52 protein-coding genes and 1 pseudogene (1 of these 53 running past the window's edge) are annotated in these 57671 nt (G+C 57.3%); 25 read left to right on the forward strand and 28 right to left on the reverse strand.

Annotation, left to right across the window (positions count from 1 at the left end; translation table 11 throughout):
• From FEM41_RS21780 to apbC, 4 genes are all read right to left on the reverse strand, one after another.
• Positions 1–30 carry the start of a helix-turn-helix domain-containing protein gene (locus FEM41_RS21780; protein ID WP_138098372.1) on the reverse strand. Its footprint begins 696 nt before the window's first position, so only the first 30 of its 726 coding nucleotides appear in the window; the start codon lies at positions 28–30; its stop codon lies beyond the left edge, outside the window.
• A 390-nt stretch (positions 31–420) separates the two neighbouring features.
• Entirely contained in the window at positions 421–894 is a 474-nt protein-coding gene (locus FEM41_RS21785; RefSeq protein WP_138098374.1) for a hypothetical protein, read from the reverse strand.
• Positions 878–1777 (reverse strand): winged helix-turn-helix domain-containing protein, encoded by a 900-nt coding sequence (locus tag FEM41_RS21790; RefSeq protein ID WP_168198844.1) that lies wholly within the window; start codon positions 1775–1777, stop codon positions 878–880. The genes FEM41_RS21785 and FEM41_RS21790 overlap by 17 nt, the downstream gene beginning before the upstream one ends.
• Positions 1778–2145: 368 nt before the next feature.
• On the reverse strand, positions 2146–3255 hold the full coding sequence (gene apbC / locus FEM41_RS21795; RefSeq protein WP_138098378.1) for an iron-sulfur cluster carrier protein ApbC: 1110 nt from the start codon (positions 3253–3255) through the stop codon (positions 2146–2148).
• A 217-nt stretch (positions 3256–3472) separates the two neighbouring features.
• Here apbC and metG point away from each other — a divergent pair, with 217 nt between their 5' ends.
• Entirely contained in the window at positions 3473–5506 is a 2034-nt protein-coding gene (metG, locus tag FEM41_RS21800) for a methionine--tRNA ligase (protein WP_138098380.1), read from the forward strand.
• Positions 5507–5885: 379 nt separating this feature from the next.
• On the opposite strand, the gene FEM41_RS21805 is transcribed toward metG, so the two are convergent.
• A complete protein-coding gene (locus tag FEM41_RS21805; protein WP_138098387.1) occupies positions 5886–6350 on the reverse strand; it encodes a YehS family protein in 465 nt (154 codons plus the stop codon).
• Between the two features lie 138 nt (positions 6351–6488).
• Between FEM41_RS21805 and FEM41_RS25000 the strand changes: the two genes are divergently transcribed.
• Positions 6489–6596 (forward strand): hypothetical protein, encoded by a 108-nt coding sequence (locus FEM41_RS25000; RefSeq protein WP_241666544.1) that lies wholly within the window; start codon positions 6489–6491, stop codon positions 6594–6596.
• Here the strand turns inward: FEM41_RS25000 and FEM41_RS21810 are convergent.
• The 5 genes from FEM41_RS21810 to bglX all read right to left on the reverse strand — a co-directional run bounded on the left by FEM41_RS21810 (position 6577) and on the right by bglX (position 12775).
• Positions 6577–7308, reverse strand: a complete 732-nt coding sequence (locus tag FEM41_RS21810; protein WP_138098389.1) for an ABC transporter permease — start codon at positions 7306–7308, stop codon at positions 6577–6579. The two genes, FEM41_RS25000 and FEM41_RS21810, sit on opposite strands and share 20 nt — an antisense overlap.
• Positions 7305–8252 (reverse strand): ABC transporter ATP-binding protein, encoded by a 948-nt coding sequence (locus tag FEM41_RS21815; protein WP_138098391.1) that lies wholly within the window; start codon positions 8250–8252, stop codon positions 7305–7307. Before FEM41_RS21815 ends, FEM41_RS21810 begins: the two co-directional genes overlap by 4 nt.
• Entirely contained in the window at positions 8245–9405 is a 1161-nt protein-coding gene (locus tag FEM41_RS21820; protein WP_138098393.1) for an ABC transporter permease, read from the reverse strand. Before FEM41_RS21820 ends, FEM41_RS21815 begins: the two co-directional genes overlap by 8 nt.
• Positions 9402–10331, reverse strand: a complete 930-nt coding sequence (gene osmF / locus FEM41_RS21825; RefSeq protein ID WP_138098395.1) for a glycine betaine ABC transporter substrate-binding protein OsmF — start codon at positions 10329–10331, stop codon at positions 9402–9404. Before osmF ends, FEM41_RS21820 begins: the two co-directional genes overlap by 4 nt.
• Positions 10332–10477: 146 nt before the next feature.
• Positions 10478–12775, reverse strand: coding sequence for a beta-glucosidase BglX (bglX, locus tag FEM41_RS21830; RefSeq protein ID WP_138098397.1), 2298 nt, complete (start codon positions 12773–12775; stop codon positions 10478–10480).
• Between the two features lie 188 nt (positions 12776–12963).
• On the opposite strand from bglX, the gene dld reads away from it, so the two are divergent.
• Positions 12964–14718 (forward strand): D-lactate dehydrogenase, encoded by a 1755-nt coding sequence (dld, locus tag FEM41_RS21835; RefSeq protein WP_138098399.1) that lies wholly within the window; start codon positions 12964–12966, stop codon positions 14716–14718.
• 39 nt (positions 14719–14757) lie between these two features.
• Here dld and pbpG read toward each other — a convergent pair whose 3' ends face one another.
• Complete coding sequence (gene pbpG / locus FEM41_RS21840; protein WP_138098401.1) at positions 14758–15675, reverse strand: D-alanyl-D-alanine endopeptidase; 918 nt, start codon at positions 15673–15675, stop codon at positions 14758–14760.
• Between the two features lie 168 nt (positions 15676–15843).
• A complete protein-coding gene (locus tag FEM41_RS21845) occupies positions 15844–16431 on the reverse strand; it encodes a Yip1 family protein (RefSeq protein WP_138098403.1) in 588 nt (195 codons plus the stop codon).
• Between the two features lie 162 nt (positions 16432–16593).
• Here FEM41_RS21845 and FEM41_RS21850 point away from each other — a divergent pair, with 162 nt between their 5' ends.
• Together FEM41_RS21850 and FEM41_RS21855 are read left to right on the forward strand one after the other, a co-directional pair.
• Positions 16594–17178, forward strand: coding sequence for a DedA family protein (locus FEM41_RS21850; RefSeq protein ID WP_138098405.1), 585 nt, complete (start codon positions 16594–16596; stop codon positions 17176–17178).
• A gap of 23 nt (positions 17179–17201) precedes the next feature.
• The gene (locus FEM41_RS21855; RefSeq protein ID WP_138098407.1) at positions 17202–17939 is read left to right on the forward strand and encodes a class I SAM-dependent methyltransferase; all 738 of its coding nucleotides are present in this window, start codon (positions 17202–17204) and stop codon (positions 17937–17939) included.
• Here FEM41_RS21855 and FEM41_RS21860 read toward each other — a convergent pair.
• The gene (locus FEM41_RS21860) at positions 17936–18838 is read right to left on the reverse strand and encodes an MBL fold metallo-hydrolase (RefSeq protein ID WP_138098409.1); all 903 of its coding nucleotides are present in this window, start codon (positions 18836–18838) and stop codon (positions 17936–17938) included. The two genes, FEM41_RS21855 and FEM41_RS21860, sit on opposite strands and share 4 nt — an antisense overlap.
• A gap of 79 nt (positions 18839–18917) precedes the next feature.
• On the opposite strand from FEM41_RS21860, the gene FEM41_RS21865 reads away from it, so the two are divergent.
• Positions 18918–19850, forward strand: coding sequence for a LysR family transcriptional regulator (locus tag FEM41_RS21865; protein WP_138098411.1), 933 nt, complete (start codon positions 18918–18920; stop codon positions 19848–19850).
• Here the strand turns inward: FEM41_RS21865 and dusC are convergent.
• Positions 19810–20769: a tRNA dihydrouridine(16) synthase DusC gene (dusC, locus tag FEM41_RS21870; protein ID WP_138098413.1), complete on the reverse strand. Its 960-nt coding sequence runs from the start codon at positions 20767–20769 to the stop codon at positions 19810–19812. The two genes, FEM41_RS21865 and dusC, sit on opposite strands and share 41 nt — an antisense overlap.
• Before the next feature lie 200 nt (positions 20770–20969).
• On the opposite strand from dusC, the gene FEM41_RS21875 reads away from it, so the two are divergent.
• The 4 genes from FEM41_RS21875 to sanA all read left to right on the forward strand — a co-directional run bounded on the left by FEM41_RS21875 (position 20970) and on the right by sanA (position 23909).
• On the forward strand, positions 20970–21371 hold the full coding sequence (locus tag FEM41_RS21875) for a CidA/LrgA family protein (protein WP_138098415.1): 402 nt from the start codon (positions 20970–20972) through the stop codon (positions 21369–21371).
• Positions 21368–22063: a CidB/LrgB family autolysis modulator gene (locus FEM41_RS21880; protein ID WP_138098417.1), complete on the forward strand. Its 696-nt coding sequence runs from the start codon at positions 21368–21370 to the stop codon at positions 22061–22063. Before FEM41_RS21875 ends, FEM41_RS21880 begins: the two co-directional genes overlap by 4 nt.
• A 130-nt stretch (positions 22064–22193) precedes the next feature.
• Positions 22194–23093: a cytidine deaminase gene (gene cdd, locus FEM41_RS21885; RefSeq protein ID WP_138098419.1), complete on the forward strand. Its 900-nt coding sequence runs from the start codon at positions 22194–22196 to the stop codon at positions 23091–23093.
• Positions 23094–23189: 96 nt separating this feature from the next.
• Entirely contained in the window at positions 23190–23909 is a 720-nt protein-coding gene (sanA, locus tag FEM41_RS21890; RefSeq protein ID WP_138098421.1) for an outer membrane permeability protein SanA, read from the forward strand.
• On the opposite strand, the gene yeiB is transcribed toward sanA, so the two are convergent.
• Entirely contained in the window at positions 23906–25075 is a 1170-nt protein-coding gene (yeiB, locus tag FEM41_RS21895; protein WP_138098423.1) for a DUF418 domain-containing protein YeiB, read from the reverse strand. The genes sanA and yeiB overlap by 4 nt on opposite strands.
• An 18-nt stretch (positions 25076–25093) precedes the next feature.
• Positions 25094–25762 carry a GTP cyclohydrolase I FolE gene (gene folE, locus FEM41_RS21900; protein WP_138098425.1) on the reverse strand — a complete coding sequence of 223 codons (669 nt, stop codon included), beginning with the start codon at positions 25760–25762 and terminating at the stop codon, positions 25094–25096.
• Between the two features lie 263 nt (positions 25763–26025).
• Here folE and fghA point away from each other — a divergent pair, with 263 nt between their 5' ends.
• On the forward strand, positions 26026–26859 hold the full coding sequence (gene fghA, locus FEM41_RS21905; RefSeq protein ID WP_138098426.1) for an S-formylglutathione hydrolase: 834 nt from the start codon (positions 26026–26028) through the stop codon (positions 26857–26859).
• Here the strand turns inward: fghA and FEM41_RS21910 are convergent.
• From FEM41_RS21910 to yieE, 4 genes are all read right to left on the reverse strand, one after another.
• A complete protein-coding gene (locus FEM41_RS21910) occupies positions 26852–27787 on the reverse strand; it encodes an EamA family transporter (protein WP_138098428.1) in 936 nt (311 codons plus the stop codon). The two genes, fghA and FEM41_RS21910, sit on opposite strands and share 8 nt — an antisense overlap.
• A gap of 105 nt (positions 27788–27892) precedes the next feature.
• Positions 27893–29878, reverse strand: coding sequence for a catecholate siderophore receptor CirA (gene cirA / locus FEM41_RS21915; RefSeq protein ID WP_138098430.1), 1986 nt, complete (start codon positions 29876–29878; stop codon positions 27893–27895).
• A gap of 329 nt (positions 29879–30207) precedes the next feature.
• Complete coding sequence (locus FEM41_RS21920) at positions 30208–31677, reverse strand: amino acid permease (RefSeq protein WP_138098432.1); 1470 nt, start codon at positions 31675–31677, stop codon at positions 30208–30210.
• A 138-nt stretch (positions 31678–31815) separates the two neighbouring features.
• Positions 31816–32685 (reverse strand): DNA-binding transcriptional regulator YeiE, encoded by an 870-nt coding sequence (gene yieE, locus FEM41_RS21925; RefSeq protein ID WP_138098434.1) that lies wholly within the window; start codon positions 32683–32685, stop codon positions 31816–31818.
• A gap of 127 nt (positions 32686–32812) precedes the next feature.
• Between yieE and FEM41_RS21930 the strand changes: the two genes are divergently transcribed.
• Positions 32813–33859, forward strand: a complete 1047-nt coding sequence (locus tag FEM41_RS21930) for a YeiH family putative sulfate export transporter (protein WP_138098436.1) — start codon at positions 32813–32815, stop codon at positions 33857–33859.
• A gap of 64 nt (positions 33860–33923) precedes the next feature.
• Positions 33924–34769, forward strand: a complete 846-nt coding sequence (nfo, locus tag FEM41_RS21935) for a deoxyribonuclease IV (RefSeq protein WP_138098438.1) — start codon at positions 33924–33926, stop codon at positions 34767–34769.
• Positions 34770–34810: 41 nt separating this feature from the next.
• Here nfo and fruK read toward each other — a convergent pair whose 3' ends face one another.
• Both fruK and FEM41_RS21945 read right to left on the reverse strand, forming a co-directional pair.
• Positions 34811–35752 carry a 1-phosphofructokinase gene (fruK, locus tag FEM41_RS21940; protein ID WP_138098440.1) on the reverse strand — a complete coding sequence of 314 codons (942 nt, stop codon included), beginning with the start codon at positions 35750–35752 and terminating at the stop codon, positions 34811–34813.
• Positions 35749–36087, reverse strand: a pseudogene (locus tag FEM41_RS21945) (HPr family phosphocarrier protein); the annotation flags it as partial. The pseudogene FEM41_RS21945 and the gene fruK, both read right to left, overlap by 4 nt.
• A 779-nt stretch (positions 36088–36866) precedes the next feature.
• Here FEM41_RS21945 and setB point away from each other — a divergent pair.
• Complete coding sequence (setB, locus tag FEM41_RS21950) at positions 36867–38048, forward strand: sugar efflux transporter SetB (RefSeq protein ID WP_138098442.1); 1182 nt, start codon at positions 36867–36869, stop codon at positions 38046–38048.
• Here setB and FEM41_RS21955 read toward each other — a convergent pair.
• Positions 38045–38299, reverse strand: coding sequence for a YkgJ family cysteine cluster protein (locus FEM41_RS21955; protein WP_138098444.1), 255 nt, complete (start codon positions 38297–38299; stop codon positions 38045–38047). The two genes, setB and FEM41_RS21955, sit on opposite strands and share 4 nt — an antisense overlap.
• 151 nt (positions 38300–38450) lie before the next feature.
• Between FEM41_RS21955 and yeiP the strand changes: the two genes are divergently transcribed.
• Positions 38451–39023, forward strand: a complete 573-nt coding sequence (yeiP, locus tag FEM41_RS21960; RefSeq protein WP_138098446.1) for an elongation factor P-like protein YeiP — start codon at positions 38451–38453, stop codon at positions 39021–39023.
• Between the two features lie 135 nt (positions 39024–39158).
• Here yeiP and uxuA read toward each other — a convergent pair whose 3' ends face one another.
• Positions 39159–40349, reverse strand: coding sequence for a mannonate dehydratase (uxuA, locus tag FEM41_RS21965; RefSeq protein ID WP_138098448.1), 1191 nt, complete (start codon positions 40347–40349; stop codon positions 39159–39161).
• A 199-nt stretch (positions 40350–40548) separates the two neighbouring features.
• On the opposite strand from uxuA, the gene FEM41_RS21970 reads away from it, so the two are divergent.
• From FEM41_RS21970 to yejF, 9 genes are all read left to right on the forward strand, one after another.
• Positions 40549–42015 (forward strand): mannitol dehydrogenase family protein, encoded by a 1467-nt coding sequence (locus FEM41_RS21970; protein WP_138098450.1) that lies wholly within the window; start codon positions 40549–40551, stop codon positions 42013–42015.
• A 120-nt stretch (positions 42016–42135) separates the two neighbouring features.
• Positions 42136–43128 carry a CobW family GTP-binding protein gene (locus tag FEM41_RS21975; protein ID WP_138098452.1) on the forward strand — a complete coding sequence of 331 codons (993 nt, stop codon included), beginning with the start codon at positions 42136–42138 and terminating at the stop codon, positions 43126–43128.
• A gap of 62 nt (positions 43129–43190) precedes the next feature.
• Complete coding sequence (locus FEM41_RS21980) at positions 43191–43910, forward strand: phosphatase PAP2 family protein (RefSeq protein ID WP_138098454.1); 720 nt, start codon at positions 43191–43193, stop codon at positions 43908–43910.
• A 404-nt stretch (positions 43911–44314) separates the two neighbouring features.
• Positions 44315–44881, forward strand: coding sequence for a bifunctional murein DD-endopeptidase/murein LD-carboxypeptidase (gene mepS / locus FEM41_RS21985; protein WP_138098456.1), 567 nt, complete (start codon positions 44315–44317; stop codon positions 44879–44881).
• A 225-nt stretch (positions 44882–45106) separates the two neighbouring features.
• Positions 45107–46678: a cyclic di-GMP phosphodiesterase gene (locus tag FEM41_RS21990; RefSeq protein ID WP_421804578.1), complete on the forward strand. Its 1572-nt coding sequence runs from the start codon at positions 45107–45109 to the stop codon at positions 46676–46678.
• Between the two features lie 124 nt (positions 46679–46802).
• The gene (locus FEM41_RS21995; RefSeq protein ID WP_138098458.1) at positions 46803–48608 is read left to right on the forward strand and encodes an extracellular solute-binding protein; all 1806 of its coding nucleotides are present in this window, start codon (positions 46803–46805) and stop codon (positions 48606–48608) included.
• Between the two features lie 8 nt (positions 48609–48616).
• Positions 48617–49714: a microcin C ABC transporter permease YejB gene (locus tag FEM41_RS22000; RefSeq protein ID WP_138099300.1), complete on the forward strand. Its 1098-nt coding sequence runs from the start codon at positions 48617–48619 to the stop codon at positions 49712–49714.
• On the forward strand, positions 49711–50736 hold the full coding sequence (locus tag FEM41_RS22005; RefSeq protein WP_138098460.1) for a microcin C ABC transporter permease: 1026 nt from the start codon (positions 49711–49713) through the stop codon (positions 50734–50736). The genes FEM41_RS22000 and FEM41_RS22005 overlap by 4 nt, the downstream gene beginning before the upstream one ends.
• Before the next feature lie 2 nt (positions 50737–50738).
• Positions 50739–52316: a microcin C ABC transporter ATP-binding protein YejF gene (gene yejF, locus FEM41_RS22010; protein WP_138098462.1), complete on the forward strand. Its 1578-nt coding sequence runs from the start codon at positions 50739–50741 to the stop codon at positions 52314–52316.
• Between the two features lie 7 nt (positions 52317–52323).
• Here the strand turns inward: yejF and FEM41_RS22015 are convergent, their stop codons facing one another.
• From FEM41_RS22015 to rsuA, 3 genes are all read right to left on the reverse strand, one after another.
• The gene (locus FEM41_RS22015) at positions 52324–52674 is read right to left on the reverse strand and encodes a YejG family protein (RefSeq protein ID WP_138098464.1); all 351 of its coding nucleotides are present in this window, start codon (positions 52672–52674) and stop codon (positions 52324–52326) included.
• A gap of 351 nt (positions 52675–53025) precedes the next feature.
• The gene (locus FEM41_RS22020; protein ID WP_138098466.1) at positions 53026–54210 is read right to left on the reverse strand and encodes a Bcr/CflA family multidrug efflux MFS transporter; all 1185 of its coding nucleotides are present in this window, start codon (positions 54208–54210) and stop codon (positions 53026–53028) included.
• A gap of 16 nt (positions 54211–54226) precedes the next feature.
• Positions 54227–54934 carry a 16S rRNA pseudouridine(516) synthase RsuA gene (gene rsuA, locus FEM41_RS22025; RefSeq protein ID WP_138098468.1) on the reverse strand — a complete coding sequence of 236 codons (708 nt, stop codon included), beginning with the start codon at positions 54932–54934 and terminating at the stop codon, positions 54227–54229.
• 173 nt (positions 54935–55107) lie between these two features.
• Between rsuA and radD the strand changes: the two genes are divergently transcribed.
• Entirely contained in the window at positions 55108–56868 is a 1761-nt protein-coding gene (gene radD / locus FEM41_RS22030) for a DNA repair helicase RadD (protein ID WP_138098470.1), read from the forward strand.
• A 7-nt stretch (positions 56869–56875) separates the two neighbouring features.
• On the opposite strand, the gene leuE is transcribed toward radD, so the two are convergent.
• Positions 56876–57517 (reverse strand): leucine efflux protein LeuE, encoded by a 642-nt coding sequence (gene leuE, locus FEM41_RS22035; protein ID WP_138098472.1) that lies wholly within the window; start codon positions 57515–57517, stop codon positions 56876–56878.
• Positions 57518–57671 lie beyond the last annotated feature (154 nt).

A 57671-nucleotide genomic window follows, 5' to 3' on the forward strand; every position in this document is an offset into this window, starting at 1 on the left:
ATCATTCGAAATAACATTTACATTCGTCATGTCGCATCCTCTGCATTATTCTGGACAGCCTTCCACCATCCGGATATTAAACCCAAAACAAATCCCAGAGAGAAAAGTTGTGTTTGTCCTTTACAGATATAAAAACACTTAGGGTCGTAACTGGCAGTGCTTTCGTTCGAATGCATAATCAGCGATTCCAGATAACCTAACAAGATAAATCCTATTATCATGATGAGATAAGAGTTATAAGATCCCCCTACAGAAAACTTTACACGTAACAATTTGATTTCTTTTGTTATTTACAAAAGAAACGCCATCTTATTTTGGTATTATTAGTCTGCTTGTGCGCTAAAAAAAACGTTCGCACACGGCCAGACGGCCTCTCCCCGGGGAAACGGACCTGCATCCGTTTCCCCAAAAGGGAGGAATTTAATCACAGAGAATGGCCGGAAACCCCGCCACCAGAATCATCAAGCTGTTTTCCCCGGCCCAGGTACGCTGTAGATTTAACAGATAACCTTTTTCAACAAAGAAATCGGGTAATACTGCCGCCAGCGCCGTGGTGGAGACATTTTCGTTGGATGCAGGAACGATCCGATCGCTATGTAACTGTTTCCCTTCATCCCGCTCCAGTTCCGTAAAGTGAATATAGCGATTGATCATCGTTTCCCTGTGCTGTCCATCTTCCATATAACCAGACAGCGCAGCAACGCCTTCACTGCGTCCCAGATGAAAACTGAGCAGCGTATACAGGGTATAATCTTCATTTTTTATCACTACCCGGGCGCTACAAACGAAGGTGTTATTTCGCCGCGAAGGTAGCTGATAAAAATAGACAACAACGGTAATAATAAGAAAAACAGCGACGACAGCGCTAATCACAACTTTATTTTTTTTCTTCATTATAAGGAGTCTTAACTGTTGGGCGATTAGGGTAATACCACGACAGGCAGTGCGCCTGGCGATTGGCTGTTGTCAGGCTATTGCTACAGGCCACAGCCGAGATCTTACGGGAGGTATCATACGCCGTAACATAGATAGCCTCCTGCTCATTGCACAGCTCGGGATGGTCGGCACTGAACTGCCGGTGGCGCTGAAAGTTCGTGGCATCGCTGTTATACAGCCAGGTACAGATCCCGGCTCCCGGTGCGTCTTTAACCACTTCATAACCGGCAAAAAAGTTACGACTTTCAGGGGAAATAATGTGCCACAACCCCGCAATCGCCAGTACCAGCAGCATGACCATCGCCAGACAGGTCGTGAGCGATAAACGCAGCGTTACACCGGACGCTTTGTTCGACGTAACCTCAGAGATTTGAGCTTCACTGCGCTGCGACATCAGTAGCGGCGGTACATCATCATCCACGATTTCGCCCTGAACGGCAGGCGCTTCCATTTCGGTCAGTTGCTCCCCGGCGCCATTTTGATACTGAATATCGGGCGGTGTTTCACTACTGTGTCGTTCCAGATGTATGCCGCCCATGATAAAGCCCTTACGCGGCAGGGTACGGATCATCTCCTGGCTCAGACCGATCTGAACCAGTGAGCGCCGCAGTATCAGCAGCGTTTGATACAGAGAATTATATTGGACCGTTTTATGTTGAACATCCCAGACAAACTCAATCAGTTCATCATGGCTAATTAACTTTTCATAATGCTCACAAAAGCATAACAAACATCTGGCAGAAATATTTGTTAATACCAGTATTTCACCGCTTTCATCATTAAATAGGGTACGTTCTTCGGGCGAGAACCGCACATTATTTAGCAAATAATAATCACCCATGGAATTATTCTTCATCTTAGAGATTTGTTACCCTGATTGATTCATATAACTACCCCGCGCCAGAGCCCATGGCTATGCACATCATCACGCTGGTTTGGGATCAATCTCATAAGTGGCATTTCTAATACATCTTATGTTGTAGATCAAACAAAATTGTGTAACACAGGAATAATCAACACTAAAAAGGTGGAATAATTTATTTTTCGATCATTTTAATTACATAACTAAAAAAAATAATCTACAAAATAGTAAGATTCATCCCAATACGCTGCGGTAACAGATAGAACGTCAAGAATTGTATAGGTAAATCGTCAAGATTTGTATAGAAAATATCAGGCCGCCTGAAATGGCGACCTGTTGTAAATCAATTAAACAGCACGAAAGGCGATTTCTCCGGGAATAATTTCCCCCTGCCAGTAGAGCTGCGCCGCCACTTTCCCTGCCAGCTGGCGGTAGAGGTCGGTAAACTCACTGTCCGGACGGCTAACCACCGTAGGCTCGCCGCGATCGAGATCTTCACGCAGCGAGATATGCAGCCGCATCTGCCCCAACAGCGCAGTGTTGTAGCTTTCAGCCAGCTTCTGAGCGCCGCCGGTACCGAAGATCGGTTCATGATGGCCACAGTTGCTGCAAATATGAATGCTCATGTTTTCGACAATACCCAGCACCGGCACTTCCACCTTCTCGAACATCACGATGCCTTTCTTCGCATCGATTAGCGCAATATCCTGCGGCGTGGTCACCACCAGCGCCCCGGTAACCGGGATATTCTGTGCCAGGGTCAATTGAATATCACCGGTGCCCGGCGGCATATCCAGCACCAGGTAGTCGAGATCCGGCCATAGCGTCTCCTGCAGTAACTGCATCAATGCCTTGCTGGCCATCGGCCCACGCCAGACCATAGCGTTATCATCCGTTACCAGATAGCCGATAGAGTTGGTCGCCAGGCCGTGAGAGATGACCGGCGCCATATGGGTGCCATCCGGCGAGGTCGGGCGCTCATGTTCGCTGCCAAGCATGGTGGGAATAGAGGGACCGTAGATATCGGCATCCAGAATCCCGACCTTCGCCCCTTCCGCCGCCAGCGCCAGCGCCAGGTTCACCGCCGTGGAGGATTTCCCGACGCCGCCTTTACCAGAGCTCACGGCAATGATGTTCTTCACTCCGTTAATGCCCGCCTGGTTTTTCACCCGCTTCAGGGTGGCAATACTGTAGCTCAGCTTCCAGTCAATAGCCTGGGCCCCGGTCAGCCGTAGCAGCTCCGGGCCGCACTCCGCCTTCAACGCTTCGAAGCCGCTGTTCCAGGCAAAAGGCATTTGCAGTTCAATATGGACAGTACCGTCGAGTAACGCCACGTGATGCAATGCCTTCAGGGCGGTAAGATTATGCTTTAACGTTGGATGTTGAAAATTAGCCAGCGTTCCGGCAACCATGGCGCGCAGGGCTTCCGGGGAACCGGCCGGGGATTGCGAATTCATCCCGACTCCTTTGTAGGTAGTAGTAGTTGTTGTCTGCGGACATTCACAGACTGCATCCGCTAATTATACATATGCCACGCCCGGGATTGACAGTCCGGGGGCACAGGAGAGCACAGTCGCCAGAGCGAGGAATAATTTGAACTGCCGTCGCTTTTGAGTTGAATCCCCTTCTGGTACTATCGATCTCCCTTTTTACTACGAAAGATTTATTGTCACTATGGCCCAAGTCGCAAAGAAAATACTGGTAACCTGCGCCCTGCCGTACGCCAACGGCTCCATCCACCTCGGTCACATGCTGGAGCATATCCAGGCTGATGTCTGGGTTCGGTACCAGCGAATGCGCGGCCATGAGGTCAACTTTATCTGTGCCGACGACGCCCACGGCACGCCGATCATGCTGAAAGCCCAGCAGCTCGGCATAACGCCGGAGCAGATGATTGGCGAAATGAGCCAGGAGCATCAGAAAGACTTCGCCGGGTTCAATATCAGCTATGACAACTACCACTCCACCCATAGCGAAGAGAACCGCGAGCTGTCATCGCTTATCTACAATCGCCTGAAAGAGAACGGTTTTATTAAAAACCGGACTATCTCTCAGCTCTACGATCCGGAAAAGGGCATGTTCCTGCCGGACCGTTTCGTGAAAGGCACCTGCCCGAAATGTAAGGCGGCGGACCAATACGGCGATAACTGCGAAGTGTGCGGCGCCACCTACAGCCCGACGGAGTTGATCGAACCGAAATCGGTGGTTTCCGGCGCCACGCCGGTGCTGCGCGAATCTGAGCACTTCTTCTTTGACCTGCCAGCCTTCAGTGAAATGCTGCAGGCCTGGACCCGCTCCGGCGCGCTGCAGGAGCAGGTCGCCAATAAGATGCAGGAGTGGTTTGAATCCGGTCTGCAGCAGTGGGATATCTCCCGCGATGCGCCCTACTTCGGTTTTGAAATTCCGGGGGCGCCGGGTAAATACTTCTACGTCTGGCTGGACGCGCCTATCGGTTATATGGGCTCGTTTAAGAACCTGTGCGACAAGCGTGGGGATCTTAACTTCGACGACTGGTGGAACAAGGATTCCGACGCCGAGCTCTATCACTTTATCGGCAAAGACATCGTCTACTTCCACAGCCTGTTCTGGCCAGCGATGCTGGAAGGTAGCGGCTTCCGTAAGCCGAACAACCTGTTTGTGCACGGTTACGTAACGGTAAACGGCGCCAAGATGTCCAAGTCGCGCGGCACCTTTATTAAAGCCAGCACCTGGCTGAAGCACTTTGACGCCGATAGCCTGCGCTATTACTACAGCGCCAAACTGTCACCACGTATTGACGATATCGATCTCAGCCTGGAAGACTTCGTTCAGCGGGTGAACAGCGACATCGTTAACAAGGTGGTTAACCTGGCCTCCCGTAATGCGGGCTTTATCGCCAAACGCTTCGGCGGCGAACTCTCTGCCGAACTGGACTCCCCCGCGCTGTATCAGAGCTTCGTCGATGCGGCACAGAGCATTGGCGACGCCTGGGAAAAACGCGAATTCAGCCGTGCCGTACGCGAAATTATGGCGCTGGCGGACCAGGCCAACCGCTACGTTGACGAAAAAGCGCCGTGGGTGGTGGCGAAACAGGAAGGCCGCGATGCCGACCTGCAGCGTATCTGCTCCATGGGTATCAACCTGTTCCGGGTGCTGATGACCTGGCTGAAGCCGGTTCTGCCGGAGCTTTCCGCCCGTGCGGAAGCCTTCCTGAACGTCGAACTGACCTGGGACGGCATCGCCCAACCGCTGCTCAGCCACAAGGTGAACCCGTTTAAGGCGCTGTATAGCCGTATCGATATGAAACAGGTCGACGCCCTGATCGAAGAGTCGAAAGAGGAAGTGAAGGCAAGCGCGGCGGCGCCGGTCAGCGGCCCGCTGGCGGATGACCCGATTCAGGAAACCATCACCTTTGACGACTTCGCCAAAGTGGATATGCGTATCGCTCTGATCGAGAACGCTGAGTTTGTTGAAGGCTCTGATAAGCTGCTGCGTCTGAGCCTGGATATCGGCGGCGAGAAGCGCAATATCTTCTCTGGCATTCGCTCCGCCTATCCGGATCCTCAGGCGCTGATCGGTCGCCTGACCATTATGGTCGCCAACCTGGCGCCGCGTAAAATGCGCTTTGGCGTATCGGAAGGCATGGTGATGGCCGCAGGTCCCGGGGGCAAGGATATCTTCCTGTTAAGCCCGGACAGCGGCGCTAAGCCTGGTCAGCAGGTGAAGTAAGCCCCCTCACCCCGGCCCTCTCCCCTGGGGGGAGAGGGAGAAAACCAGCATCCGCACATCCCCTATCCCCAGGGGAAGAGGGAGAAAACCAGTACCCGCCAGTCCCCTCTCCCCAGGGGGAAGGGGAGAAAACCAGTACCCGCCAGTCCCCTCTCCCCAGGGGGAGAGGGAGAAAACCACCACCCTCACATCCCCTATCCCCAGGGGGAAGGGGAGAAAACCAGTACCCGCCAGTCCCCTCTCCCCAGGGGGAGAGGGAGAAAACCACCACCCTCACATCCCCTATCCCCAGGGGAAGGGGAGAAAACCAGTACCCGCCAGTCCCCTCTCCCCTTTGGGGAGAGGGTTAGGGTGAGGGGTGAGGGGTAAGGGGTAAGGGCTACTCCCCATGCAGACGAGCTGCCAGTCCCCGCAGAAAATAGCGCATCATCTGGTCTCCGCATTCCCGATAGTTTTTATGGTCCGGCGCCCGCATAAACGCGGTGATTTCCGGCAGTGAAATCCGAAACTTCTGTTCGGTCAGAATCGCCAGAATATCGTCGGTTTTCAGCGCGAAGGCGATACGCAGCTTTTTCAGTACGATATTGTTGTTAACACGTCTGTCCACCGCCAGCGGCGGTGCATTTTCATCTTTCCCGCGCCGATCGTAAATCAGGCCGTTAAGAAAAGCAGACAGGATGATGTCCGGGCAGCGAACAAACCCCTCGTCATCTTCTTTCTTAAGCCAGGTCGTTAGCTGTTGAGCGCTGACGTCGGTACCGGCCAGCGCCAGAATCCGTAGCAGGTCGGGATTATTGGTTTTCAGGATGTAGCGCAGGCTACGAAGAATATCATTACTTAACATAAAGCCTTCAGAGTCCGGGATGCGGGGCGGCAGTGTATCATCGTTGCGGGCGACACTCTTCCTTTATCAGGCACGTAATGCTGGGTTAACCAACCGGTTTCAGGGTACAATCCAACCGTTAACATGAAGAGGTAACCGATGAAACCAGGAAAAATCGCCATCATTGGCGCAATGGTCGTGCTGGCTCTGGGCGGGATTAGCGGTGTGATGCTGGCAGGGTATTCCATTATTCTGCATGGTAATTAAGCCGACGCAGCCACAGCCCGAAGGCGCGGTCGATAACGATAGCCATCAGCGCTACCAGTAGCGCCCCCTGCAGAACATAGGCCGTATTAAAGGCGCTCAGACCGATAATCACCGGTGTTCCCAGGCTATTGACCCCGACTGTCGAGGCCAGGGTCGCAGTTCCGATATTGATCACCGTCGAGGTTCGTACACCGGCCAGAATCACCGGCGCCGCCAGCGATAGTTCCACCTGCCACAGCCGCCGCCACGACCCCATGCCCACGCCGCTGGCCACCTGTTTAACCTCGACCGGCACCACCGCCAGCCCCGCAAGGGTTCCCTGAAGTACCGGCAGCAGACCATACAGCGCCAGGGCGATTAATGCCGGCAGCGCGCCAAATCCCATCACGGGCACCGCCACCGCCAGTACCGCCACCGGCGGGAAGGTCTGTCCTACGGCGGCAATGGTCTCCACCAGCGGGCGAAATTCCCGCCCCCCCGGACGACTGACCGCCAGCCCCAGCCCCAGCCCGATAGCCACGGCGACCAGTTCTGATACCACCACCAGCGCCAGATGCGCCAGCGTCAGGGAGGCAAAGCTCTGCTGATGCCACAGCGGATTAGCCAGATCCGGAAACAGCCAGCGGAATAGTGGTTCGCTGTACGGCAGGCCATAGAGCAGCGCGCCAAACAGTAGCACCAGCCAGATAAGCGGTTCACGCAGCCACCTCATGGCATGGACTCCTGCTCCTGTGCCGCCAGATCGCAAAAGTGCAGCACCCCGCGCCGCTCCCCGCTGGCCGATTTTACCGGCAGACGCTGGCAGCCCTGCTCCACAAAACGGGACAGCGCCTCACGCAGCGTCATCTGTTCATCGATGGGTTCGACCCCTTCCAGCCATTCGCCGGGGCGCAGCCATTGCCCGACGGCGCGACGCGCCAGCAAACGCACGCCCAGTTCACTGCCGCCGAAGAAGTCCCGTACAAAGGGCGTGGCCGGGCGGGTCAACAGCTCTGCGGGACTCCCCTGCTGAATCACCCGGCCCTGATCCATCACCACCAGCCTGTCGGCCAGCAGCAGCGCCTCATCCACGTCGTGAGTCACCAGCACAAAGGTGCGCCCCTGTAGCTGATGGATGCGTCGCACCTCCTGCTGAAGCGAGCCGCGGGTCACCGGATCCAGCGCCCCAAAGGGTTCGTCCATCAATAGTACCTCGGGATCGGCCGCCAGCGCTCTGGCTACCCCCACCCGCTGCTGCTGACCTCCGGAAAGCTGATGCGGATAGCTGTTGCGAAACCGGCCATCCTCCAGCCCAAGCAGCGCCAGCAGTTCGTCGATTCGCGCCTCGATTCTGGCGCGCTCCCAGCCCAGCAGGCTGGGGACCGTGGCGATATTGCGGGCCACGGTCCAGTGAGGGAACAGCCCCACCGACTGGATGGCGTAGCCAATGCGCCGCCGCAGGCTTTTTACTTCAATGCGCCGCACATCCTGGCCGCCAAATAGCAAAGTCCCGCTATCGTGCGGCTCCAGCCGGTTAATCATCTTAAGCGTGGTCGATTTTCCAGACCCGGAACTGCCCAGCAGTACGGTAAAAGCGCCTTCCGGACAGTGCAGGTTGAGATCGCTGACCGCCGCCACGCCGTCGTAATATTTACTGACGCCGTTAAACTCAATCATCAGTTATGGCCTTAAGATTCGAAATTATCAGGTTAAAAAGCCCGTCCACCAGCACCGCCAGGGCAATCACCGGGATCACCCCCAGCAGCACCAGATCCAGCGCGCTACTAAGCAGCCCCTGGAACACCAGCGCCCCAAAACCTCCGGCGCCGATAAGCGCGGCGATGGTGCCCATACCCACCGTCTGTACGGCCACCAGGCGGATCCCGCGCAGTAACACCGGTGCCGCCAGCGGCGCTTCCACCTGCCAGAAGATCCGGGAGCCGGACATCCCCATACCGCGGGCGCTTTCCATGACCTGACGCGGCGTTTGATCCAGCCCGGCCACTACGCTACGGGTCAGCGGCAGCAGCGCATAAAGTACCAGGGCAATCAGCGCCGGAGCCAGGCCTGTGCCGGAGACCCCGATTTCCCCCAGCCACGGCCAGGCGCGTGACAGCCCCGCCAGCGGCGCAATCAGTAACCCGAACAGCGCCACGGAGGGGATGGTCTGGATAATATTGAGCAGGGTAAATACCGGACCGCGCAGTCCGGGACGACGCCGACACCACAGCCCCAGCGGCACACCGATAAGCAGCGCCGGAATCAGGGTGCCGGCCACCAGCAGCAGGTGGCGCCAGAAGGCGTCCTGGAACACCATCCGCCGGTTGGCGTACTCTTTAAGTAGAGACAGCTCATCGAAGCGACCGACCGCCAGCATCAGCAGCGGCAACAGCCAGATTTGCGCCTGTAACAGCCAGCGCAGCAGCGGACGTCGGGTCAGGCGTCGCGTGGCGTCGTGACACAGAAGCAGGCAGAGAGCCATCAGCAGCCAGAAACCACCGCCCGGCGAGGTCCGGGCAATGGCGCTCCCCTGGCGGGCCAGTTCATCGGCGCTACGGCCAAGCTGCAACAGCAGTAGCAGAAACAGCACTTCGCCCCACAGCAGGGTCAGCCCCAGGGTGCGAGGGCGCTGGACGACAAAGGCCAACGCCAGCAGTCCCCCCAGCCCGGGCAACAGCCAAAGGGCCGGGCCGCCGGGCACGGCAAACAGCGTGAGCGGCTCGCCGGAAACCAGCCGATTAGGAGCGTAGCTGACAAACGGCAACGCCAGCGACAGGAGCATCAGGGCGCACAGCAGCAGGGTGACGCGGTTATAACAGCGAGGCATCAGCCCTGAGCGCCTGCCAGTCCTTTATCTCGCAGCCACTGGGCGGCGACCTGCTTTGCATCGACCCCTTCTACGGCGATCTTCGCATTCAACTGCTGGAGCGTTTTCTCGTCCAGCGCCCGGAACACCGGATCCAGCCACTGCGCCATCTGCGGATATTCCTTAAGTACCGCTTCACGTACCACCGGAGCCGGAGCATAGACAGGCTGAACCCGCTGAGGATCGCTCAGGGTTTGCAAGCCCAGCGCCGCTACCGGGCCGTCGGTGCCGTAGGCCATAGCGCCATTCACGCCAGAGGTCTGTTGCGCCGCCGCCCGCAGGGTCACTGCGGTGTCGCCCCCGGCAAGCGACAGTAGCTGGTCGGGCTTAAGTTTAAAGCCATAGGCTTTTTCAAAGGCCGGTAACGCATCCTGACGTTCGATAAATTCCGCCGAGGCCGCCAGTTTAAATTCACCGCCCTCTTTCAGATAGCGGCTGAGATCCGCCATAGATTTCAGTTTGTTATCCTGAGCCAGCTCCTGGCGTACCGCAATGGTCCAGCCGTTATTGGCCGATGCGGGCGTCAGCCAGATCAGCTTGTTTTTCTGCGCATCGAGATTTTTGACTTTCTGGTAACCCTTTGTGGGATCTTTCCACACCGGATCCTGTTGATCTTTAAAGAACAGCGCGCCGTTACCGGTATATTCCGGGTAGATATCCAGTTCACCGGCAGTAATGGCGCCGCGCACCACGGGCGTAGTGCCAAGCTGCAGTTTATTAACGGTTTTCACACCGTGGCTTTCCAACACCTGCAAAATAATATTACCTAACAGCGAACCTTCAGTATCGATTTTGGACCCCACCGTAACCGGCTGCGCCGCGCCAGCCGAAGCCGCGCTCAGCATCAATCCCAGCGCCACTGCCCATCCCTGCCATTTCCCGATTTTCATCCCGTTCCTCTCACTTTTGTTATGGGTGAATACAACAGCATGGACGAAAAAAGCCAAAAGTGACCAGCGAAGCCCATACAATTGCGGTCGCATCACGATTCCAGCATGCAAAACGCATCGGGGCCGCTATTTTCGGCCCCGATCGATCACTTCAGTTCAAATTCCGCCTGTTTGACCCGGGCGGAATCCTGACCGATGTACACCCGGAATTTACCCGGCTCGGCGTCATATTTCATCTGCGCGTTCCAGAACTTCAGCGCATTAACGTCGATGGGGAAACTAACGGTCTGACTTTCACCCGGCTTCAGAGTCACCTTTTTAAAGGCCTTTAGCTCTTTCACCGGACGGCTCATGGTGGCGGTCACATCCTGCAAGTACATCTGCACCGCCATCGCCCCTTCCCGCTTACCGGTATTATTCACCGTAACGCTGGCGGTCAGTTTACCGTCGTGGGTCATGGTCGGCGCCGACAGACTCACATCCGATACCGAGAAAGTGGTGTAACTCAGGCCAAAGCCGAACGGGAACAGCGCGCCGTTAGCTTCGTCGAAGTAGCGCGAGGTGTATTTGTTCGGACGATCGGCATTATAGGGTCGTCCGGTGTTCAGATGGTTGTAGTAGACCGGAATCTGTCCCACCGAGCGCGGGAACGACATCGGCAGCTTACCGGAAGGGTTATAGTCGCCAAACAGCACATCGGCGATAGCATTTCCCCCTTCGGTCCCGGCAAACCAGGTTTCCAGCATAGCGTCGGCCTGCTGGTTTTCCCGCACCAGCGAGAGCGGGCGCCCGTTCATCAGCACCAGTACCAGCGGCTTGCCGGTGTCCTTCATGGCCGCTATCAGCCGACGCTGGCTTTCCGGAATGCCAATGCTGGTACGGCTGGACGCTTCATGGGCCATCCCCTGGGATTCCCCCACCACGGCCACCACCACATCGGCCTGCTTCGCTGTCGCTACCGCTTCATCGATCATCTGCTGCGGCGTGCGCTTCTCTTCCGGTACCGCTTTTTCGTACAGGTTCAGGAAGTCAATCATGCCTTTGTCGTCGGTGATACTGGCGCCTTTGGCATACAGGATCGAAGCCTTATCTCCGGCCACGTTCTTCATGCCCTGCAGTACGGTCACCGACTGCTCTTTTACTCCGGCCGCCGACCAGCTACCCATAATATCGCGCTGACTGTCCGCCAGCGGTCCCACCACCGCGATGGTGCCAGACTTTTTAAGCGGCAGCGTCTCCAGCCGGTTTTTCAGCAGCACCAGACTTTCACGAGCGACGGCCCGCGCCTCTTCGCGATGCAGACGACTTTCGTCGTTGGTGTTTTTTGGATCGGACTCTTTGGGACCCAGATGATTATAGGGGTCGTTAAACAGCCCCATATCGTATTTCACGTTCAGCACGTGACGGGTCGCGTCGTCCAGAGTTTCCATAGAGACTTCGCCGCTCTTCACCAGCTCCGGCAAATATTTGCTGTAGTACTCGTCGCTCATGCTCATATCGACGCCAGCATTGAGCGCCACCCGCACCGCATCCCGCGGATCGCTGGCAACGCCGTGATTAATCAGCTCCTTAATGGCACCGTGATCGGAAATCGTAATCCCCTTAAAGCCCCACTCTTTACGCAGCACATCTTTCAGCAGCCAGCTATTAGAGGTAGCGGGCGTTCCGTTGATGGAATTAAGCGCCACCATCACCCCACCGCTTCCGGCATCCAGACCGGCCTTATAGGGCGGCAGGTAGTCATTGAACAGACGCTGGGGGCTCATATCCACCGTGTTGTACTCTTTACCGCCTTCAACTGCGCCGTAGGCGGCATAGTGCTTAACGCTGGTCATCACCGAATAGCGCTCCGCCGGGCTTTTGCCCTGCATCGCCTCGACCATGGCGCGCCCCATCACGGAAGTCAGGTAAGTATCTTCACCAAAGCCTTCAGACACCCGCCCCCAGCGCGGATCGCGCGAAACATCGACCATGGGTGCCCAGGTCATATTCAGACCATCGTCCGCCGCTTCATAAGCCGATACCCGCCCCACGGTTCTGACCGTATCCAGGTTAAAGGTGGACGCCAGGCCCAGACTGATGGGGAAAATAGTGCGTTGACCGTGGAGCACATCGAAGGCGAAGAACAGCGGAATTTTCAGGCGGCTGAGGGACATCGCCTGGTCCTGCATGGCGCGGATATCCGGCCGGGTCACGGTATTAAAAATCGCCCCGACCTGGCCCTCTTTGATCATGTCACGTATGGCTTCTTTCGGATTATCCGGACCGACACTGATAAGCCTTAGCTGACCAATCTTCTCATCCGTGGTCATCTTCTTTAGCAAATCGCTGACAAACGCATCCCGCGCCTGCGGGGTCATGGGGTGATTACCGATTAAATCGTCAGCCAACGCTGGCTGAAGCGCCAGCCCCACGGCAACGCCTACAGAACAAAGCCATTTCATCTAATACACTCTCTTGTCTCGATATTCAGCGGCAGGAGCTGGCAGCCGCCTCGTCCTGATATGCATAGCAGTTTGCCACAAGCGAAACCGCGTAAGAAATGTTATAGCCTGATCTTTCGGTGTTTTCTCTGTGAACGTTATATTCTGAGAGCTATCATTAATTATCTATTGGCCACAAGGAGTGGAGTATGTCACCTACAGCGACCCGCAACAGCGCTGAGCTCATCAATGAACTGACCCGTCACGTTGGTCATTCCCATATTCTCACCGAACCGGCCAAAACCGCCCGTTACCGACGGGGTTTCCGTTCTGGCGAAGGAAATGCGCTGGCGGTGGTTTTTCCGGGTAGCCTGCTGGAACTGTGGCGGGTGCTGAAGGCCTGTGTGGATGCCGATGCCATTATTCTGATGCAGGCCGCCAACACTGGCCTGACCGAAGGTTCGACCCCCAGTGGCAACGACTACGATCGAGAGATCGTCATCATCAGCACCCTGCGTCTGGATAAACTTCAACTGCTGGATAACGGCGAGCAGGTGCTGGCCTTCCCGGGTACCACGCTCTACACCCTGGAAAAGGCCCTGAAGCCGCTGGGCCGTGAACCGCACTCGGTGATCGGATCCTCCTGCATTGGCGCTTCGGTGATTGGCGGCATCTGCAATAACTCCGGCGGCTCGCTGGTACAGCGCGGCCCGGCCTATACCGAAATGGCTCTGTTCGCCCGCATTGATGAACAGGGTAAGCTAACTCTGGTGAACCACCTGGGCATTGAGCTGGGGGAAACGCCGGAGCAGATTCTTGGCCGTCTGGACGACGAACGGGTGCGCCCCGAAGACGTTCGGCACGACCAGCGTCAGGCCTCTGACCATAGCTACAGCGATCGGGTGCGCGATGTCGAAGCCGATACGCCATCACGCTATAACGCCAACCCTGAAAAACTGTTCGAAGCCTCCGGCTGCGCCGGTAAGCTGGCGGTTTTTGCCGTGCGTCTGGACACCTTCCCGGCGGAAAAACAGCAGGAAGTGTTCTACATCGGCACCAATCAGCCGGAAGTACTGACCGAAATCCGCCGCCATATTCTGGCTAACTTTAAGCATCTGCCGGTGGCTGGTGAGTACATGCACCGCGATATCTACGATATTGCAGAGGTTTACGGCAAAGACACCTTCCTGATGATCGATAAGATGGGCACCGACAAAATGCCCTTCTTCTTCACCATGAAGGGGCGGACCGATGCATTGCTGGAACGTGTGCCTTTCGTGAAACCCCACTTTACCGACCGCTTTATGCAAAAGCTAAGCACTCTGTTCCCGGCCCATCTGCCGCCGCGGATGAAGAGCTGGCGTGATAAATATGAACATCACCTGCTGCTGAAGATGGCGGGCGATGGCATTCACGAGGCCCGGGAGTGGCTTTCACAGTACTTCCGTGAAGCGGAGGGAGACTTCTTTGCCTGTACCGCCGAAGAGGGTGCCAAAGCCTTCCTGCACCGCTTTGCCGCTGCCGGCGCCGCAATACGCTACCATGCGGTACACACCGAGGAGGTCGAGGATATCGTAGCGCTGGATATCGCCCTGAAGCGCAACGATCGCGACTGGTTCGAGCAGCTACCGCCGGAGATCGACAGCCAGCTGGTGCATAAGCTCTACTACGGTCACTTTATGTGTTATGTCTTCCATCAGGACTATATCGTGAAGAAAGGGGTGGATCCCCATGCGGTCAAGGATCAGATGCTGGCGCTGCTGCGTGAGCGCGGCGCTCAGTATCCGGCAGAGCATAACGTCGGCCATCTGTACGAAGCGCCGGAAAGCCTGCGTACCTTCTATAAGGCCAACGACCCGACCAACAGCATGAATCCCGGTATCGGCAAGACCAGTAAGCTGAAGTACTGGGGCGAGTGCGGGTGTGGACAGAATCACGACCCCGCCGCTCATAAAGAGGCGTAATCCCCAGACTGGCGCCTGGACGGGCGCCGGTTAATTTCCTCAATTTTCCGCGATCTGTCCCGCACGCTCTTTTTTATAGGCCAGCGCGGCGGCAGGCACCGGTTTTACCTCGCCGGTTTCAAGCCAGGTGCGCAGGCGGCTGGCGTCAGCAAAGTGGGTATATTTGCCGAAAGCGTCCATCAACACCAGCGCCACCCGGCGGCCATTAATGGTAGTGCGCATCACCAGACAGTGGCCGGCTGCGTTGGTAAAGCCGGTTTTAGTCAGTTGAATATTCCAGCCGCTGCGACGCACCAGGTGGTTGGTGTTACGGAACGGCAGACTGTAGGCGGGATGGCTAAAGGTGGCGGTGTCTTCCACCGTGGTGCTCAGATTGCCCAGCAGCGGATAGCGCTGGCTGGCGATCAGCAGTTTAGTCAGGTCTCGGGCGGTGGAGACGTTGCTTTCGGAAAGCCCGGTGGGCTCCACAAAATGGGTATGGGTCATGCCCAGGGCTTTCGCTTTGGCGTTCATGGCGCGGATAAAAGCGTCATAGCCGCCGGGATAGTGGTGCGCCAGGCTCGCAGCGGCGCGGTTTTCCGAGGCCATCAGCGCCAGTAGCAGCATATCGTGACGGCTGATCTGGCTACCTAATCGTACCCGGGAATAGACCCCTTTCATCTCCGGCGTATGGCTGATGTCCACTGACAGCTTTTCGTTAAGCGGCAGCTTCGCATCCAGCACCACCATCGCGGTCATCAGCTTAGAAACCGAAGCGATAGGCCGCACCACATCAGGATGGCTCGACCAGATGGTCTTATTGGTCGCCAGATCCACAAGCATGGCGCTGCCAGAGGCAATCTGCGGCGTGGCGGCATGGGAAGCGGCAGCGCTGGTCGTGGCAGCGGCAGTGGAAGGCGCAAAAGGAACAGCTAGCATCAGCGCAAGGCTGAACAGGGAAAGACGGAGTTTCGGCATGATCGGCTTCAAATTGTTCACGGGAAAATAGCATTAGCCGCTGCCGTCAGCCTCAGAGACGCGACGACGTGCGGAAACGGCATCATATCCGCCCCCAATCATCCTCGCCAGCCGGGAATCGTCACTAAATGCTGCGCCGAGCGCGAAATCGGCACGGCGCAGCCGTTTTCAGAATAATCTATATCCGTAGCCCCACAGCACGACCGTCAGGGCCAGCAGTACCTCCAGCACCAGTACGCCAATCGCCAGGGTCGAACTGGAGAAGCTCAACCCTTCATCGCGGGTGATATTCAGGAAGGTGGGGATCCCCACGTACAGCAGATAGCCGGTGTAGCACAACGCGATGGTGCCTACCAGCACGCAGAGCCAGACCAGAGGATAGAGCGCCACAATGCCGCTCAGAAACAGCGGCGTCGCCACATAACCGGCGAACACCATACAGCGCGCCAGAGAAGGACGCTGCGGATAGTTGCGCGCCATCCACCAAATGACCCGCCCCATGACCGCCACCCCGGCCAGCATCAGGGCGTAGAACAGTACGGCAAGCCCAATCCCGGTCCCCAGCGACAGCTGAAGGTAGTTGTCCGCGCCAAAGTTCCAGCCAATCTGCGTGGTGCCGATAAAGGCGCAAATCACCGGAATCGCCGCCATAATCAGCACGTGGTGCAGATAGTGGTGCGATACCGTTTCGTTTTCACGCTTAATGGTCTGCATTTCACGATCGGGATGGGAAAACAGCCCCCAGACATGGTTCATAGTAACCTCCCTCATCTCATGATGCCGCGCTACCGCGTCTGGTTAATTATAGATTATTTTATGAGCATCTCCGGCGGGAGAGCGGCGCCGTTGAGACTGACGATGGCCTGTGGGTGTATGCTTAAGGCTCAGGCACGCGCCAGAGTAAGGTTTTATCAGTCAATGGATATTAATAATTTAATCAGCCACTACGGCTACGCTGCGCTGGTGATTGGCAGTCTGGCGGAAGGCGAAACCATCACTCTGCTCGGCGGCGTGGCCGCACATCAGGGGCTGCTTAAGTTTCCGCTGGTGGTGGCCGCAGTCGCGCTCGGTGGGATGATCGGCGATCAGCTCCTCTATCTGGTAGGGCGCCGCTTCGGTAATGGCCTGCTGAAGTGCTTTCCACGCCATCAAAAACAGATTGCCCGGGCGCGCAGTATGATTAATCATCGCCCCTGGCTGTTCGTCATCGGCACCCGCTTTATGTACGGTTTCCGGATCATTGGTCCGATCCTGATTGGCGCCAGCCGCCTGCCGCCGCGCATCTTCCTGCCGCTCAATATTCTGGGCGCGATAGTCTGGGCCACTCTGTTCAGCGCGCTGGGTTACCTGGGCGGCGAGGTGATTGCCCCCTGGCTGCACAAATTCGATCAGCATATTAAGCATCTGGTCTGGCTGCTGCTGGTGATTGCCCTGGTGTGGCTGGTGCGTATCTGGCTGAAACGGCGCAGTGCGCGCGAAAGCAAGGATAACAACGCGGGCTGACGCCCCTACTCTATGGAGTTTTTATGACCCAGAATGTCTATGACGATCCGCAATTTTTTGCGGGTTATGCCACCCTTGACCGTTCGACTCAGGGGCTGGAAGGCGCTCCTGAGTGGCCTTCCCTGCGCGCCCTGCTGCCGACTCTTACCGGAAAGTGTATTGCCGATCTCGGCTGCGGTTACGGCTGGTTCTGCCGCTATGCCCGGGAAGCGGGGGCCGCCAGCATCACCGGTTTCGATGTCTCACAGAAAATGCTGGAACAGGCCAGGGCCATGACGCCAGACGACGTTATCGCATGGCAGCATGCCGATCTGGAAACGCTGACGCTCCCCGAAAATTCGCTGGATCTGGTCTGGAGCTCCCTGACCCTGCACTATCTGAAAGCAATTCCGGCGCTGTTTTCCACCATCCACCAGGCGCTGGTTCCCGGTGGTATGCTGATCTTTTCCGCCGAGCATCCCATCTATACCGCACCGCTGGCGCCGGGCTGGGGCAGCGATGCCGAAGGGCGCCGCAGTTGGCCGGTTAACCACTACCAGCAGGAAGGCGAACGGGTCAACCACTGGTTTAACGCCGATGTCAGAAAGCAGCACCGCAAACTCGCCACCTGGATAAACCTGGTGCTGGCCAGCGGCCTTGAGCTGATTCATCTCGATGAATGGGGCCCAACGGCGGAGCAAATTGCCGCCGCGCCCCAGCTCGCCGAAGAGGCCGATCGCCCGATGTTTTTCCTGCTGGCCGCTCGTCGTCCTTACAATTAAAGCGGCTGCCACTGAAAGGCGCTGCCCTGATGCACCACGTGGCCCAACCCCGGGAAGGCAATATGAGGCGCGGCCACCAGGTCGCCTTCATCGGCAATCTGTTCCAGTATTCGCCTGCGGGTCTCTACCGCCTGACCACTATCCACATCGAAGCGAATCGCGACATCAGGCAGCGCAAACTGTACGGCGGCGGCGTGGATAATATCCCCCCACAACACCAGAGTCTTACCGCCCCGGGTCACCCGATACATGACGCTGCCTGGCGTATGCCCCGGCGCCGCCACGGCCTTGATGCCTTCAGGAAGTTGCGCCGGTGCGTTAAAGGTTCGCAACTTTCCGGCCGCCTGTACCGGCGCAAACGAGCGGCGTGACTCTTCAAAGGTGTGGCGCTCGGCTTCCGTCACCTCGTCGCCGTGGGCCGGATTGAGCCAGAAATCGACATCTTTCTTATCGACCCATACCGTGGCATTCGGAAACAGCAACTGTCCGTCGCGCTGTAGCCCACCGGAATGGTCGGCGTGAATATGGGTCAGCAGGATGGTATTAATGCTTTGCGGCGCAATCCCGGCGGCCCGTAGATTATCCACCAGCAGACCGCTGCTTTTCCCCATCAGCGAACCGGCTCCGGTATCGACCAGGATGCGCTGCTTCCCGGTATCAATCACAAAAGCATTAATCGCCGTCGGGGTGGGCGAAGGTTCCCCCGCCGCCGCCAGACGCTGGCGCAGAGTATCGGGGTGAATATTCTTCATCAGCTTTTCCAGTGGCACCTTAGCGCTGCCGTCAGAGACGGCGGTCACCTGCCAGTCCCCCAGTTTAAGGCCATATGCCGTTTGCGAGGTCGCGGCCTGAGCGGCTGCGGAAGCAGTCAGTACCATCAACGCCATTAACGTTTTCATCTTATCCTCCAACACAGTGAACAAACCTTGCTGAAGTATTGATGAATCGCTAGTATCACTCCAATTGATTGGAGAAATAATGACTATCAAAGAGAATGATTTCCGCAGAATAGACCTGAACCTGCTGATCGCCTTCGCGGTGCTGTTCCGCGAACAAAGCGTGTCGCTGGCGGCGGAAAAGCTGCACCTGGGGCAGCCTGCGGTTAGCGGCTCCCTGGCGCGTCTGCGGGAAATGTTCGACGACCCGCTGTTTATCCGCAGCGGCCACCGAATGCAGCCCACCGCCCGCGCCATGGAGCTGCACGGTGAACTGATGCCGCTGCTGGAACAGCTACAGTCGGCGCTGTTTCAGCGCCCGGAATTCAATCCAGCCCAGGCCAGCACCACCATTACGCTCGGTATGACGGACTGGGTGGAGATGTGGCTGATGCCGCAGATTCTGCCAGCGCTGAATAAGATGGCGCCAGGGATTCGACTGAGCGTGGTGGCGGCCGACCCGTTCAGCGATCCGGAGCGGCTGGAGGCAGGAGAGCTGGATATGGCTGTCAGCGTCGCCGCCGGTGGTCCGCGCTGGCTGGAGCGCGAAGCGCTGACCACCATGGGCTTTACCACGCTATGGCACCCGCAGCAGCTGGCGCTGGAAACGCCGCTGACCCTGGAGCAGTACGTCGAACATCCCCATCTGCTGGTGAGTTACCGCGAAGCGGCCAGCAGCCAGATCGATACCCTGCTCGGTAAGCAGAGCCTGCAACGGCGAATCTGCTATACCACACCGCACTTTGCGGGAATGCCCGGGCTGCTGGCGACCCTGCCCGCCCTGGCGACGGTGCCCGCCGGTCTGGCCGATGTGTGGCGTCACGGCGGTGGACTGTGCTCCAGTCCGCCGCCGCTGACTATTGCGCCGTTCGAACTATCGCTGCTATGGCATCAGCGCCACAGCAGCGATCCGGCACTAATGTGGCTTAGAGCGTTTATTCAATCCCGGCTTGCTGCGGGAGCTGCCAGCCGTTAATGACCTCTGATACCGCCCGGGAGGTCTGACAGGGGCGCACCGCGCTAAACAGATCCCCCGCTTCGGGGTAAGCCTTGCGCAGATAGCCCAGCCACTGTTTGATGCGCGCCAGGTGGTACAGACCGGTATCGCCCTGCTTTTCAAGGCGAGTATATTTGCGCAGCAGCTGTACCACTTCCGGCCATGGCATTGGCGCGGCGTTCTCTTTCACGACCCGGCTCAGATTGGGAACGTTAAGGGCGCCGCGACCAATCATTACCGCATCGCAGCCGGTCACCTTCATACAGGCCTGAGCGCTTTCCCAGTCCCAAATCTCGCCATTGGCGATAACCGGAATCGACAAACGACGGCGAATTTCGCCAATGGCTGGCCAGTCGATGCGTTCAGCCCGGTAGCCGTCTTCTTTGGTCCGCCCGTGTACCACCAGCTCGCTGGCGCCAGCCTGCTGTACGGCATCGGCAATTTCGAAGCGCTGTTCGCTGCTGCCCCAGCCCAGTCGCACCTTAACGGTCACCGGCAGATGGGCGGGAACGGCTTCACGCATCGCCTTCGCCCCCTGGTAGATAAGCTCCGGGTCCCGCAACAGCGTGGCGCCGCCGCCGCTGCCGTTTACCACCTTTGAAGGACAACCGCAGTTAAGATCCACCCCCCAGGAGCCCAGCTCCACGGCCCGGGCGGCATTTTCCGCCAGCCACTGGGGATACTGCCCCAGTAGCTGAATACGCACCGGGGTACCGCTGGGGGTGCGACTCTGGTGTTCCAGCTCCGGGCAGATACGCAGAAAAGACTTTACTGGCAAGAGTTTATCCACCACCCGTAAGAACTCGGTGATGCACAGATCGTAGTCATTCACTTCGCTGAGGAGTTCGCGCACCAGCGCATCGAGCACCCCTTCCATCGGCGCCAGTAATACCCGCATAAATCCGCCCGTTGAATAAAGAGGCGCTATGCTAGCGTTTCTGCCATGGGTAATAAAGTCTCTCTCGCCGCTGCGCATGACTTGCGTTCCGGCGTCAGGCAGGCCAGGAATAAAAGGTATGCCTGGAATTCATGTTGCTACCTGTATCACAGAATTGGATTTAATTGTATGATGAATGCGTTTCACTAAGGGTTAACGCCATGCACAAGACTTTAAAAATCATCTGGCACTACCTGCGGGCCTTTCTGCTAATTTACGCCTGTTTATATGCCGGTATCGCCATCGCCGCCCTGCTGCCTATTACGATTCCCGGCAGCATTATCGGTATGCTGATTCTGTTTCTGCTGCTGTCGCTGCAAATTCTGCCTGCCCAGTGGGTGAAACCGGGCTGCCATCTGCTGATTCGCTATATGGCGCTGCTGTTTGTGCCTATCGGCGTTGGAGTAATGCAGTATTTCGATCTGCTGCGCGCCCAGTTTGGACCGGTGGTGGTCTCCTGCGTGGTCAGCACTCTGGTGGTGCTGGTGGTGGTGAGCTGGAGCTCCCATTTAATTCACGGCGAACGCAAAGTCATCGGACAAAAAGAGGCAAATAACAAATGATCCACGATATCTGGTGGTCGCTTCCCCTGACGCTGATTGTCTTCTTCGCGGCACGCAGACTGGGGGGCTGGCTGAAAACGCCGCTGCTCAATCCGCTGCTGGTTTCGATGGTGGTGATTATTCCGCTACTGTTGCTGAGCGGCACCCCCTATGCGCACTACTTCCAGGGCAGCAAAGTGCTGAACGATCTGCTGCAACCGGCCGTGGTGGCGCTGGCTTTCCCGCTCTATGAGCAACTGCATCAGATTCGCGCCCGCTGGAAGTCGATTATCAGCATCTGCTTTATCGGCAGCGTGGTGGCGATGTTTACCGGTACTGCCGTCGCACTGTTGATGGGGGCGACACCGCAGATCGCCGCTTCGATTTTACCGAAGTCGGTCACTACCCCTATCGCCATGGCGGTCGGCGGCAGCATCGGCGGTATTCCGGCCATCAGCGCGGTGTGCGTGATTTTCGTCGGGATTCTTGGGGCGGTATTTGGCCATACTCTGCTTAACCGCATGCATATCAGCACCAAAGCCTCACGCGGTCTGGCCATGGGCACCGCCTCTCACGCACTGGGTACCGCCCGCTGCGCGGAGCTCGATTACCAGGAAGGCGCCTTTGGCTCTCTGGCGCTGGTGATCTGCGGAATCTTCACCTCGCTGCTGGCTCCCTTTATGTTCCCGGTAATCATGGCGCTGATGGGCTAAACTCTGCGCCGGTTCGCTTTTTACTGACGTTAATTTTCATTTGTTACATTAATAATTGGATTAAGATCACATATAGCTTCACAACAGCACCGTACACTACGGTTCCATTAAGCTGATTCGGAATCCTTTCATGCATTCACGTTTTCAGGTCGCACTCGACCAGATGCCTGCGCAACTGCACTCCGCGCTGGCACAACTTGTAGCCGATGACCACTTCCCCGCCATGTTCAGCGCTGCGGAAGCGGAGACCCTGAAGCGCCAGAGCGGACTGGATGATGATGCGCTGGCCTTTGCCCTGCTGCCGGTGGCCGCAGCCTGCGCCCGCACCGCCATTTCACGCTTTAACGTCGGCGCCGTAGCCCGGGGCGAAAGCGGCAACATCTACCTGGGCGCCAATATGGAGTTCCCGGGCACCACCATGCAGCAAACCCTGCACGCCGAGCAGAGCGCCATCGCCCATGCCTGGATGCGCGGTGAACGCCGTCTGGCGGCGATTACCGTCAACTACACCCCCTGCGGCCACTGCCGTCAGTTTATGAACGAACTGAACAGCGGTACCGATCTGCATATTCACCTGCCAGGGCGCCAGCCCGCTACTCTGGGCGACTACCTGCCGGATGCCTTCGGGCCGCGGGATCTCAATATCGCCACGCTGCTGTTAGATGAACAAGACCACGGCTATCCGCTGGAGGGTGATGCCCTGAGCCGGGCCGCCATCGCCGCCGCCAACCGCAGCCACGCGCCCTATAGCCAGTCGCCTTCCGGCGTGGCGCTGGAGATGCGCGACGGCACGCTGTTTACCGGCAGCTATGCAGAGAATGCCGCCTATAACCCCTCACTACCGCCGCTACAGGCCGCGCTAAACCTGATGTATCTGTGCGGCTACCAACCACAGGACCTGTTACGCGCCATTCTGGCCGAACTGCCGGACGGAACCCTGACCCAGTGGGAAGCTACGGTCGCGCTGCTGCGTACACTGGAGTGCCGCAGTCTCGATCGCGCCCTGCTCAGCCGATCGGCAAACGGCTGAAAATTAGCGCAACCGGACCCGCCCGAGTTGCGCCATTTCCACGGATAAAGTAGCCTTGGATAACCTTTTGATCCCCGATGCCGAGTCCGCAACTCCATGTTGAAGCGCCTGTTTTACAGCCTGTTGGTCATTATCGGCTTACTGCTGTTGTCCGTGTTTGCGCTGGACCGCTGGATGAGCTGGAAGACTTCCCCCTGGGTTTATGATGAAATTCAGGATCTGCCCCGCCGCCAGGTCGGCGTGGTGTTGGGCACCGCCAAGTACTACCGTACCGGGGTAATTAATCAGTATTATCGATACCGCATTCAGGGAGCGATTAACGCCTGGAACAGCGGCAAGGTGGATTATCTGCTGCTCAGCGGCGACAACGCGCTACAGAGTTACAACGAACCGCGCACCATGCGGCGCGATCTGATTGCCGCCGGGGTCGATCCCTCCGCCATCGTGCTGGATTACGCCGGTTTTCGCACCCTGGACTCCATCGTCCGCACCCGCAAGGTGTTCGATACCAACGACTTCATCATCATCACCCAGCGTTTTCACTGCGAGCGGGCGCTATTTATCGCCTGGCATATGGGCATTCAGGCCCAGTGCTATGCGGTTCCTTCCCCCAAAAATATGCTGACGGTACGCATTCGCGAGTTTGGCGCCCGCCTGAGCGCGCTGGCCGATCTCTATATCTTTAAACGCGAGCCGCGCTTCCTGGGACCGCTGGTGCCAATTCCGGCCACCCACGAAATCACCGACGACGCCCAAAACTATCCGGCGGTGACCCCCGAACAGCTGGTTGAGCTGGAAAAGAAACTTAAGCCTTAAGCGCCCGGATGTTTGTGTTTTTGCGCCAGGCGCACGCCCGCCGCCCTGGCGGTAAGCTGTCGCCACAGCCACTCAACCGGCCCCTGGCGAAAATGGCGCAACCACAGCAGCGAAAACAGCAGATTCACCGCCCATACCGCCGGAACAAAGGCCAACAGCTGTAGCCTGGTGAACTGCATAAACAGCCCAAAGCGATAGAACAGCGTGGTGCAGATCAGGGTCTGCAGCAGATAGTTGGTCAGCGCCATACGCCCCACGCAGACCACCGCCGCCGTCAGCCGGAAGCGAGCAAGCTTCGGCCAGTAGCCGAACGCCAGCGCGGCATAACCAATGGTCTGAAACGGCGCGCTCAGTTCACGCGGCGCCTGAAGAATAAAGGCACACCAGCGATAGTCCCATCCCAGGCGCCACTGAGCCACGATAGCGGGAATATTAATCGTCATCCCCAAAGCTATCAGCAGCCAGCCGCTGCGCCGGTAATGGGCCAGACTGAAACGCCCGGCCAGCCAGCCGCTGCGCATCAGCGCAGCGCCCAGCAGCATCATACCCGCCAGTTGCCAGCCATATTGCGCCCCCAGGGCCAGCAGACTGTCGCTTAACGACCCCAGACGCTGACTGACGGCTTCGCCGCCCTGAGCCAGTTTCCACAACTGTTCATACTGAAGCGCCGCGGCGCCCGGAACCCAGCTACGGTCGGAGCCGTTACCCTGAATACCGCCCAGCACCAGCAACACCGCCACGCCAATCAGGTATAGCAGCACGCCGGTATTGAACAGTTGACGAACGCCGTGGGCGTCACGCACCATACGCCAGCAGATAAGTCCCACCAGGCCGTAAGACAGCAGGATATCACCATCCCACAGCAGCACGGCGTGCAGAAACCCCAGCAGCACCAGCAAACTAAGGCGCGACTGAATCCAGCGCTTACCGCGCGCCAGCAGCATCTGCAACCCGGCGCCGAACAACAGCGCGAACAGCGTCAGGAATTTCACCTGGGCGAAGAGATCCAGCAACGCCCATGTCCAGGCATCGCTAAGGCTGATATGGCCAGCCCAGGCGGGATTCAGGTAGGCCGCCCTCGGCAAGCCGAAGGCGTTGATATTCAGGAGCAGGATGCCGAGAATGGCAACGCCGCGAATAAAATCCAGCGTGACATTTCTCTTCATCTTTCCTGCCTGGGGTGATTAGCCGTGGTGACGTACGGCGCGCAGGAACTCCTGGCGCGTATTCTGGCTCGACTTAAACAAACCGCCCAGCGAAGTGGTGGTGGTGGCGCTGGTGACGTCGCGAATACCGCGAGCCTTGACACAATAATGGACCGCATCGATGGATACCGCCACATTGTTGGTGCCCAGCAGAGTTTGCAGCGCCACCAGAATCTGCTGGGTCAGGCGTTCCTGAACCTGAGGACGGCTGGAAAAGAACTGCACAATACGGTTGATTTTCGACAGGCCGATCACCGTATCCTTCGGAATATAGGCGACGGTCGCTTTGCCATCGATAGTGACAAAGTGGTGTTCACAGGTGCTGGTCAGCGTGATGTCGCGCACCGTCACCATCTCATCCACTTTCATCTTATTTTCGATCAGGGTGATCTTCGGGAAGTTCGCATAGTCGAGGCCGGAGAAGATCTCATCCACATACATTTTGGCGATGCGATGCGGTGTCTCCATCAGGCTGTCATCGCTAAGATCGAGATTAAGCAGCTGCATGATCTCCGTCATATGACCGGCAATACGACTTTTACGGGTTTCGTTATCCAGCTCGTGCACCGGCGGACGCAGCGGTGTTTCAAGCCCGCGAGCGACCAGCGCCTCATGAACAAGGGCGGCTTCTTTACTGAGTGACGGCATTTGTTTTTCTCCTGCAGGTGTGGCTAATCTCCGCCTCATGGGACGGAGCGTGCGCTCATTGTGCGGCAGCGGGCGCACAGAATCCAGCGGCTACCCGAGATAATGGCTGAAATAGCTGCATTCTTTCAACCCCGGGCGCAACGGGGGAATGATGCGCTATTCCCGGCAGCGGGTGAAGTGAAACTTCCTCAGTCATCGTGAAATTTTGCCCCGCTGGCTGCTATGATGAAGGCCACCTGTGCGAGACAACATGGAGTCACCAGATGGAAAAAATTGAAGAGCATCGCTGTTTTGGCGGGCTTATGCAGCGCTGGCGCCACCCGTCAACAACGCTGGGCTGCCCCATGACCTTCAGCCTGTTCCTTCCGCCCGCCCGTGAAAGCGCGCCGCCGCTGCTGTGGTGGCTTTCTGGCCTGACCTGCAATGACGAAAACTTTACCACTAAAGCCGGCGCCCAGCGGATGGCTGCCGAACTGGGTATTGCGCTGATTATGCCGGATACCAGCCCGCGCGGTGAGTCTATCCCAAACGATGCCTCATACGATCTGGGTCAGGGCGCCGGTTTCTACCTGAACGCCAGCGAGCCCCCCTGGGCCAGCCACTATCGGATGTATGACTATCTGCGCGACGAACTGCCCGCCCTGGTGAACAGTCACTTCACGTTTTCCGGGAAGCAGGCCATTGCCGGTCACTCAATGGGCGGTCACGGCGCGCTCATTATGGCGCTGAAAAATCCGGGGCGCTTCTGTTCGGTTTCCGCCTTTGCCCCCATCGTTAATCCCTGCCAGGTCCCCTGGGGACAAAAGGCGTTTAGCGCCTATCTGGGCGCCGACGAAACTACCTGGCGCGAATGGGATAGCTGCGAACTGCTGGCCAACGCCCCCGACGAGGCCAGACTGCCCATGCTGGTAGACCAGGGCGATGCCGATACCTTCCTGGCAGAGCAGCTACAACCCGCCCAACTGGCCGAGGCCGCCCGAAGCCGTGACTGGCCGCTGGAGCTGCGCATCCAGCATGGCTACGACCACAGCTACTACTTTATCGCCAGCTTTATTGAGGAACATCTGCGTTTTCACGCGGGATATCTGTTTAAGTAGCATCCCCTGCCCCGCCGTCGTGCGGGGCATAACGCCCCTGCCTGCGGCGCGAATCCAGCGCTATCAGCATCACCGATGAGACAATCAGCAAGGTGCCGACCCAGTCCGGTACGGTGAAGACCACATTAAGCAGCAGCAGCGACAGCAGCGCGCTACTGAGCGGTTCTGCGCAGCTCAGGATACTGGCCCGCGGCCCGCCAATCACCTGCGCCCCCTTAAGGTAGAGGCTAAAGGTAATCGCAGTACCCACCACAATCAGATAAAAGAAGGCCAGCAACACGCTACCATCATTAGCTATCTGCACCGGCTGGCGCATATAGAAAGGCAGCAGAATCAATCCGCCCAGCAGCATGCTCCATCCGACCACCGGCAGCGTACCGTAGCGAGCGATAAGCCCCGACGAATAAGTGGTGTAAAAGGCGGCGGAGAAGGCTGAGATAATCCCCCACAGCAGCGCCGCGCCGGAAATAGTGAGCGAGGTGGGATTACCGTGGGTGACCAGCAGAAAAGTGCCCGCCAGCGACGTGATGATGGCTATCAACACAAACAGACCCGGGCGGCTCTTCTGAGTCAGCGCAAACCAGGCGACGATAATCGAAGGAGACAGGAACTGTAGCACCGTGGCCGTGGCGGCGTTGGATTTTTCAATGGTCACCAGAAACGAAAGCTGCACCAACAGCGCGCCAAACAGGGTAAAGAACAGCAGCCGGTACAGACTCGCGCGATCGGTAAAAATACGGAAGATGCGCTCGCCCTGCATAAACGCCAGCATCAGCAGAATCAGGCCAGAGAACAGCAGCCTTACCATGGTCAGCCACTGGGCCGATACCCGGCTGCTCTCCATAATATATTGCGCACACACCCCGGAACTGCCCCACAGCACGGCGGCGAACAGCACGCAGATGATCCCTTTTTTGGTCTGGCCCATGGTTGCTCCGCAGGCAGGAAAAGATGTCGGGCATGATAACGATAAAGCGGAGATTTTTTAAGAAAGAAAGGCCATGCCGATAAAAGACATGGCCCGACAGATTGATCAGAATCGATAATCCGCCGCCAGGAAGTAACGACGGCCATCCTCGTTGTAGCTGTAATCGTCGCGGTTCAGATCTTTATCGCCCAGGTTCAGCACCCCGCCACGCAGCTTCAGGTTCGTTGTCGCCTGCCAGGCTGCGCCGACATTCCAGATTGTGTAGCCGCCGGGCGTTGGGTTACCGCTGGTGATGGTACGGCGCTCGCCGGTGTAGTCAGCCTGAACGTAGAACGACCAGTCATCGACCGGCAGCCAGTCCAGCGTCGCATGAGCATTATGGAACGGCAGCTCTTCCAGCGGCTTATTACCGCCGCCGCTCAGATTGCGGCCATCGGTATAGGTGTAGTTCAGCGCCAGTTTCCACTGCTCGTTAAACGGCACTTTCAGCTCCGTTTCAACGCCGCGAATACGCGCCCGATCCACGTTGTAGTAGCGGAAGGCGGGCTTGCCATCGATCATGCCCACATAGTTAGGATAGGTCGGCGCCAGCCCGGCATTTGAGGTACGGCTGATGTTGATCATATCGTCAATATCATTCTGGTAGGCGGTGACGCTGGCGGTCACGCCCTCCAGCCAGCCCTCTTCGCCAGCATAGTAAAGCCCCAGTTCAAAGCTTTCGCTGGTTTCCGGCTTCAGATCCGCGCTCCCTACAACCTTACAGGAGCCGCGGCAGGAGTTGCTCTGCCAGTCCGGGCTAAGCTGCAACAGCGACGGCGCCTTGAAGGCCGTAGCCCACCCCCCTTTCACCGTTACGCTGTCTGTCGCGCTCCATACCAGATAGGCGCGCGGGCTCCAGTGATCGCCGTAGGTTTCATGATCGTCCATACGCAGGCCGGTAGTCAGGGCCAGCGGCTCAAACAGCCGCCATTCATCTTCGACAAACAGCGCATACTGGGTCGCGGAGGTGCTGCTACCGCCAGCGCCGCCGGTCAGATTCACCGAATCGCTCAGCTTATCGTGACGCCACTCGCCGCCCATGGTCAGCATATGGTTATATTCAGTGAGCGGCAGTACCAGCTTGCCATCCAGGGTATTGTTGCGTGACACAATTGGCTCGCTGTTGCCGGAATTGAGATTTTCCAGGCGATCGCCATAGAAGCGCAACTCGGTGTTGCCGAAGTCCCAACGGCCACGGTGCGATAGCGAGTAGTTCTGGCGCTCCATACGGTTTTTATCCAGCGAGTCCGAAGAGCGATCCTGACGATCGAAGCCGTAGCCGAAATCGATATCCTGGTTATCGGTGGGGGTCAGCGCAAATTCAACGTTAGCGCTACGGGCCGTGTAGCCTTCAATACGGGGCGATTCGCCGGTATCACTGGTGGCGGAGGGCTGCTGCTTATCTTTTTCGCGCTTGCCAAGGCTGCTCCAGAATTTTACCCCCAGTACATCGTCAATCACCGGGCCGGTGACAAACAGGCTACCGTTATAGCTATCGCCAAGGTCTCTGTCTTCCTGGACCGTGGTGTCCAGGCTGAGGCTGCCGTGCCAGGCACGCCCAACCTTACGGGTAATAATGTTGATAACCCCACCGAGCGCATCCGAACCATACAGCGAGGACATCGGACCGCGCACCACTTCAATGCGCTCAATGGCATCTACCGGGATCCAGTTCAGGTCAAAATCATTGTGGCGAAAGGCGGCATTGCGGGAGTTAACGCGCTTACCGTCGATCAGAATCAGGGTATATCCGCTATCCAGGCCGCGAATACTGACGCCCTGCCGGTTGTCCCCTTCATTGGTCAACTGGATCCCCGGCACTTCCTTCAGCACATCCTTCAGATTCTGCACCGGGCGGCGCTTGAGCTCTTCACCGCTGATCACGCTAATGCTGGCGGGAGCGTCTTTCAGATTCTGCTCCACCGCCGCGGCTGTGACTACCATCACATCTTCTTTCTTCCGCTCCGCGCCGGTTTCAGCCCAGACAGGCAGCATCAGCGAGGCGGCGGACAGGCACACGCCCCCCCGAACCACGGGATTTAACCTAAACATTCTTTTCTCCATGAGGTCAACAACGCAAACAAATCAAATTCACTCACACAGCAAAGTCATCGGAGCCGACGACGGTGGTTATCGCTCTGGTATCCGAACGGGTATTTTCCCGTTATTCAGACCCCGCCATTGACCGGGATTCCCCAGAGCGATCAATGGGTTTGGAGCAGACAAACATGCTTTTTTACAATTTTCGTAAAAGATAAAACAAATGATAATTGTTATCAATACCTTTATTAACAAGATGGAGAAAATGTGAATGTTGCAGATATGGAACACGGAAGGAAAAGATAAAAAAACGGGGCGCCGCAGCGCCCCGTTACTGGAACTTACTTCTTCAAATGGCTCGGGAACTCCATCTCGCTGTAGCGGACAAAGTGTGAACCTCTGACCAGCTTGTAGCCAAACCAGATAGCCAGGAACAGCGGAATGCCGATATAGGTGGCGGTTACGCCGACCCAGTCGATGCGATCCTGCAGGAAAGCTTCGTAATTCTGGCCCAGAGTAATAATCAGGCACAGAATAAAGGCGAAAATCGGCCCCAGCGGGAAGAAGCCGGAACGATATGGCAGAGAGTTAATATCATTGCCCTGCAGCACGTAACCGCGACGGAAACGATAATGGCTTATAGCAATACCCAGCCACGCAATAAAGCCGGTCATCCCGGAGGTGTTCAGCAGCCACAGGTAAACGGTCTGATTGCCGAACATCGAGGTCAGGAAGCACAGACCGGCCACCACCGTGGTGGCATAGAGCGCATTACGCGGCACCCCGCCCTTAGAAAGCTTCGAGAACACCTTAGGCGCCTTACCATCACAGGCCAGGGTGTAGAGCATACGCGTAGAGGCATACATCCCTGAGTTACCAGCGGACAGCACCGCAGTCAGGATAACCGCATTCATCAGCGCCGCGGCAGACAGCAGACCGGCATGCTCGAACACCAGGGTGAAGGGGCTGACGCTGATATCAGTGACGTCATTACGCAGCAGGCTCGGATCGGTATAGGGAATAATCAGGCTGATAATCAGGATAGCGAACACATAAAACAGCAGGATTCGCCAGAATACCTGACGCACCGCACGGGGAATATTTTTCTCCGGGTCAGCGGATTCACCGGCAGCAATACCAATCAGTTCGGTGCCCTGGAACGAGAAGCCGACAATCATCGCCACCCCGATCATCGCCGCAAAACCGCCGGCAAAGGGGGCGTCCCCGGTGCTCCAGTTTTCCCAACCAACAGGCTGCGCACCTTTGAAGATGCCCATAATCATCAGCAGGCCGGTGGCGATAAAGATGATAACGGTCGTCACCTTGATAAGCGAAAACCAGTATTCCGCTTCACCAAAGCCTTTTACCGAGATGTAGTTGAGCAGGAACATAATGCCCAGGAACAGAGCGCTCCAGATCCAGCCGGGGGTATCCGGGAACCAGTACGTCATCACCAGTTGCGCGGCCACCAGGTCAACGGCGATGGTCACCGCCCAGTTGTACCAGTAGTTCCAGCCCAGCGCGAAGCCAAAGCCCTCTTCCACGTACTTCTGACCATAGGTCGAGAAGGAGCCGGAAACCGGCATATAAGCCGCCAGCTCGCCAAGACTGGTCATCAGGAAGTAGACCATCAGGCCGATAAGAATATAGGAGAGCAGCGCGCCGCCCGGGCCCGCCTGAGAAATCGTTGCCCCGGAGGCCACAAACAGCCCGGTGCCAATTGAACCGCCAATGGCGATCATCGTCAAATGACGCGCTTTCAGTTCGCGCCGTAGCCCCGTCGGCTGTGTGCTGTTATCTTCAGAAACCATAGAAAAACTGTTGCTTATTCAAATAATGAGGCGCGATTGTAGCAGAAGTTATAAAAAGCGCCTGACGCAATTCATCGGTTATAAGATCGCTTCATGACAGCCGAAGAATTATAAGTAAAGCAGAAAATCGCGGTTCGGCTACACCGGTTCGCAGTAGCGTAAAAAGCGCTGCAACGCGCTGGAAATATGCTTCTGACGATGGTGAATACGATAGAGCGTGCGCACCAGGGTTGGCAGCGGAACGTCCAGCGCCACCAGAGTGCCGTTATCAAGCTGCTCTTCAATGACCCGACGCGACAGACAGCTTACTCCCAGCCCATTGCGCACCGCATGTTTGATAGCCTCAGAGTTGCCCAGCTCCATGCCCGGTCGAAAATGCGGCAGATGGGAAAGCAGAAGATAGTCGACAATCTCGCGGGTGCCGGAGCCCTGTTCGCGCAGGATCCACGGCGCGGCCGCCAGCTGCTCCAGGGTTACCGCCCCCTGAGCCAGCGGCGATGTCGGCGCAACAAAAACCACCAGTTCATCTTCCAGCCAGGGTTCGGTCACAATGTCGGCCATATGGCAGGGCCCTTCAATCAGGCCAATATCGACCCGAAAATCGGCCACCGCGTTAATCACGTCCTGACTGTTGCCAATACTGATATCCAGCGGCAGATCGGGAAAGTCACGGCGGTAGCGGGCAACCACTTCCGGCAGAATATAGTTACCGATGGTGCTGCTGGCACCGACGCGAATCGCCCCTACATCATTATGAAACAGTTGCTCAATTTCCCCCGCCTGCTCCAGCAGGCCCACGGCCTGGGGATACAGCAGTCGCCCGTGCTCATTCACCACCAGCCGCTTACCAACGCGATCGAACAGTCGGACCCCAAGCTGCCCTTCCAGGTCGGCCAGTGCGGCGCTCACCGCCGACTGGGACAGCGAGAGCACCTGAGAGGCCTGGGTGGTGGAACCGCTCTTCAGGACTTCGGCAAAGACCTCGAGCTGACGCAGTGTGATATGCATAGAATCCCCATCATGTCGACCCAAATGGCCGACTTACTACTTATTCAGATTAATTATAAAGATATAATCAATTTTATATTTATACCAGTCAGGAGTAGGCTTCTCCCCATACTTTGGGAGGAAATCCATGACGACTTCGACATTATCTACGCCGCACCGTACGCTGTGGCACTTTGCGCCAGGGCTGCTGCTGAGCGCCCTGATTGCCGCTATCGCCCTATGGGGAGGCAACATTCCCCAGGTGGCAGGCGCCGGGTTCAGCGCCCTGACGCTGGCCATTCTGATTGGCATGGTCGTGGGCAACACCCTCTACCCTAAAGTATGGCGCCAGTGCGACGGAGGGGTACTTTTTTCTAAGCAGCATCTGCTGCGCCTGGGGATCATCCTCTACGGCTTCCGGTTGACCTTTGCCCAGATCGCCGACGTCGGGGCGAGCGGGATCGTTATCGATATTCTGACCCTGTCGAGCACCTTTGGTCTGGCCTGCCTGCTGGGTCAGCGCCTGTTCGGTCTGGATCGCCAGACCAGTTGGCTGATTGGCGCGGGCAGCAGTATCTGCGGCGCGGCGGCGGTACTGGCCTCGGAGCCGGTAGCCAAAGCGGAGGCCAGTAAGGTCACCGTGGCGGTGGCGACCGTGGTGATCTTCGGTACTCTCGCCATCTTTATCTATCCGGCGCTATGGCCGCTGCTCAGCCACTGGTTTACCCCGGAGGCTTACGGCATCTATACCGGTTCAACAGTACATGAAGTGGCCCAGGTCGTTGCCGCCGGTCACGCCATCAGCCCGGAAGCGGAAAACAGCGCCGTCATCGCCAAGATGCTGCGGGTGATGATGCTGGCCCCCTTCCTGCTGCTGCTGGCAGGACGGGTGAAACAGCTGGCCCCTGCCGGCCAGCAGGAGAAGAGCAAAATCACTATTCCGTGGTTCGCGGTGCTATTTATTGTGGTGGCGATATTTAACTCCTTCCACCTGTTGCCGGATGCGCTGGTGCAAGAAATTGTGGCGCTGGATACCGCACTGTTGGCCATGGCGATGGCGGCTCTGGGGCTTACCACCCACGTCAGCGCCCTGAAAAAGGCCGGGATGCGCCCGATGCTGCTAGCGCTTATCCTGTTTATCTGGCTGATTGTCGGCGGCGGCGCCATTAACCTGGCGGTGCAGCACATCCTGTAAGATTTTTGCCGGTCGAACCGCTATCATAGGCGCTTCCCTACGGGACGACCGGAGAACAAAGATAATGAAGTATATTGGAGCGCACGTGAGCGCGGCCGGCGGCCTGGAGAATGCCGCCATCCGCGCCGCAGAGCTGAAGGCAACCGCCTTCGCCCTGTTTACCAAAAATCAGCGCCAGTGGCGCGCCGCCCCCCTGAGCGATGAAACCATCGAAAACTTTAAGGCGGCCTGTAGCAAGTACCACTTTGGCCCCGGCCAGATCCTGCCCCATGACAGCTACCTGATTAACCTGGGCCACCCGGTTCAGGAGGCACTGGAAAAATCCCGCGCTGCCTTTATTGACGAAATGCAGCGCTGCCAGCAACTGGGGCTTTCACTGCTGAACTTTCACCCCGGCAGCCACCTTAAACAGATTTCCGAATCGGAATGCCTGGCGCGTATCGCCGACTCCATTAATATCGCGCTGGAGCAGAGCGAAGGCGTCACGGCGGTTATCGAAAACACCGCCGGTCAGGGCAGCAACCTGGGATTTCGCTTTGAGCAACTGGCGGAAATTATCGAAGGCGTTGAGGATAAGTCACGGGTGGGGGTCTGCATCGATACCTGTCACGCCTTCGCGGCAGGCTATGACCTGCGCACCGAAGAAACCTGCGCAGAAACCTTTGCCGATTTCGAACGGACAGTGGGATTTGAGTACCTGCGGGGCATGCACCTGAACGACGCAAAGAGCGAATTCGCCAGCCGGGTGGATCGCCACCACAGCCTGGGTGAAGGCAATATCGGCCATACCGCCTTTCGCTGGATCATGCGCGATCCGCGCTTCGACGGCATTCCACTGATTCTGGAAACCATTAATCCGGATATCTGGGATCAAGAAATTGCCTGGCTGCGCGACCAGCAGAGCGACTGATCGTCATACAATAACGGGGCCCAAAGCGGGCCCCGCGCCATTCAGCCATTGAACGGATTGAGTTCCACCTTCGCCATCATGGCCGCCAGCCGGGTACGATCGCTGACGCCCACATTGCTCTGGCTCACCGCCAGCGCCGCCACCGCCGTCGCCAGACGCAGGGTATGTTCGCTGGTTTCGCGCATCAGCAGGCCGTAGATCAGGCCGCCGACCATGGAGTCTCCGGCACCGACGGTACTGACCACGTCACAGGCGGGCGGTCGGGCTATCCAGGCGCCCGAGGCGTTGACCCAGAGCGCGCCTTCGGCCCCCAGCGAAATCACCACGTGGGCTATCCCCTGCTCGCGTAGCTTATGGGCCGCTTCCACCACGTCCTGCATACTTTCCAGCGGTCGCCCGGCCCAGATCTCCAGCTCCCGACGATTGGGCTTCACCAGCCATGGCGCCGCTTTAAGACCGGCCTTCAGCGCTTCGCGGCTGCTGTCGAAGATAATGCACGGGCACTGGCGGCGCAGGCGTATCATCCAGTCGGTAAAATCATCGGGGTGTACACCCACCGGCAGGCTGCCGCTGACGCACACCATATCAAACTGCCCCAGCCAGCTCAGGGAGTCAGAGACAAAACGCTCCCAGTCGGGACGAGTCACTTCAAAGCCGGAGAAGTTAAGATCGGTCACTTCACCATCTTTTTCCGTCATCTTAACGTTAATACGGGTACGCCCCTGCACCACCTGGAAGCGGTTGGCGATACCCAGCTCGCTAAACAGATGCTGGAAACCTTCCTGATTCTCTTTACCCAGAAAACCGCCAACGGTGACATCGATGCCCAGGTCCTTCAGCACTTTAGCAACGTTAATACCCTTTCCCGCAGCGTGCAGACCGGTAGTCCGCACCAGGTTTACCTCACCACGCTCAATCTCTTCACAAAACCCCACCAGATCATAGGCCGGATTCAGGGTGATGGTGGCAACGCGTCTGGTCATGCCACTCCCTCCCCCAGGCCGCTGGCGATACCGTCACCTATCGCTTTTAGCATCGGTGACGCATCCTCGCCACAGGCGGTAAAACGCAGACGGTGTCCCTTTTTCGCGCCCAGCGCGACTATCTTCATCAGGCTACGGCCGCTGGCCGCCCTGCCCGTTCCGTCAAGGTTTGTCACGGTAATGTCACTCTTAAACTGTTTGATAATATTGACCAGTACGGCGCCCGGACGGGCATGAATACCGTATTCGTTACGTACTACAAAATCGGCAGTCTGCGGCGCCGCTTCATCCCGGGTCAGTAGCGCCAGCAGCCCTGCCGGGCAGGCCCGCAGCAGACGTTCGCCTTGCTGCTGGCTTAGCAGAGAGCTCAGGCGGCCCAGTATCCACAACGCTTCGTCGTCCGCTACCGAGACGGTCATCAGCAGGGCAACGGGCTGCCCGTTCACCAGAAATGGCTCCCGGGGGCGACTGATGGCTACGGCGCTGACGAGATTACCGTCCAGACTGTCATTAAGCCAGATGCCCTGGCCCAGATTATTGGGATGCTGACCGCTGGCACTATGGGCAAAGGCGTCGTCAATCGCCCCGCGCGCCTTCAGCATGCCGATATTCAGGGCCTGAAGCACTGCAAGATCGCGGGTTTCCGCATCCAGTAGCAGGGTATCGGCATCCAAAATTAACTGACTGTGCGGCCTCTTTTCCATCAGCGTTCTACGCACTCCGCCAACCCGATGGAGAGCACCCGACACCTTAAGCGCGGCATATTTGCTCCCGTAAAATTGAAACGTTTCAGCTATCGGACCATAAAACAGGACGCCATGCAACCGCTTCCCGTCGGACAGAAGCGCTGAAACGTTTCAAAAAAATGGCCAGATAGTGTCCGCCATTCCCGGAATTCAGGCAAGTTGCAGGCGATATCGACTCACAGAACTTTGAGTTTCAGCACACTTTCAGCCTGCATCAGCACCGCGGGTAGGCGCGGAACAAGGCAGCATCCGCTATCGAAGTGGAATGCCGTTTTGATTTTTGATGCCGCTTTTGATTTTAGTGACTGTTTATTTATCTTCAAGCCCGCTACACTGCGCGCGTTAATTCACCAACTCAAACATTTCCCATGCAATCTGACTCTACCTTGCCGCGTTCAGGCCCGGTCAACCTGACGTCGGCGGCGTTCCTGATCGTCGCCTTTCTGACCGGCATTGCCGGCGCACTCCAGACGCCCACCCTGAGCCTGTTTCTGAGTGAAGAAGTTCATGCCCGTCCTGCCATGGTGGGGTTGTTCTTTACCGGCAGTGCGGTTATCGGCATTCTGGTCAGCCAGTTTCTGGCCAGCCATTCCGACCGCCGTGGCGATCGTAAGAGCCTGATTCTGGGCTGCTGCCTGCTGGGGGCGCTGGCCTGCGTCCTGTTCGCCTGGAACCGTAACTACTTTATTCTGCTGTTTATCGGCGTCTTTCTTAGCAGCTTTGGCTCTACGGCTAACCCACAAATGTTCGCCCTGGCCCGGGAACACGCGGAGCGCACCGGGCGCGAAGCGGTAATGTTCAGCTCTATCCTGCGCGCCCAGGTGTCGCTGGCCTGGGTGGTAGGACCGCCGCTGGCCTACGCGCTGGCGCTGGGTTTCGGCTTCGAGGTCATGTACCTCAGCGCCGCTGCGGCCTTTATCGTCTGCGGGCTGATCGTTTGGTTTTGGCTGCCGTCGATGCGTAAAGATCCCGCCGCCGGGGCAGGCGTACTGGAAGCGCCGCGCCGCAATCGTCGCGACGCCCTGCTGTTGTTTACCGCCTGTACCATGATGTGGGGCAGCAACAGCCTCTATATCATTAATATGCCGCTCTATATTATCCACGAGCTCAAGCTGCCGGAAAAACTGGCCGGTCTGATGATGGGCACCGCCGCCGGGCTGGAGATTCCCACCATGCTGATCGCCGGTTATTACGCCCGGCGCTTCGGCAAACGCTTCCTGATGCGGGTGGCGGTGGTCGGCGGGCTGCTGTTCTATATCGGTATGCTGACGGTGCACAACCCAATACTGCTGCTGGCTCTACAGCTAATGAACGCTATCTATATTGGGATTCTGGCGGGTATCGGTATGCTCTATTTTCAGGATCTGATGCCCGGTCAGGCGGGCGCCGCCACCACGCTGTACACCAATACCACCCGCGTCGGCTGGATTATTGCCGGTTCGCTGGCAGGCATAGCTGCAGAGATCTGGAGTTACCATTCGGTATTCTGGCTGGCACTGGGGATGATTGCCGTTACCGTCTGGTGTCTGCTGCGTATTCGCGACGTTTAGGGCGCTGTCGCCTGCTCCAGGTGGATAAGATACGCCAGCGCCTGGGTCCGGCTGGTGCCGCACATGGCGGCATCTGGACTCAGGCTGGCGCACACCGCAGGGCGCAGCACAGAGCCAAAGATTTTACAGCGCTGACGCTCGTCGAGCTGTACGCAGGGTACGCCTGCGGGTTTGCCCTGAGGCATACCGGGAATCGGACTGGATATGGAAGGAGCAGTGCAGCAGGCACCGCAGTCGGGGCGACAGTCCATCGGATGGCTCCGGCCAGGGAAACCGCCACTCTAACAGCCCATCCGGCATGGCGCCACTCTCTTTACCCGCCAGAGAATTCACTTGCCTGAATGCCATGCCGCGAGTACCTTGTCGCCATATTTTTATCGCGTTATCGATCAGGATTAATTCATGGCAAGAGCTAACGAAATCAAACGCGGCATGGCCATCAACTACAATGGCAAGCTGCTGCTGGTGAAAGATATTGATATCCAGGCCCCAAGCGCTCGCGGCGCGGCCACGCTCTATAAGATGCGTTTTTCGGATGTCCGTACCGGTCTGAAGGTGGAAGAGCGCTTTAAGGGCGACGATATCCTCGACACTATCGTGCTCAGCCGCCGCCCGGTCAACTTCTCGTACGTCGACGGCAACGAATATGTCTTTATGGATGATGAAGACTACACCCCCTACTCCTTTAACCAGGAGCAGATCGCCGACGAATTGCAGTTTATTCCCGAAGGGGGCATTCCCGGTATGCAGGTGCTGACCTGGGACGGTCAGGTGCTGGCGCTGGAGCTGCCTCAGACGGTGGATCTGGAAATCACCGAAACCGCGCCGGGCATTAAGGGCGCTTCCGCCAGCGCCCGCACCAAACCGGCAACCCTCTCTACCGGCCTGACTATTCAGGTGCCGGAATATCTGGTCACCGGCGAGAAAATCCGTATTCACGTGGCCGAGCGCCGCTATATGGGGCGCGCCGAGTAATCGTCCATAAGAATAAACAAGGAAAATCAATTCATTGATTTTCGGCTGATAACCACAAAGAGGGAAAAACCACGTTTTTCCCTCTTTGTCATCAACCTGACGGGAGGCTCTGCCTCCCGTTTTTTTACCTGCGAATCACAGCAGTTCAGGGAATAGCAGTTTTTTCAGCGCCAGCTCAACGCCGCGCACTTCCGCCAGCCCCTTCAGACGCCCGATAGCCGAATAGCCCGGGTTGGTCTTTTTATGCAGATCGTCCAGCATCTGGTGACCGTGATCCGGACGCATCGGGATCGGGCGCAAATCGCCCGCCGCTTTACGTCGAGACTCCTCAGTCAGAATCGCCTTCACCACCGCGACCATATCCACATCGCCCTGCAGATGCGCCCCTTCATGGAAGGTTTTCGGATTCTGCTCCCGGCAGGTGGCACGCAGATGGGTAAAGTGAATACGATCGCCAAAGGTTTCGATCATATTCACCAAATCGTTATCGGCGCGAACGCCGTAAGAACCGGTGCACATCGTGAAGCCGTTGTAGATGCTGTCCACGGTCTGTTTCATCCACTGCATATCGTCAATGGTAGAAACAATGCGCGGCAGGCCCAGGATCGGGCGCGGCGGATCGTCCGGATGGATAGCCAGGCGAACGCCCGCCTGTTCCGCCACCGGCACCACCGCTTTCAGGAAGTAAGCCATGTTCTCACGCAGCTGTGCCTTATCGATACCGTCATATTCCGCCAGACGGGCACGGAACTGATCGAGGGTATAGCCCTCTTCCGCGCCGGGCAGGCCTGCAATGATGTTGCGGGTTAGCTTGTCGATGTCAGCGGCGCTCATGGCGGCGAAGTAATCCGCCGCCTGGGCGCGCTCCTGCTCGCTATAGTCGGCTTCGGCCCCCGGGCGCTTAAGGATATGCAGTTCAAACGCCGCAAAGGCTATCTGATCGAAACGCAGCGCCTTTGAACCGTCCGGCAGCGTCCAGGCCAGATCGGTACGGGTCCAGTCCAGGATCGGCATAAAGTTGTAGCAGACGGTATCGATGCCGCATTCGGCCAGGTTACGCACGCTCTGCTGCCAGGCGGCGATATGCTGGTCGTAGTCGCCGCTATGGGTCTTGATATCCTCATGAATCGGGATGCTCTCGACCACTGACCAGGTGAGCCCTTTTTCCGCCAGCAGCCGCTGACGCTCGCGGATCTCTTCAACCGGCCATACCTGACCATTAGGGATATGGTGCAGCGCAGTAACCACGCCAGTCGCACCCGCCTGCCGTACATCGTCCAGGGTGACCGGATCATTCGGTCCATACCAACGCCAGGTTTGTTCCATCGCCATTTCCTCGCAAAAGATGTTATACCAATCGATCAACATGCCTACCCTACATGTCCATCTTAATACGTCAATATTCTCCGCCGCATTGGTTGATCTGCTTCACATTCCCCCGATAAATAAGGCACACCAATTTTATTTGTTGTCATATAACTTTACACTGACCATGTTAATCAATGGTTATCGGGAATAACATTTCATGAACACTATCGCCAGCGTCGCGCTACCGTCCGGCGTCCGTCAGCCGGGCTATGACCGCACACAGCTTAAAAGCCGCATCGTTCACCTGGGATTTGGCGCCTTCCACCGTGCCCACCAGGCGCTACTGACCGACAGGGTTCTAAACCAGCTGGGTGGCGACTGGGGCATTTGCGAAATCAGCCTGTTTAGCGGTGATAAACTAATGAGCGCGTTACGCGCCCAGGATCACCTTTATACGGTTCTGGAAAAGGGTCCCCAGGGCAGCGAAGCCATCGTGGTGGGCGCCGTTCACGAATGTCTGAATGCCCGGCTCGATGGCCTCTCCGCCATTATTGAAAAGTTCTGCGAGCCGCAGGTCGCCATTGTTTCGCTCACCATCACCGAAAAGGGCTACTGCATCGATCCGGCCAGCGGCCAGCTCGATTTAACGAATGAGCGCATCCGCCACGATCTTGAACATCCGGACCAGCCTCATTCCGCACCGGGCATTCTGGTGGAAGCCCTGGCGCGCCGTCGGGAGCGTGGCCTGGCCCCCTTTACCGTTCTCTCTTGCGATAACATTCCCGACAACGGGCATACGGTCCGCAATGCCGTTCTGGGGCTGGCGCAGCAGCGTGATGCGACCCTGACGACATGGATCCGCGATAGCGTGACTTTCCCCTCTACCATGGTAGACCGCATTGTGCCCGCCGCCACGGATGCGTCGCTTCAGGAGATCGCCGATGCAGTCGGGGTGGCAGATCCCTGCGGTATCTGCGCCGAACCCTGGATTCAATGGGTGGTTGAGGATAACTTCGTGGCCGGCCGACCAGCCTGGGAGCAGGTAGGCGTACAGATGGTACAGGATGTTCTGCCCTGGGAAGAGATGAAGCTGCGTATGCTCAACGGCAGCCACTCGTTTCTTGCCTGGCTGGGCTATCTGGCAGGCTTTGAGACCATTGCCGACTGCATGGCCGATGCCGATTTCCAGGCCGCCGCCCGCCGCCTGATGATGCAGGAACAGGCCCCTACGCTGAATATCCAGAACGTCAGTCTGGACGATTACGCCCGGGGGTTGATCGCCCGCTTTAGTAACCCCGCCCTGCCGCACCGCACCTGGCAGATTGCCATGGACGGTAGCCAGAAGCTGCCGCAGCGTATGCTGAACGGCATCCGCTGGCATCTGGCTAACGGTAGCGACTGGCCGTTACTGGCGCTGGGCGTGGCCGGCTGGATGCGCTACGTCAGCGGCGTGGATGACAGGGGCGAGCCAATAGACATCCGCGATCCGCTGCTGGAGAAGATCGCCAGCCGGGTAGCCCAGAGCAGCGAACAGGAGCGGGTTGCCGCCCTGCTGACGCTCAAAGAGATCTTCGGCGACGATCTGCCCGCTAATCCTGTCTTTGTCGATTCGCTAGAACAGGCCTGGCGCCAGCTCTGTCGCCAGGGTGCCCGCAGCACGGTGGCCGCCACTCTTGCCGGTTAACACCTCTGGCGCGGCGCCCATAACCCGCCGCGCCCTTCTCTTTTCCTCGTTTTTTCGTCAGGATAGGCAGGTTCCCTGTTAGCGGCACTGCCGCCACATCACGACAATCCCGGAGCCCCTGTGACAAAAACCAACCTGATTACCGGCTTTCTTGGTAGCGGTAAGACCACCACCATCACTCACCTGCTGGCAAACAAGCCAGAAAATGAGAAGTGGGCGGTACTGGTAAACGAATTTGGCGAGATCGGCATTGACGGCGCCCTGCTGGCAGACAGCGGTGCGCTGTTAAAAGAGATCCCTGGCGGCTGCATGTGCTGCGTCAACGGCCTGCCCATGCAGGTAGGACTCAATACACTGCTGCGTCAGGGGCGCCCGGATCGCCTGCTGATAGAACCCACCGGGCTGGGCCATCCGAAGCAGATCCTGGATATGCTTACCGCCGATGTCTATGAACCCTGGATCGATCTGCGAGCCACTCTGACGCTGCTCGATCCGCGTCAATTGCTGGAACAGCGTCTGCAAAACGATGAGAACTTCCGCGATCAGCTGGCCGCCGCCGATATAATTATCGCCAATAAGGCCGACAGGCAGGACGAGGCCAGCCGCGCAGCTCTGGAGGCGTGGCTGAGTAGCAATCTGGCGGGACGCAAAGCCATTACCGTCAGCCAGGGCCAGATCGATCCCGCCTTGCTGGATAGCCCACGCCATAATCTACGCACGTTGCCCGCAAGCGAAAGCCACAGTCACTCCCACCCCGCTTCCCGCGGACTGGCGGCCCTGAGCCTGGCTTCTCACCAGCGCTGGCGCCGCAGCCTTAACAGCGGACAGGGTCATCACGCCTGCGGCTGGATCTTCGACGAAGAGACCCGCTTCGACACCATTGGCCTGCTGGAATGGGCGCGGCTGGCGCCGGTAGATCGGGTAAAGGGCGTAATGCGCATTCCCGAAGGGCTGGTTCGCATCAATCGCCAGGGTCAGGATTTTCATATCGAAACCCAGAATGTCGCCCCGCCAGACAGCCGTATCGAAATCATTCACAGCGCGGAATGCGACTGGAATCAGCTACAACAGGATCTGTTGAAGCTTCGTTTACCTGACGACAATCAGCGTTGATGCTTCGTTTACGCGCCAGCCGTTAGCGTATTTCCCACCAGCTATTCACTGGTGGGAAACCAATGACTCGCCCCAACACTCTTCACATTCTGTTACTGAACGCACTGGGACTGGTGCTGTTCTTTTCGTGGTATCTGCCCCCGGACCATGGGTTCTGGTTCGCGATTGACGCCGGTATTTTCCACTACTTTAACGCCGGGCTGGTTAACAGCCGCGCTTTTCTGTGGCTGGTGGCTATCACCAACAACCGGGCCTTCGATCTCTGCTCGCTGCTGTGTATGGGCCTGCTGATGCTGAGCTACTGGCAGGGAGCGACCGCCCGTGAGCGCCGCCATATCTTTATTATGGGTCTGACCATGCTGCTGACCGCCGTGGTGCTGAACCAGCTGGGGCAGCGCATTCCGGTAGAGCGCCCAAGCCCGACGCTGACTTTTGAGCATGTGCATCGGGTCCGGGATCTGCTGCCCATCTCGACCAAGGATGCCTCGCGCGACAGCTTCCCCGGCGACCACGGTATGATGCTGCTAATCTTCGCGGGCTTTATGCTGCGCTACTTCGGACGCCGGGCCTTCGTGACGGCGCTGGTTATTGTGGTTGTCTTTTCATTACCGCGTATGATGAGCGGCGCACACTGGTTTACCGATGTCTTTGTCGGTTCATTATCCGTGGTATTGGTTGGCCTGCCCTGGTGTCTGATGACCTCATTAAACGATAAGATTATTCTCTGGTTTGATCGCCATCTTCCTGGCAAATACAAACAAGCCAGCAACATTTCAAGCTAATTAATTCAACATAAATTTCATAAATTGCCGGGAATAATTCCCGGCAATTTCCCCGTGTTATTTGTTGAAATTGATAACAGATTCCTCATCTGTTCATAAAACCCTCGCAACGACGTTTTTTTAACCACCAGCACGCTGTCAAATTTGCTAACATTTACGGGCAAACCATCACAAAACTTATCGCAAAACAGACGTAAAACCCCTCGCCAACCGGTGTTTGATCGGGTAATCTTTCTTTCGTTTTATCGCCGGAGTTTCGGGGCCCCTGAATAATAAAAATGTGCGCTACGCCACAGTTTTATTATTCCAGATTTGTCTCATTCCCGTTCGATACTTATTCTCAGCACGTTTGGCATTTTTCATAACGACATTGTCGTTAAGGACATCAAGGGATCAAAAACACAATGGTCACATCTCAACCAATTTTGAGATATATCCTGCGGGTGATACCTGCAGTCGCGGTGGCGGCCGTGCTCTCGGCCTGTAGCTCCACCAATACCGCAAATAATACGCATACACCTTCAACCACCGGCAGCGATAACGGATTCTTACTCCAGACCTCTCAGGATGAATTCGAAAGCATGGTTCACAATCTGGATATTAAATCCCGTTTGATGGATCAATATGCCAGTTGGAAAGGGGTTCGCTACCGACTGGGGGGCGATACCAAAAGAGGCGTTGATTGTTCCGCATTTGTTCAACGCACGTTCCGTGAGCAGTTTGGTCTTGAACTTCCCCGCTCGACATCCCAACAAAGAAGCAGTGGCACTCCCGTTTCCCGCAGTAAATTGCGCACCGGCGATCTGGTTCTGTTCCGCGCGGGTTCCACCGGTCGTCACATTGGCATCTATATCGGTAATAACCAATTTGTTCACGCTTCCACCAGCAGCGGCGTTATGATTTCCAATCTTGACCAGCCTTACTGGAACAAGCGTTATAATCAAGCAAGACGGGTTTTAACCCGCAGTTAAGATTATTCCAGTCCCTTGATACCTTCTCAGGGAAAGAGAAAGAAAAAAACGCTGCCGGGCAGCGTTTTTTTTATGGCTACACTATGATGATCATGACCAGAAAAACCATTTAGCAGCAAAATACTATGGATGCTTTTATTAACATGAGTGACTATTTCCGCATGTAAAAGCATGCTTCTTTTTAGTCTGGGGCTAAAATAAAGCCGAATCAGACAGACGTTTAATTTGGTATCTAACGTGCCCGGCAGAAAAATATTCGACCATTACTTTTCAACACCCAAAAGAATCGCTGTATTAAGCCTTCTTATTGGTCTGTTCTGCGCTCTGACAGCGGGTTCCCTGACCGCCAGCTGGCTATATCACAAACGCCAGGCCAGCTACGATGTTCTGACCCAGGACATTCGCGGTTATATGGAGGCCTTCTTTGGCGAGCTGGGCGCCACGGCCCAGGCCATTCAGCCACTAACCATGACGGACTGCGGGAATATCGTCTCACAGCTGACCTCCCATGCTGCCTTTAACGTTAACGTACGTGCCTTTTTACTGGTGAAGGAAGGCGCCGCCTACTGCTCTTCCGCCACGGGGCATATGAATATGCCTCTAAAACAGATGGCGGCGGGTATCGATATTAATAAAGCGGTGGATCTGGCGATTATGGAAGGCACCCCCATGCTGCCGAACAAGCCCGCTATCGCCGTCTGGTACCGCAATCCGCTGGTGCCGGATCGTGGTATTTTTACCACCCTGAACGTCAACCTGACCCCCTATCTGCTCTATACCGAACGCCAAAAAGACGTTAACGGTATTGCGCTGGTAGTCGGCGATAAAGCGCTGACCACCCTCTCTCCGCGGGTTATTCCTGTGGATCAGTTGGGGCCCCACCCCACCCGGGTCACCGACCTCGATGGCTATCCGATGTCGCTATGGCTGTATGGCGATATCCTGACTACTGAGGATATCCAGCTCAGTCTGCTGGCGGGCCTGGTCGTGGGGCTAAGCGGCGGGCTGCTGTGTAGCCTGATACTGATGATGCGACTGCGTAACGGCAGAGAGATCCAGACGGCGATACGCCGTAATCAGTTCCATATTGTCTGGCAGCCGGTCATCAAAGCGCCAGAGATGAAATTCACCGGCGTTGAAGTGCTGATGCGCTGGGCGCACCCCAGCGCGGGAGCTATCTCTCCGGATGCCTTTATCGCCTGGGCTGAGGCCCGCCAGCTTATTGTACCGCTGACCCGCCATCTGTTTACCCTTATCGCCCGGGACGCGCCGCGCTTAAGCCAGGTTCTGCCGGCCGGTAGTAAGCTCGGCATTAATCTGGCTCCCAGCCACCTGCATGCACCGGAGTTTAAGCAGGATATCCTCGATCTGGTGGACGCTCTGCCGCCCAACCATTTCCAGTTGGTCTTCGAAATCACCGAACGCGATATGCTGAATGAAAACGAGGCCAGCGACGTTTTCAACTGGCTGCATCAGCAGGGCTTTGAAATCGCGGTGGACGACTTTGGCACCGGCCATAGCGCCCTGATCTACCTGGAGCGCTTTAAGCTCGACTACCTGAAGATCGACCGTGGTTTTGTCAGCAGTATCGGTATGGAAACCGTCACCACGCCGGTGCTGGACGCCGTTATCGCCCTGGCAAAACGTCTGGATATGACGACCGTCGCCGAAGGGGTCGAAACCCAGGAGCAGGCCCGCTGGCTGGTTGATCAGGGAGTCAACTATCTACAGGGCTATCTGTTCAGTCGCCCGCTGCCCATCGGGGAACTCATCGAATGGCAGGCACGGCAGGATTAATTTCACAATCCGGTCCCAGTAAATTATTATCAAAGCACTGGTTTTTCTTAGTCCTGCTCGTCGTTTGCCTCAGGAAAAGGCGGTTTCGGCGGTGCTTTTCCTGATAAAAGGATTGCTGACGACGATGTTTGTGCGCCTGTTCGTCCTGTTGCTTAGTCTGATAAGTAGTTCTGTCATCGCACAGGAGATTGATGAAAGCTACGCGTTTTCCGTACTCGGAGAGCCTAAATACGACGTCGATTTCAACCATTTCGATTACGTAAATCCCGCCGCGCCTAAGGGCGGCAGCATCACCCTGTCAGCGATTGGCACCTTTGATAATTTCAACCGCTATGCGCTACGCGGCAACGCGGGTATCCGCACCGGCGAACTGTACGACGCGCTGTTTGCCACCTCAGATGATGAGCCAGGCAGCTATTATCCGCTGATCGCCGAAAAGGCGCGCCACCCGGAAGACTTCGCCTGGACCGAAATCAGCATTAATCCCCGGGCCCGATTCCACGACGGCAGCCCCATTACCGCCAAAGACGTGGAATACACCTTCCATAAATTTATGACCGAAGGCGTGCCTCAGTTCCGCATCTACTATAAAAGCGTGAAGGTCAAAGCGATTTCCCGGTTAACCGTGCGTATTGAACTGCCTAAGCCCAGCAAGGACACCATGCTGAGCCTGTTTACCCTGCCGGTGATGCCGGAAAAATTCTGGCGCCATCACAATCTGGGAGAACCGCTCTCCAGACCGCCGCTGTCCAGCGGGCCCTACCGCCTCAGCGCCTGGCGTATGGGGCAGTACGCCATCTTTAGCCGGGTTAAAGACTACTGGGCCGCCGACCTGCCGGTGAACCGCGGACGCTGGAACTTCGATACCATCCGCTACGACTACTACCTGGATGACAATGTCGCCTTCGAAGCCTTTAAAGCTGGCGCCTTCGATTTTCGGGAAGAGCCCAGCCCCAAAAACTGGGCTACCCGCTATGTGGGCAAAAATTTCACTAATCACCATATCGTGCGCGAAGAGCAGGATAACAATTCGGCCCAGAACGCCCGCTGGCTGGCCTTTAACGTCAAACGCCCGATATTCGCCGACCGCCGGGTGCGTGAGGCCATCACCCTGGCGTTTGACTTTGAGTGGATGAACAAGGCGCTGTTCTACGGCGCATACAGCCGTACCAACAGCTATTTCCAGAACACGGAGTACGCCGCCCGCGGCTACCCTCAGGCCGACGAACTGACGCTGCTGGCGCCGTTTAAGAAATCGCTGCCGCCTGAGGTGTACAGTCAAATTTATCAACCCCCTGTTTCCCGGGGCAACGGTTTCGATCGCGATAACCTGCTGAAAGCGCTGGCGCTGCTAAAAGCCGCGGGCTGGGAGCTCAAAGGCGGCAAACTGGTCAACGCCAAAACCGGTAAACCCTTCGCCTTTGAGCTGCTACTGGCCAGCGGCGCCAATAACCAGTGGGCGCTGCCTTTCAGCCATAGCCTGGAACGGCTGGGCATTCAGGTGAACGTACGCCAGGTGGATAACTCCCAACTGACCAACCGCCTGCGCAGCCGCGACTTCGATATGATGCCGACGGTCTATCGCGCCATGACGTATCCCAGTTCCGATCTCCAGATTATCTGGGACTCCGCCTTTATCGATTCCACCTGGAATACCCCGGGCGTTCAGGATCCGGTGGTGGATAAACTGATTAGCCAGATAATCGCCCACCAGGGCAATGAGCAGAAACTGCTGCCGCTGGGACGGGCGCTGGACCGGGTGCTGACGTGGAATTTCTATATGCTGCCCATGTGGTATATGGCCTCTGACCGCCTCGCTTACTGGGATAAATTCTCCCACCCGCAGATTCGCCCCCGCTATTCGCTGGGTTTCGATAGCTGGTGGTATGACATTAACAAAGCCGCGCGCCTGCCGGCGGAACGACGCTGAGGATTATGATGAGCGCCTATCTTATCCGTCGACTGCTGCTGGTGATCCCCACTCTGTGGGCCATCATCACGCTGAATTTCTTTATTGTTCAGGTCGCGCCTGGCGGACCGGTGGATCAGGCAATTGCCGCCATTCAGTTCGGCCAGGAGCCTGGAATGCCCGGCGTTACCGCCAGCGGCGGTGGTGCCAGCCACGCCCATACCGGTATCGCCCACCCGGGGGAAAACCAGTACCGCGGCGCCCGGGGGCTGGATCCGGAAGTTATCGAAGAGATCACCAAACGCTACGGCTTCGACAAACCGCTACACCAACGCTACTTCAAAATGCTCAAGGATTATCTGAGCTTCGACTTCGGCAACAGCCTGTTCCGCAGTGCCTCGGTGGTGCACCTGATTAAAGAGAGCCTGCCGGTGTCTGTCTCGCTGGGACTATGGAGCACCCTGATTATCTACCTGGTGTCGATTCCACTGGGGATACGCAAAGCGGTCAGCAACGGCAGCCGCTTCGATATCTGGAGCAGCGCGGTGATTATTGTCGGGTACGCCGTACCCTCGTTCCTGTTCGCCATTTTGCTGATTGTCTTCTTTGCCGGCGGCAGCTGGCTGGATATCTTCCCGCTACGGGGTCTGGTCAGCGCCAACTTCGACAGCCTGCCCTGGTATCAGAAAATTACCGACTATCTGTGGCATATCGCGCTACCGGTACTGGCTACCGTGATTGGCGGTTTCGCCTCGCTGACCATGCTCACCAAGAACTCGTTCCTTGATGAGATCCGTAAACAGTATGTGGTGACCGCCCGGGCCAAGGGGCTGGATGAAAAGCGTATTCTGACCAGACACGTGTTCCGTAACGCCATGCTGCTGGTTATCGCCGGTTTTCCGGCGGCCTTTATCAGCATGTTCTTCACCGGTTCGCTGTTGATTGAGGTGATGTTCTCTCTTAACGGTCTGGGGCTGCTGGGCTATGAGGCCACCGTTTCCCGCGATTATCCGGTCATGTTCGGCACCCTGTATATCTTCACCCTGATAGGCCTGCTGCTGAATATCCTCAGCGACCTGACCTATACCCTGGTCGATCCACGTATTGATTTCGAGGGGCGTTCATGAGCCGTCTTAGTCCCGCCAACCAGGCGCGCTGGGCGCGCTTTCGTCAGAACCGCCGCGGCTACTGGTCGCTGTGGATCTTCGTCGTGATTTTCGTACTCAGCCTGTTTTCTGAGCTTATTGCCAATGACCGACCGCTGGTGGTGCATTACCAGGACCGCTGGTACTTCCCGGTGGTGACCGACTATCGGGAAAGCGACTTCGGCGGGCCGCTACCTACCCGCGCTGACTACCAGGATCCCTGGCTACGTCAGAAGATTGAATCCCAGGGCTGGGTACTGTGGGCGCCCGTTCGCTTTGGCGCTACCAGCATCAATTTCGCCACCGACCGGCCCTTCCCCTCGCCCCCTGCTCCCGGAAACTGGCTGGGTACCGATGCCAACGGCGGCGACGTGCTGGCGCGTATCCTCTACGGCACCCGTATTTCGATTCTGTTTGGCCTGATGCTCACGCTCTGTACCAGCGTTATCGGCATTCTGGTGGGGGCACTCCAGGGCTACTACGGCGGACGGGTTGACCTCTGGGGCCAGCGGGTGATCGAAGTCTGGTCCGGCATGCCGACGCTGTTTCTGATTATCCTGCTGTCAAGCGTGGTACAGCCCAACTTCTGGTGGCTGCTCGGTATCACGACGCTATTTGGCTGGATGAGTCTGGTGGGGGTGGTGCGCGCCGAATTCCTGCGCACCCGCAATTTTGACTATATCCGCGCCGCCCAGGCGATGGGGGTTAGCGATGGTGCCATTATTCTGCGCCATATGCTGCCTAACGCCATGGTGGCCACCCTCACCTTCCTGCCGTTTATTCTTAGTGGATCCATTACCACGCTGGCTTCGCTCGACTTTCTGGGCTTTGGCCTGCCGCTGGGTGCGCCGTCCCTCGGTGAGCTGCTGTTACAGGGCAAGAATAACCTTCAGGCGCCCTGGCTGGGGATTGCCGCCTTTCTGTCGTTGGCGATTCTGCTGTCGCTGTTGATCTTTATTTTCGAAGCCGTGCGCGACGCCTTCGATCCATCCCGGGGACGTTAACCATGACTACGCCGCTCCTGTCGATAGACCAGCTTTCCATCGCCTTTGGACAACAGCGGGTGGTGGAGGATCTGTCGCTGTATGTCGAAGCGGGCCAGACCCTGGCGCTGGTGGGGGAATCCGGCTCAGGCAAAAGCGTCACCGCCCTTTCGGTGCTGCGCCTGCTGCCCACGCCGCCTGCCAGCTATCCGTCCGGCGAGATCTTTTTCCACGGCCAGCCGCTACTGCATGCTCCGGAAAGCGAACTGCGCGCCATTCGCGGCAACCGCATCGCCATGATCTTTCAGGAGCCCATGGTGTCGCTCAACCCGCTGCACAACGTGGAAAAGCAGCTCTATGAGGTGCTATCGCTGCACCGCGGTATGCGACGCGAACCTGCGCGCGCCGAAATTATCACCTGCCTGGAGCGGGTGGGGATCCGCAACCCGAAGCAGCGACTCAACGATTTTCCGCATCAGCTTTCCGGCGGCGAACGCCAGCGCGTGATGATCGCCATGGCGCTACTGACTCACCCTGAACTGCTGATTGCCGACGAACCTACCACCGCGCTGGATGTGACGGTTCAGGCCCAGATCCTCTCCCTGCTGCGCGAGCTGCAAAAAGAGTTGAATATGGGAATGCTGTTTATTACCCATAACCTGAATCTGGTGCAGCGGCTGGCGGACGACGTGGCAGTGATGCGCCGCGGACGCTGCGTGGAGCGTAATTCCATGCCTCAGCTGTTCGCCGCCCCCGCCCATGACTATACCCGCATGCTGCTGGCGGCAGAGCCGTCTGGCGATCCTGAGCCGTTCGATACGCAGCAACCGCCGCTGCTGCAGGTAGAGAACCTGGAAGTGGCTTTTCCCATCCGCCGCGGACTCCTGAAGCGTACCGTCGGCCACCATTACGGTATTCGCAATCTGAGCTTTACCTTGCGTCCGGGAGAGAGCATCGGCCTGGTGGGCGAGTCCGGCTCCGGTAAAAGTACCTCCGGTCTGGCGCTGCTGCGCCTGATCCACGCCAGTGGAACCATTGTGTTCGACGGTCAGCCGCTACACCAGTGGAACCGCAAGCAAATGCTACCGGTGCGACGCCGCATCCAGGTGGTGTTTCAGGATCCCAATTCGTCTCTGAATCCCCGTCTGACGGTGCAGCAGATTATTGAAGAGGGGCTGAGGGTACATCACCCACAGCTGGATGCTGCGGGGCGCGAAGCGCGCACCGTCACCGCTATGGAAGAGGTGGGGTTGGATCCGAAGACCCGTCACCGCTATCCATCGGAGTTCTCCGGCGGCCAGCGTCAGCGTATCGCCATTGCCCGCGCCCTGATCCTTCAGCCCGAACTGGTTGTCCTGGATGAACCCACCTCTTCGCTGGACAGGACCGTACAGGCGCAGATCCTGGCGCTGCTGAAGAGCCTTCAGCGTAAGCACCGGCTGGCTTATCTGTTTATCAGTCACGATCTGCAGGTGGTGCGCGCGCTTTGCCACCAGGTGGTGGTACTGCGGCAGGGAGAGGTCGTGGAACAGGGAGACTGTCAGCGAATCTTTAACGCGCCAGAGACGGACTATACCCGTCAGTTACTGGCGCCCGACTGACGCAAGCTTAGAAGGGCGCGGTGGCGGAAAAATGTTCAGCGATAGCGACGCCGCAGTTCTTCAGGCGGCAGGTGGTGGCATATTCGTCCTGGCAGCGCACAAACAGGCAGGGCTCCCCTTCACATTCAAGGATCGAACTCTCAACGTCGATATCGCTCAGGGCCAGGCTCAGGTTACGCATCACCGACCAGGCCTTATCGCCGTTTGGGCTCAGGAGTTTAAGTCCCACCAGGCTGTTATCTTCGCACATGCCGTTTGGCGTGGGCGGAATCGGTTCAACACTGGAACCTGCTAAACCGGCGGCCCAGCGATAGCTATTGGGCAGGCGGTGGATGATGGAAAGCTGTAGTGTGTTCAAACTGAAGTCCCCGGAAGTACCGTTATTCATATAATTATTGCACAAAGGTTAACATAATGTTGTTGAACATTGCATCAACCTGGTCCCCCTCTTCCCTCTTTCATCGCACAGAATGACCGTAAAACTTCGGTCGTTGCGGGGATAGTTTATGTGACAGGGGTCCATAATTTTGGGCTATATGTACCCTGTTATGGGATCTAACTCAACTTTTTTTACTACAAAGATGTGACTTTTATCATCCCATAACGTTACAAAAGCTAAACAACTATATCAGCTTTACCGGTAACTTTGTTGATGTGGATTAAGAAACCGGGCGCCAGATGGCGCCCGATTAAGCAGTCTGCCCCGCCGTTAGCGGCGGCTGGCGTAGCGATAGAAGAGAATTGACAGGGTAGCGCACAGCGCCATTGAGCAGATCATCGGCCAGGCGGAATGGAAATCCACCAGCGCCAGCAGCGCGCCGGTAATGGCGCCAATCCCAAAACGGAAAGTCCCCGCCAGCGACGATGCGGTACCAGCCATATGGGGAAATTCGTCGAGTATCACCGCCATCGCATTGGATGACACCAGCGACACGCAGCTGATAAACGCCGCCACGCCCAACACCATGGACCAGAAGCCCACTCCGGCAATCTGCGTCGCCACCAGCCACAGAGCCATGGCAAACTGCACAAGCAGCCCGAAGCGGAACATATTCACCGCCCCTGCCCTGCGAACAAAACGGCTATTGATAGTGGTCATCACAATCAGGAACAGTATGTTAAGCGCAAAGTAGTAACCGAAATGTTGCGCCGGAACCTGATTCAGTTCGATATAGACAAAAGGCCCGGCGCTCAAAAACGAGAACATCCCCGCAAAGCTAAAGCCGCTGGCCAACATATAACTCAGCGCTCGCTTGTGGCGAAACAGGGTCGCGAAATTCCCCAGGGTGGTACGAATATGAAACTTCTGGCGTCGCTCCTGGGGCAGGGTTTCGTCGATCAGGAACATGATCATCAACGACGCTACCAGCGCGGTGGCCGCCAGGATCCAGAAGATCGCATGCCAGTTGAACCACACCAGCACCGCTCCCCCCATCATTGGCGCCATCAGCGGCGCCACGGTGGTCACCAGCATCATAAAGGACATCATGCGCGAAAACTCATCACGGGAGTATGTGTCGCGCATCAGGGCATTGATCACCACACTGGCGGAAGCCGCAGCCAGACCGTGCAGGAAACGCATGCCGATCAGCATACCAATCGTCTGAGACAGCGCGCAGGCCACCGCCGCTACGGCGAAAAACAGCGTGCCTCCCAGAATCACCGGTTTACGCCCCAGGCTATCGGACATGGGGCCATATAGCAGCTGACCGATGGCGAACCCCAGAATGTAGGTGCTGAGAGTCATCTGGGCACTGCCGCCTGATACGCCAAATTCCCGGGCGATACCCGGTAGCGCAGGCAGATACATATCGATCGACAGCGGCATTAACATGGCCAGCAGGCCGAGGATAAAAACGATCCCCAGTGAGGAGTTTTTCCCGGTGGTGGTCACTGATGTTCTCCTGATATTAACGCGGCGGAAGCCCGACGCTGGCGATCTCTTCTTCGGTCAGGGGGCGATACTCACCCGGCCCCAGTTCAGGATCGAGCTCGATAGCGCCGATACGCTCGCGATGCAGCGCCACCACGTGGTTACCCACGGCGGCAAACATCCGCTTCACCTGGTGATAGCGCCCTTCGCTGATGGTCAACAGCACTTCGGTAGGGGTAATAACCTCCAGCTGTGCCGGCCGGGTCGGCGCTTTCTCGCCATTCAGTTCCACCCCTTCGGCAAACTGATGGGCGACATCCTCCGCCAGCGGCGATTCCAGGGTCACCCGGTACGTTTTGTCGCAGTGGTGGCGCGGCGAGGTAATCCGGTGTGACCACTGGCCGTCGTCGGTCATCAGCACCAGGCCGGTAGTGTCGATATCCAGCCGCCCGGCGGCGTGTAGCTCGTGGGCCACCGGCTCATCCAGGAAGTAAAGGATTGTCGGATGATCGGGATCTTCAGTGGCGCAGACGTAGCCCTGAGGCTTGTTCAACATAAAGTAACGCGGGCCGCTCTGCTGAATCAGAGGATTGCCATCAAAGGCTACCTGATGTTCCGGCTGGAGCTTAAATGCCCCGTCTTTGACCACATTGCCGTCAACGGTTACCCGCTGAGCGCGGAGCTCCCGCCCCGCAATGGCGCGGCTGACGCCCAGTTGCCGGGAGATAAATTTATCGAGTCGCATGAAATTGTTATGCCTGTCTGTTACAGATTCCGGCCACTGCGGCGCGGATACAAGAAATGATCAATCAATGGGTCAGTATAGCGATCTCGCGCCTTCGGTAAAAGCGGCGGAAAACCCCATTTTGTCGCGGTGTTATGGCATAATGCCGCTATGTTTCACCCGAAGCCTGCGCTATGACTTTTTGTTTACGTCCCTATCAGCAGGAGGCGGTCGCCGCCACGCTGAAGCATTTCCGCCATCACGACGCTCCCGCCGCCATCGTACTGCCCACCGGAGCCGGTAAGAGCCTGGTTATTGCCGAACTGGCAAGACTGGCCCGCGGCCGGGTGCTGGTACTGGCTCACGTTAAGGAGCTGGTGGCCCAGAACCACGCTAAATACTGCGCTCTGGGGCTGGAGGCCGATATCTATGCCGCCGGACTGCAGCGTAAAGAGAGCCTGGGAAAAGTGGTTTTCGGCAGCGTTCAGTCAGTGGCCCGTAACCCTGACCATTTCAGCGCAGAGTTTTCACTGCTGATTATCGATGAGTGCCACCGCATCAGCGACGATAGCGAAAGCCAGTACCAGCAGATTATCAGTCATCTGAAGAGCGCCAATCCGCGCCTGCGCCTGCTGGGCCTGACCGCCACCCCTTACCGGCAGGGTTTAGGCTGGATCTATCAGTTCCACTACCACGGCATGGTTCGGGGCGACGAAAAGGCGCTGTTTCGCGACTGCATCTACGAACTGCCGCTGCGCTATATGATTAAGCATGGCTACCTGACGCCGCCGGAACGCCTGGATATGCCGGTGGTGCAGTACGACTTTAGTCGCCTGCAGGCCAGGGAAAACGGGCTATTCAGTGAAAGCGATCTCAACCGTGAACTCAAAGATCAGCGACGAATCACGCCCCATATTATCAGCCAGATAGAAGAGTTCGCCGCCGATCGTCGGGGAGTGATGATCTTTGCCGCCACGGTAGAGCACGCCCGGGAGGTTACCAGCCTGCTGCCCGCCGATCGGGCTCGCCTGATTACCGGCGATACCCCCGGGCCCGAGCGCGATGCGCTTATTGAGGCTTTTAAGCGCCAGCAGTTTCGCTATCTGGTGAATGTCTCGGTCCTAACCACCGGTTTCGATGCTCCCCATGTCGATCTGATCGCCATTCTGCGCCCCACCGAGTCGGTCAGCCTCTACCAGCAGATCGTGGGTCGCGGTCTGCGACTGGCTCCCGGGAAAGAGAACTGCCTGATCCTAGACTATGCCGGTAATCCGCACGATCTCTACGCCCCGGAAGTGGGAGCGCCGCGTAAAAAGAGCGACAACGTCCCGGTACAGGTCTTCTGCCCCGACTGCGGCTTCGCCAATACGTTCTGGGGCAAAACCGCCGCCGATGGCACTGTCATTGAACACTTCGGGCGCCGCTGCCAGGGCTGGTTTGAAGACGACGAAGGTCTACGCGAACAGTGCGGCTACCGCTTCCGCTTTAAGCAGTGCCCCAACTGCAATGCCGAAAACGACATCGCCGCCCGGCGCTGCCATCAGTGCGATCAGGTGCTGGTAGACCCCGACGATATGCTAAAAGCGGCCCTAAAGCTTAAAGACGCGCTGGTGCTGCGCTGTAGCGGGATGACGCTGGAGAACGGCAGCGATGCCAAAGGCCCGTGGCTAAAGGTGACCTACTATGACGAAGACGGCGCCGACGTTAGCGAACGCTTCCGGGCCAGCAGCCGGGCCCAGCGCACCGCTTTCGAGCAGCTGTTTATCCGCCCCCACAGCCGGGCACCCGGCGTTCCCCTGCCCTGGCTGACGCTGGACGAGGTAGTGGCGCAGCAGCAGGCGCTGCGTCACCCGGACTTTGTGGTGGCCCGTAAGAAAGGCGCCTGGTGGCAGGTACGGGAAAAGATTTTCGACTATCAGGGGCGGTTTCGCCGCGCCAATGAACTGCGCGGCTGAACCACAATCAGGACTGCAGGCTGGCTAATCGCGCCGCAAAACCGACAAACAGCATACCGGTCAGGGCATTGCCCAGCTTCACCAGCCGGGTACGAGTGCGCACATACTGGGTCACGAAGGCACCGGAAAAGATCAGGAAGGTCAGATAGCCAAAGCTAATCAGCTCCAGTACGCTGGCCAGAATAAAGAATGCCATGCCCGGATGCGCGGCCTTCACGTCGATAAACTGCACAAAGAAAGAGACGTAGAACAGGATAGCCTTGGGATTGGTCAGGCTCAGCACCAGCGAACGGCGCAGAATCGCACCACCCGGAACCGCCCCACTCTGATCTGATGCCTGCCCTTTGAGAATAAAGGTGGCATAAAGCATCTTGCCCCCCAGGTACAGCAGATAGATAGCTCCCAGGTAGCGCACCACGCTAAACAGCACTGGCGTGGTCTTAATCAGGGTTGCCACACCGGCGTAGGCCATAAACATCAGTACCGCATCGCCGACAAAGACGCCGCTGGCCGCAAGATAGCCTTTTTTCACGCCGTGAGCCACGCTGGTTTTTAGTACGAACAGGGTGTTAGGCCCTGGTACCAGCACGATAAATACCGCCCCAAAGAAATAGGTCCAGAAATTCAGTACTCCAAACTCAGCAAACACTTAACTTACTCCAAATCCCTCCGCGTAAGCGGAACCATGACAAATGCCAGACATTGGGCGCAGATGCTACTCCAGATATCTGCCTGTTTAAAGTTACCAGCGTGCTTTTTCCCATCGCGGCGGTTTACGTTGCCGCGGCAGCGCCTTGCCGCTA

Source organism: Jejubacter calystegiae (assembly GCF_005671395.1).
In the GTDB taxonomy this organism is placed as follows: Bacteria; Pseudomonadota; Gammaproteobacteria; order Enterobacterales; family Enterobacteriaceae; genus Jejubacter; species Jejubacter calystegiae.

Excerpts from the sequence above, each read along its gene's own strand:
- FEM41_RS21785 (WP_138098374.1), bottom strand. The coding sequence starts at position 894 with ATGAAGAAAAAAAATAAAGTTGTGATTAGCGCTGTCGTCGCTGTTTTT.
- FEM41_RS21790 (WP_168198844.1), bottom strand. The coding sequence starts at position 1,777 with ATGGGTGATTATTATTTGCTAAATAATGTGCGGTTCTCGCCCGAAGAA.
- apbC (WP_138098378.1), bottom strand. The coding sequence starts at position 3,255 with ATGAATTCGCAATCCCCGGCCGGTTCCCCGGAAGCCCTGCGCGCCATG.
- metG (WP_138098380.1), top strand. The coding sequence starts at position 3,473 with ATGGCCCAAGTCGCAAAGAAAATACTGGTAACCTGCGCCCTGCCGTAC.
- FEM41_RS21805 (WP_138098387.1), bottom strand. The coding sequence starts at position 6,350 with ATGTTAAGTAATGATATTCTTCGTAGCCTGCGCTACATCCTGAAAACC.
- FEM41_RS25000 (WP_241666544.1), top strand. The coding sequence starts at position 6,489 with ATGAAACCAGGAAAAATCGCCATCATTGGCGCAATGGTCGTGCTGGCT.
- FEM41_RS21810 (WP_138098389.1), bottom strand. The coding sequence starts at position 7,308 with ATGAGGTGGCTGCGTGAACCGCTTATCTGGCTGGTGCTACTGTTTGGC.
- FEM41_RS21815 (WP_138098391.1), bottom strand. The coding sequence starts at position 8,252 with ATGATTGAGTTTAACGGCGTCAGTAAATATTACGACGGCGTGGCGGCG.
- osmF (WP_138098395.1), bottom strand. The coding sequence starts at position 10,331 with ATGAAAATCGGGAAATGGCAGGGATGGGCAGTGGCGCTGGGATTGATG.
- bglX (WP_138098397.1), bottom strand. The coding sequence starts at position 12,775 with ATGAAATGGCTTTGTTCTGTAGGCGTTGCCGTGGGGCTGGCGCTTCAG.
- dld (WP_138098399.1), top strand. The coding sequence starts at position 12,964 with ATGTCACCTACAGCGACCCGCAACAGCGCTGAGCTCATCAATGAACTG.
- pbpG (WP_138098401.1), bottom strand. The coding sequence starts at position 15,675 with ATGCCGAAACTCCGTCTTTCCCTGTTCAGCCTTGCGCTGATGCTAGCT.
- FEM41_RS21845 (WP_138098403.1), bottom strand. The coding sequence starts at position 16,431 with ATGAACCATGTCTGGGGGCTGTTTTCCCATCCCGATCGTGAAATGCAG.
- FEM41_RS21850 (WP_138098405.1), top strand. The coding sequence starts at position 16,594 with ATGGATATTAATAATTTAATCAGCCACTACGGCTACGCTGCGCTGGTG.
- FEM41_RS21855 (WP_138098407.1), top strand. The coding sequence starts at position 17,202 with ATGACCCAGAATGTCTATGACGATCCGCAATTTTTTGCGGGTTATGCC.
- FEM41_RS21860 (WP_138098409.1), bottom strand. The coding sequence starts at position 18,838 with ATGAAAACGTTAATGGCGTTGATGGTACTGACTGCTTCCGCAGCCGCT.
- FEM41_RS21865 (WP_138098411.1), top strand. The coding sequence starts at position 18,918 with ATGACTATCAAAGAGAATGATTTCCGCAGAATAGACCTGAACCTGCTG.
- dusC (WP_138098413.1), bottom strand. The coding sequence starts at position 20,769 with ATGCGGGTATTACTGGCGCCGATGGAAGGGGTGCTCGATGCGCTGGTG.
- FEM41_RS21875 (WP_138098415.1), top strand. The coding sequence starts at position 20,970 with ATGCACAAGACTTTAAAAATCATCTGGCACTACCTGCGGGCCTTTCTG.
- FEM41_RS21880 (WP_138098417.1), top strand. The coding sequence starts at position 21,368 with ATGATCCACGATATCTGGTGGTCGCTTCCCCTGACGCTGATTGTCTTC.
- cdd (WP_138098419.1), top strand. The coding sequence starts at position 22,194 with ATGCATTCACGTTTTCAGGTCGCACTCGACCAGATGCCTGCGCAACTG.
- sanA (WP_138098421.1), top strand. The coding sequence starts at position 23,190 with ATGTTGAAGCGCCTGTTTTACAGCCTGTTGGTCATTATCGGCTTACTG.
- yeiB (WP_138098423.1), bottom strand. The coding sequence starts at position 25,075 with ATGAAGAGAAATGTCACGCTGGATTTTATTCGCGGCGTTGCCATTCTC.
- folE (WP_138098425.1), bottom strand. The coding sequence starts at position 25,762 with ATGCCGTCACTCAGTAAAGAAGCCGCCCTTGTTCATGAGGCGCTGGTC.
- fghA (WP_138098426.1), top strand. The coding sequence starts at position 26,026 with ATGGAAAAAATTGAAGAGCATCGCTGTTTTGGCGGGCTTATGCAGCGC.
- FEM41_RS21910 (WP_138098428.1), bottom strand. The coding sequence starts at position 27,787 with ATGGGCCAGACCAAAAAAGGGATCATCTGCGTGCTGTTCGCCGCCGTG.
- cirA (WP_138098430.1), bottom strand. The coding sequence starts at position 29,878 with ATGTTTAGGTTAAATCCCGTGGTTCGGGGGGGCGTGTGCCTGTCCGCC.
- FEM41_RS21920 (WP_138098432.1), bottom strand. The coding sequence starts at position 31,677 with ATGGTTTCTGAAGATAACAGCACACAGCCGACGGGGCTACGGCGCGAA.
- yieE (WP_138098434.1), bottom strand. The coding sequence starts at position 32,685 with ATGCATATCACACTGCGTCAGCTCGAGGTCTTTGCCGAAGTCCTGAAG.
- FEM41_RS21930 (WP_138098436.1), top strand. The coding sequence starts at position 32,813 with ATGACGACTTCGACATTATCTACGCCGCACCGTACGCTGTGGCACTTT.
- nfo (WP_138098438.1), top strand. The coding sequence starts at position 33,924 with ATGAAGTATATTGGAGCGCACGTGAGCGCGGCCGGCGGCCTGGAGAAT.
- fruK (WP_138098440.1), bottom strand. The coding sequence starts at position 35,752 with ATGACCAGACGCGTTGCCACCATCACCCTGAATCCGGCCTATGATCTG.
- setB (WP_138098442.1), top strand. The coding sequence starts at position 36,867 with ATGCAATCTGACTCTACCTTGCCGCGTTCAGGCCCGGTCAACCTGACG.
- FEM41_RS21955 (WP_138098444.1), bottom strand. The coding sequence starts at position 38,299 with ATGGACTGTCGCCCCGACTGCGGTGCCTGCTGCACTGCTCCTTCCATA.
- yeiP (WP_138098446.1), top strand. The coding sequence starts at position 38,451 with ATGGCAAGAGCTAACGAAATCAAACGCGGCATGGCCATCAACTACAAT.
- uxuA (WP_138098448.1), bottom strand. The coding sequence starts at position 40,349 with ATGGAACAAACCTGGCGTTGGTATGGACCGAATGATCCGGTCACCCTG.
- FEM41_RS21970 (WP_138098450.1), top strand. The coding sequence starts at position 40,549 with ATGAACACTATCGCCAGCGTCGCGCTACCGTCCGGCGTCCGTCAGCCG.
- FEM41_RS21980 (WP_138098454.1), top strand. The coding sequence starts at position 43,191 with ATGACTCGCCCCAACACTCTTCACATTCTGTTACTGAACGCACTGGGA.
- mepS (WP_138098456.1), top strand. The coding sequence starts at position 44,315 with ATGGTCACATCTCAACCAATTTTGAGATATATCCTGCGGGTGATACCT.
- FEM41_RS21995 (WP_138098458.1), top strand. The coding sequence starts at position 46,803 with ATGTTTGTGCGCCTGTTCGTCCTGTTGCTTAGTCTGATAAGTAGTTCT.
- FEM41_RS22000 (WP_138099300.1), top strand. The coding sequence starts at position 48,617 with ATGAGCGCCTATCTTATCCGTCGACTGCTGCTGGTGATCCCCACTCTG.
- FEM41_RS22005 (WP_138098460.1), top strand. The coding sequence starts at position 49,711 with ATGAGCCGTCTTAGTCCCGCCAACCAGGCGCGCTGGGCGCGCTTTCGT.
- yejF (WP_138098462.1), top strand. The coding sequence starts at position 50,739 with ATGACTACGCCGCTCCTGTCGATAGACCAGCTTTCCATCGCCTTTGGA.
- rsuA (WP_138098468.1), bottom strand. The coding sequence starts at position 54,934 with ATGCGACTCGATAAATTTATCTCCCGGCAACTGGGCGTCAGCCGCGCC.
- radD (WP_138098470.1), top strand. The coding sequence starts at position 55,108 with ATGACTTTTTGTTTACGTCCCTATCAGCAGGAGGCGGTCGCCGCCACG.